The following is a 52,417-nucleotide window of genomic DNA, read 5'->3' as shown; positions in this document are numbered from 1 at the left end:
GACTGCTCGTAGGCGATCTTCTTGACCTTGCCGTCCAGCGCCCGGTGGGCGCCCGCCTTGAACTTCGCCGCGTTCGGGTCCGCCTCGTCCCCGTTAATCATGACGATGTTCGCCTCGGACGCCTTCGGCCCCAGCGCGGTGAGCAGCGCCTCGCCCTGCAGCTCACCCACCTTGAAGTTGTCGAACGACACGTACGCCGCCACCGGCCCGGTCGCCAGCCGGTCGTACGCGATGACCTTCACACCCTTGCCGGTGGCCTCGGAGACCCAGCTGCGGGTGACCCGGGCGTCGACGGCGTCCAGCAGGATGACCTTGACGCCGCGGGCGACCAGGTCGTCGAACTGCTCCTTCTGCTTGGCGGCCGAGCCCTCGGCGTTGGCGTACGTCACGATGCAGTCGGGGCAGAGCGAGGTGACCTTGGCCTCGACGAAGGGCTTGTCGAACGACTCGTAGCGCGCGGAGGAGCTGTTCTCCGGGAGCAGCAGGCCGATCGCCCCGCCGAAAGTCCGGGGCGCGGCGCTCGGCTTGCTGTCGCCGGCACCACCGCAGGCAGTCGTGACGAGGGCCATCGAGACGGCGGCACCGCCGACGGCGACGCGGCGCAGGAGTACGTGCATGGCGGGGGTGGCCTCCGGGGCAGGGCCGCGCGGGTGCGGCAGGGCTGGGGGTGAGGAGTCAACCCAGCGCCGAGGCGCACGTCAATATGTAAACGGTCAATCGTTCACGCTCTGCATCTTTCGTTATCTTTGTGAACGCACGGTATCGACGCCCGACACCCCCGCCGAGCTGGCCTTGAAGTCCCATGATTCGCCGCTCTACGCGCATCGATGACGGACACTCAGCACAACTGGATGCTTCAACTCATGAATCGGAAGGCCTCGTCCGGCCGGACGGCGACCGCCGACGCCGCCCGATCGCCCGCCGTGCCTGCGGCGTCACGGGGAGCATCCGGCGGGGCCCTCCGCGCCGCCTCCGGCAGAGCCGTCCGGGTGCTGCCGTCGGCCCGGGCTGCGATCGTGGTCAGCAGAGGACCCGAACGGCGGGAGGTGGTGCCGGCGATGTCCGAACCGTCGGCCACGGACGCGGCCTTCGTCCGCGCCCTGTTCGCCCACTCCCCCGTCGGCCTGTTCGTCCTGGACACCGACCTGCGCGTGGTGCGCTACAACCGCGCCGCCCGGGGACTGCGCGACCTCCCCGAGGGCGACGTGCTCGGCCACACCGTCACCGACTTCGCCCCCGGCGTCGACGCCGGGGAGCTCACCGCCCTCGCCCGCCGCGTCCTGGCCGACGGCGAACCGGTCCGCTCCCGGCTGCTGCGCTGGCACCGGCCCGCCGACCCCCCGCGGGCCGCGGCGCTGTCCGTGTCGCTGTTCCGCCTGGAGAGTCCGGTCGGCCGGATTCTCGGCCTGGCCGCACTCGTCGAGGACGTCACCGCGCGGGAAGAGGCCCAGAGCCGCCTGGCCGTCCTCGCCGACGCCCACCGGAACATCGGCACCACCCTGAACGAGGCCACCACCGCCGAGGAACTCGCCGCGGTCGCCGTACCCGCCTTCGCCGACGGCATCGTCGTCGACCTCCTCACCGAGACGGTGCAGGGAAGACAGCTGCGGCACGGCCGGAGCGGCCGCGACGCCGTGTTCCAACGGGCCGCACTGCGCGACGTCGACGGCCGCCACCACGCCTCCCAGGTGGAGCCCGGCACCCTCTTCGGCCTACCGCCGCACACCCCGTTCACCCAGAGCCTGGCCGACCTGCGCCCCCGGCTGATCACCCGGCTCGACCCCGACGCGCCCTGGCTCGCCGCCGACCCGGAGCGCGCCCGGCGGCTCGCCGAACGGGGCATCCACACCCTCATCGCCACCCCGCTGGCCGTCCACGACACGGTGCTCGGCCTGGCCGTCTTCATCCGCCACCGCCGCGCCGACCCCTTCGACGCCGGCGACCTGCAACTCGCCGAGGAGCTCGCCTCCCGCACCGCCCTCAGCCTCGCCAAGGCCCACGCCTACACCCGCGAACGCACCCTCGCCACCGCCCTGCAACGGCGCCTGCTGCCCTCCCGTCCGCCCGAGGTCTCCGCTGTCGACACCGCCTGCCTCCACCTGGGCGGCGACGACGGCGCCGACTGGTTCGACATCGTGCCCCTCTCCGGCACCCGGGTCGCCCTGACGGTCGGCACCGTCGGCGGACGCGGCATCGAGGCCGCCGCCACCATGGGACAGCTGCGCGTGGCCGTCCGGACCCTCGCCGCGCAGGACCCCGCCCCGGCCGAACTCCTCGCCGCCCTCGACGACGCCACCGAGCACCTCGCCGCCGAACCCGCGGCCGCCCCCGGTCCCGAGGACCCCGCGGACGCCGACGGCATCGGGGGCCCCGCGGACCTCGCGGGCCCCGAGGCCGGCGAGGTCCGCGACGCGGACGCGTCCGCCGACCCCGCCGCGGTCGTCTCGGCGACCTGCCTGTACCTGGTCTACGACCCGCTCTCGCGCCGTTGCACCGCCGCAAGCGCCGGCCACCCCGCCCCCCTGCTCAGCGGCCCGGACGGCCGGCCGATCGACCTGCCGCTGCGCGTCGGCCCACCGCTCGGCCGCGGCGGGGGTTACGAGGCGGCGTCCGTCGAACTCCCCGAGGGCAGCCTCATCGCCCTGCCCACCACCGGCCTGCTGCACGCCCGCGGCCGCAGCGAGCACGACGCCCGCCGACTGCTGCACGAGGTGCTCGCCCGCCCCGACCGCGACCTCGCCGCGCTCTGCGACGACGCCGCCTACGCCGTGCAACCCGCCGCCTCCGAGGACGACGCCAGCCTGCTGCTCGGCCGCACCCGCACCCTGGCCGCCGACCGGGTGGCCGTCTGGACCCTGCCGGACGACCCCGCAGCCGTCTCCAAGGCCCGCAGCCTCGCCGCCCAGCAGCTCGCCGAGTGGCAGCTCCACGACCTCGTCGAGACCACCCGGCTGATCGTCAGCGAGCTGGTCACCAACGCCATCCGCTACGGTGCGGCCCCGATCACCCTGCGCCTGATCCGCGACCGCGAGCTGATCTGCGAGGTGTCGGACAACAGCAGCACCGCCCCGCACATGCGCCAGGCCGAGGAAACCGACGAGGGCGGACGCGGGCTGTTCCTGGTCATGTCCCTCAGTCACCGCTGGGGCACCCGCTTCCGGGCCCGCGGCAAGACCATCTGGTCCACCCAGGCCGTCCCGACACCCTGACGCCGGGGGCCGGCGGTGCCTCAAGCCGCGGCGGATCGGGCCACCGCGTCAGGCAGGCCGCGGCGGATCGGGCCACGGCGGGACGGGCGGTACCTCAGGCGGGCCAGTCGGCCGGGGAGGCCTCCAGGTCGTTGCCCCGGACCCAGACCGTGGAGACGCCCAGCACCGTACGCATCACGGCGAAGCCGCCCTCCCAGCCGCCGGGCAGGCGCAGCCGGCCGACCCTCGGCAGCCCGCCCACCTGACGGGCGTCCTTCAGGTGGAGCGCCCCCGTCCAACTGGGCAGCCCCAGGCTGGGGACGTCTCCGACGAGCTCGGCGTCGACCTGGATCTCCCGGTCCTCCGCCAGTACCAGCGCGGGGCCCAGGTACTCGGGTGAACCCATGCCACCGACTCTGCGCGGCCCGGGCCGCCCGCGCAAACGCGGTGCCGGCGGACTGGCCGCCCGCGACCGCCTCCTCGCCCTCGCCACCGACGAGCAGCGCCCGCACGTCGAGCGCTACCTCGGCGGCTACGTGTACTTCCACCTCCGCTGCCGCCGCTACCGCTGGAACGACGTCTACCCCGGGCTCGCGCCGATCGACGTCTGAGGGCCGATCGACGTCTGAGCGCCGCTCCCCGGGGAGCGGCCGCCGCCGAACGAACGCCGGTAGGCGGCCGGTGTGGTGTGCACGACGGCGTGGAAGCGCCTGCGGAGGTTGGTCGCCGAGGACAGGCCCACCCGCACCGCGACCGCCTCCACCGGGAGGTCGGTCTCCTCCAGCAGGGTGCGCGCGGCCAGCACGCGCTGCTGGAGCAGCCAGCGGCCGGGCCCGGTACCGAGCTGCCGGCTGAACCTGCGGGCGAGCGTCCGCTCGGAGACCCCCGCCCGGGCGGCCAGGTCCGGGACGCCGATCGGCTCGTGCAGGCGCTCGGCGGCCCAGTCGAGCACCGGGGCCAGCGAGTCGGCCGGGCGGTCGGGCGGAGCAGGAGCGGCGTACTGGAGCTGGCCGCCCTCCCGGTGCGGCGGCATGACCATGTGCCGGGCGAGCTGCGCGGCGTGCGCGGCACCGTGGTCGGTCCGGGCCAGGTGCAGGCACAGGTCGATGCCCGCCGCGGTGCCGGCACTGGTGGCGACGTCGCCCAGGTCGACGTACAGGGTGTCCGGCTCGACCCGGACGGCGGGGAAGCGGGCGGCCAGTTCGGCGGCCATCCGCCAGTGCGTCGTCGCCCGGCGGCCGTCCAGCAGCCCCGCCTCGGCCAGCAGGAACGCCCCGGAACAGATCGCGACCAGCCGGGCGCCGCGGCCGTGGGCCCGCCGGAGCGCGTCGACCACCGCGGGCGGCGCGGCGCGGTCGCGCTCCTGCCAGCCCGGGACGACCACGGTGTCCGCGTCCTCCAGGGCGTCCAGCCCCCGGTCGACCGCCATGTCGTAGCCCGCCAGCGTCGGCACCGCGCCCGGCCGCTCCGTACAGACGCCGAACCCGTACCGCGCGGGCAGGCCCGGCCGGCTCAGACCGAACACCTCGGCGGCACACGCCAGCTCGAACGTCGACTGCGGCGGCAGCACCAGGGCGACCACCCGATGGGGAACCATGGCAGAAAAGTACCCGCCCGCGTCGATCCTGACACTGGTTCCGGTGCCGGTCCGGTCGGAAGCATGGTCGGCATGACGACAGAGACCGACGGTGTTCAGTTCCTGCACGTGGACGAGGTCGAGGCGGTCGAGGTGGTGCCCGGCATCGTCCGGCGCCGACTGCCCGCCACCGCATGGGCGCGCGGCTGGCTGTACGACTTCGCACCCGGCACCGAGTGGCCCGAGGTGGACGTCCACGAGGGCGAGGAGCGCTACTACGTGGTGTCCGGCGAGTTCATCGACCGCGGCCGGCGCCTCGGCGCGGGCAGCTACGTGGTGTTCGCCCCCGGCAGCTCGCACCGCCCGCGCACCGAGACCGGCGCCCGCATGCTCGGGATCAGCATCCTCGGACGGTAGAGCGGCTCGGCGGGGCCGACCCGGGCGGGCGGCCCGTCTCAACCTCCGCCCGGCCGCCGTCCCAAACCCCAGGTCGGCGCCGTGGGACGGGCCGGCACCGATGGTTGGTACGGCAACCGGCTTGTCCCCCTCGGGCCTGCGGGTGATTCTGGCGATCACCGGGCCAAGATCACCGATCCCCTGCGGGGGACGCGTGCCCGGTTTCCGCACCCGCATCCCTGGGGGACCCGATGAAGCCCACGCACCGGACCGTCACGCGCACCGCCGCCCCGCCGGCGGCGCCGGCCCCCGGGCACGCCCCGGCCGGCCCGGCCGCCGACGGCGCCGACACCGGCTGGGACTGACCGCGGACGGACCCGGCACCCGGTGGACCCGGGCCCCTGCCCGATACCCGCAGAAGTTCCGGACCCGGCCCTCCTCGGTCGACGACCGGTCGGTCACATGGGCGAGGGGTGGACCTCCAGCGGAGGCTCGCCCAAGCGGCGGGGAGCCAGGACCGCGTGGTAGTGCCGGTCGAAGGGCATTAGCGCCGGACGGGAAAGGCGCCAGGCGAGCACAGCATTCACACAGTCGGTCAGCCCGAGTGCCTGCCCTAGATGCCGACGCATCAGTTCCTCCGCCTCACACAAAAGCCGCCGGTCGACCGTCGCGATCAGAATCCGCCCCTGCCCGGCAAGAGCTCCGAGCCGAGTGACGGCGTCAACGGCCGCACGTTCGCCGGCGCGGGACAGGAGCAGGTAGTCGAGTTCGGCCAGTACCAGTGGGGAGACAACCAGGACGCCAGGAAGGTTCAGGACTCGACCCCGGCCTTGTGCATTTCGTCCCGCCGATTGAACGCGGCGAGGAGCACACCGGTGTCGGCAACTGCGAACTCCGGGACCGATTGTGGTGTCACCGGCCGAACCCCTCGGCCAGATGCTCGTCAGCACGGGAGGCCAAGTCCGGCGGACCGTCGAACAGCGCCCAATCGGCGAACTCCGAGCCACCGATCGCCGTGGTGGGGAGTTTCAACGATCCGACCGCATACTCCAGAGCCAAAGCCTCCGCCGGGCGCCCCAGCACATGCGCCAATTCCCGCAGCATCGCCGCCTCCCGGCCGGCCACCGTTACCTGCGCGGTGATCGGCCGTGCATCGGGCTGAACCGGTTCCGCCTGCTCACCCATCGGGTTGCGCTCCCTTCCCGCCCTTGGCCCGCCGTCATTCCGACGGCCCGGTAAACGTGGCCTGCGTGATATGTCGCAGACCGCGCACCGGTATCCGACTCGCTCGGCCGAACCGAGCGGGCCCGACTTCCGCCGGAGTTCCGCCCGCCCCTGCACGATCACCGGGAGTTCATCACCCACAGTGATGGAGTCGTCGTAGCCGGTAGCGGCCAGCGGGGAGGTCGAGCCGGCGAGAGCTCGGGAAGCCACGGATGCCGAGGCTCTGTCGCGGGAGGAGAATCCCCGGTCCCACCGGCGGACGCCCCCCTCGGGGCGGCTGCCCTGTGGGGGTGGGGCGTCGGTGGGGGTCGCTAGGCTGCGCGGGCTGGTTGACGATCATCACGGGGAGCACGGCATGGGTGGGGAGATCGGTGCGGCGGGGTACACCGCGCGGTTGGAGGACGGGCGGGTGGTCTTCCGCAACGAGCGCGGGCGGGCGCTGAAGAAGGTGCCGCCCGCGCTGGTCGGACACGCGGGGCTGGCGCGGCTGTTCGCCCTCGCCGACGGGGTGACGGCGCACGAGCGGGCGTGCCGTCAGGAGGCGGAGCGCCTGGTGCGGGAGGCCGTCGCGGTGCCGGGCGAGGTGGTGGAGGTGCTCGCCGCGGACGCCGCCTGGAAGGACGCGCTGGCGCGGGCCGGGCTCGTCCCCGCCGCCGGGGGCCGGGAGCCGGAGGAGGATGTCGACGACGCGCTGCTGGCCCGCCGCTACCGGCACCCCGCGCTGCCCGACGGGGTGCGGGTCCTGCTCACCACCGCGGATGCGGCCCGCCACCGCGACCGGCTGATGGCCCACCTGGGCTGGGAGTTGGTGGACGTCCGGGCGACCGGGCTGGCGGGCCCCGGGGCCGTGCCGTTCCCCGAGTCCGCGCTGGCCGAGCACCCCGCGCGGACGGAGGAGGTGCTGCACTACGTGGAGCGCATGGAACAGGCCACCGCGGCCTGGCGGGTGTTCATCAAGCGCGACGTGGACGCCGTGCTGAAGGAGCTCGCCGGCGCCGAACCCGCCCTGCTGCGCTGCTTCCTGGACGGCGTCGCCGACCGGTGCCTGCACCACGGCGGCGAACGGGCCGACGCGGCGGCCTGGTTCGGCCGGGCGCGGGCCGCCGATCGGACCGCCGGCGACCGCGTCGACCAGGAGTGGCTGGACGCCCGCTACGCCGCCATGGACGCCGCCGGTGCGCTCACCGACAGCGCCCTGCGCGAGCGCATCAAGCAGGTCACCGCGCGGGGCGCCGACCGCGACGCGGCCCGCCGCACCCTGGCCCTGCTCACCGTACGGACGGTCCGCGAGGGGGCGCGCCCCCGGCTGGTCGCGGACCTCGTGCGCACCGCCCGCGCCGCCGGGCTCGACCCCGCCCGTGAACTCGCCCGGCTCGCAGTCCTGCGGCTGCCGGCCCGGGACCTGTGGGGCGACGCCGGTCGCGAGTTCTGGACCGCCGTGCTCGCCTCGCCCGCCTGGGACCTCGTCCTGGCCGAACTCCCCGATCTCGCCCACGAGGTGGTGGCCGCCGGGCCGCAGGCCGGGATGCTGGACTCGGACCTGCCGGTCGACTACCTGGAGCGGACCGGTGCGCTGGCCCTGCTGACCGGGCCGGCCGGCGAGGGCGGGGCCGCTCCCGGCGCCGCCGCCGACTGGCTGCGCGGCCTGGTCGTGCTGGCCGACCTGTCGTACCGACCGGCGCCCGGGCCCGGGCTGCACCGGCTCGCCGGACTGCTGGCGCCCCGGATCGCCGCCGACGGCGTGCCCGTGGACCTGCCCTGGGCCGGCCGGCGGGACCGCAACCGGCGGGGCCGCGGCATCGTCCGGCTGGACATTCTCGACCTGCTGCTGGCCGCGGGCGCGCCGGTCGCCGACCCGCCGCCGCAGCTCGCCGACCCGCACCTGCACCACCTCGCCACGGCGACGCGCCCCGAACTGCACGCGCTGACCGCCGACCCGCGGTTCGCCCGCGAGATCCGGGCGCTGCTGCGGGCCGAGTTCGAGCTGACCAACGGCGGCGACGCCAACAACCTCTGGTACCAGCCGCACGACCCCAAGGGCTGGGCCGACGTGCCCGCCCTGGTCGGCACCGGCCTCGGCCGCCGCACCCTCGCCGAGTGGTGCGACGAGGAGCTCGCCGAGCTGCCCGTCCTCGACCTGGACGAGGTGGCGCTGATGCTGGCCCGCTTCATGCACATCGGCGCCGCCGCCGCGCTACTCGCCGACCCGGGCAGGGCCGAGCGGCTGGCCGCCGTGGACGTCGCCGGGCTGCTGCTGGCCGCCGTGGCCGAGGCGGCACCGCAGCACGGGCTGGACCGGGCGGGCGCCGAACTGCTGCTGCGCGGGGTGGAGGCGCAGTCCGTCTTCCGGGACGGGGTCGCGGGCCTCGTCCGCCAGCGGATCGCCCGGCTCCTGGAGATCGAGGCGGACGCGGTCGACACCGAGTTCGCCCGGCTGATACAGATCGCCGCCAACTGCCGCAACGGGCTCGCCCACCTCCTCCCGCTGCTGACCCCCGAGGCCGCCCCGCAGACCGACCCCGCCACCGGCACCGATCCCACCGTCGGCACCGATCCCGCAGGCACCGGCCTTGCCGCCGGCGGTACGGCCACCGGTGCGGCCCACGCGCCCGACGGGGCCCCCGACCGACCCGCCGCCCCCGTGCCGGCGCGGGTCCGGCTCGGCCGACTGCTGCACGCGACCGCCGCCGACGGCACGCTGTGGGACGGCGACCTCGACCACCCGAGCGCGATCGTTCCGGGCGCGTCCGCCGCCTTCCCCTACCTGGTCATCGACCCGCAGACCGAGCTGCTGCGCGGCGACGCCGTGAGCGGCACCGTGGTGCGCGAGTACGCCGACCTGCCGTTCGTGGCCGAGCAGGGCACGGGCCGCTGGCGCACCGTCACGGTCTCCCGTCCGGGCGGCCGGCCCACTCCCCCGGTCGGCCACGTCTACCGCACCGCCCGGTCGACCGCGGTGGTGCTCCACAGCAGCTACAACCGTTCCTCGCTGCTGGAGTACGCCCCCTCGGGCACGTTCCCGCCGGACGGCCCGCTGGCCGCCGCCGGCTGCGAGGTGCAGCACGAGCACCACCTGGTCGCCCGGGCCGACGTCCGCCGGCTGCACCGCTACCTCGAACTGCTCGCCGAACGGGGCCCGCTGCCCGCGCGCCCCGAGGCCGCCGAGGAGCTGGCCCGGCGGCTCGTGCTGACCACCGAGGAGGCGGGCGCCCTGCTCGCCGTCCGCACCTACAACCGGAACCACCCGACCGCCGCCGAGAAGAAGGCCGCCGACCGGATCGGCCACGACGCCCTCCAGGCGATCCGGGACCGGCTGCTCCCGGACGACCCGGAGCGGCTGTGGACACACGGACCCGACCTCGACCGGGCCGTGGCCTGGTGGCACGAGCGCTTCGGCGCGCCCCCGGTCCCCACCGAGCTGCTGGTGCAGGCCGGGCGCGAGATCCGCTTCCCCAAGGGCGACTGGGCCCCCACCGGCCCCGGTCCCGCGGTCGACCCGGGCCCGGACGGGCTGCGCAGGCGCCGCCGGCGGCTCGACGCGCTGCTGGCCGCGGCCCTCGCTCCGGCCACGGGCCCGGACTGCGCGCCCGCCCCGTACGCCTCGCCCTACGCGATGGCGTGGCTGGCCTACCGCACGCCCGCCGGGCACCCGCTGCGGCCCGCGCTCGGCGCAGCGGCCCTCCGAACGGCGGAGGCTGCGCGGCAGACCGGTGCCGCGGCCTGGCGGGTGTTCTCCGCCGACCGGTGGGCCGCCATGGGCGAGCCGCCGTCCCCGCTGCCGCTGGCCGACCTGGCCGGCGTCGAGGTGGTGGACGACCAGGCCCTGCGGCAGTGGCACGTCCTGGTGCGCCCGGAGCTGCTCGACGGCGCCGACGACCCCGCGCTCGACGCGATCGACGACTACTACGACCGCCTCCAGCCCTCGCAGGCACTGCCCTCGGGCACCGGACTGCCCGCCCTGACCGACCTGCGGATCCTGCTCTCCGGCGACCTCGACGCACTCGGCCGGCACCTGGCGGCCGACGCCGACCGCACCCCCGGCTGGGAGCAGGACCCGCGCCGGAGCGCACCGGAGGTCGTCGCCGAATGTGCCGACACCCTCGCCGTCCCGGCGGACGCGGCGGCCCTGTACCTGATGCTGCTCGCCCTGCCGGACCCCACCGACCGCCAGGTGCGGCAGTGGACCGGCTGGTCGGCCACCGCGCTGAAGGCCGCCCGGCAGCAGGTCCGCGACACCGGGCTCGCCGTGGAGGGCCGTCGGCCGCGGGCCGGGCGCAGCCTGTTCCTGCCCGGCCCGTGGCTGGAGCCGAAGGTGCCGCGGCTGCCGGTCGAGGCCGCCAAGTCGGCCCTGTTGCCCGCCGACCCGGCCCGGGCGAGCGGCGCCCACGCGGCGGCGGTCCCGTCCCGCCCGCTGCCCGCCCTGTTCGCCGACGCCTGGCAGGCGGCCCGGGCCGAACAGGGGGCCGCCGGGCGGCCGTGACACCCACCGCTCCGCTCCCGTCTCCCCGGCCCGGCAGCCGGGGAGACGGGAGGGATCGGGGGGAGGGACGGGCCCGTCAGGCTCCGGTCCGCCGTGCCCGGAAGCGCCGTTCGACCGCGGGGTCCACGGGCGTGTCGCCGAACAGCGCGCGCAGCCGGGCGGCGACGGCCGGCCGCAGCGGGGTGCGGCGGCCCGTCCGGCGCTCGTTGTAGCGCTCCATGATCGGCACGTACAGGAACCCGGCGCGGCCGTAGTGGACGAGGGACTCCGGCACCCCGCCGGCCACGAGGTCGTCGATGAGGTCCAGGTAGAGCGCGTGGTAGGCCGCCTTCCGGCGGGCGGCCAGCAGCTCGTCCGCCGTGGGCTGGTGGGCGTCCAGGTGGTAGACGTCCGTGGCGGACTTGACCAGGTCCATCGAGATGGCGTCGGCCATCGCACTGTCCATCAGCCGGGCGTACGGGACGGGGCCGGTGCCGTACAGGCGGGCCACCCCGATGCCGCAGCCGTAGTTGTTGGCGGAGTGCGTGCGGTAGACGGCGGCATCCCACACGGAGGCCGACCGGTTGAGCCGGGCGTGCAGGCCGACCCGTCCGCGGGCGGGGGCGTGGTCGGCGGGGGCGTGGTCGGCGGGGGCGTGGTCGACCTTCTCGGCGTACTGGTACAGGTACTCCCGGACCAGCGAGAGCAGCGCGGGCACCGCGTCGTACCCCCAGCCCTGCGCCTCCAGGGCGGCGACGACGTCCGCGGCCGAGCGGCCGTACAGGCGGAACTCGCCGCGCACCAGCGCCGACGGCGGGATGCAGAGGTCGTCGCAGATCGTGCTGAGGGCGACGTAGTGCAGGAAGCCCGGCTGCTCGGCGTACCGCTCGCCGCACCAACTGGCCGTCCACTGCAGCGAGTCGCGGCAGGCGAACGCCACCACCTCGGCGGCCGTCGGATCGCCCTTCCGGGCCCAGTCGGTCCAGTCGACCCGGGCGCCCGCGCCGTCGTCCGCCCCGGTCAGGACGGCGCGGAGCAGCGGCCAGAGGTTCGCCTCGTGGGCCTGCGGGGTGTGCGCGGTGTAGCCGGCGCCGCCCATGAGGGAGTACAGCTCCGCGGTGTCCCTGTTGTACCGGGACCGGGGCGCGCGCGGAGCCGCGGCGGGCCTCGGGGCGGTCCTGGGGTGGTGCAGGAAGGTGCAGGACGCTCCCTCGCCGCAGCCCGGTCCGCACCACATCAGGTGGACCGCGTCGAGCAGTTCGACGTTCGTCCGGCACTGCGCCAGCTCGCGCAACGCCTCCGTCGCCGTACCTCTGTGGTGCAGCACCTCCGCGCAGACCGCGAGCCGGTCGGCCGGCGGCCGGACCGTGCCCGGAGCATCCGGCACCGCAGCGAACACCGACATCGAAGGACCCCCGTCCCCATGCACCGGCCGAGGCCGGCGTGAACCCTCACTTGCTGGTCGCAGCGTGCCACACCGTCTCGCCACCTTGTTCGAATGCCGGGTGCGAAGTGATCGACTTCACCCTCCGGCCGAGGGGGCTCCGGCGGCGCGAGCGCGCGTCGGGACGGCGCGGACCGCCGACGAGGGCCGCCGCTGACGTGTCGTCGGTCGGCTGCGCCGGGCCGGGTAGGCCGCGCATGCGGGGCGGGGGCTGCCGGCCGGGTTGTCGGTGCGGGTGGCTAGCTTGTGCGGTGTCGGCGGGCACCGCCCGGACGACACCGCTTCCGCCACCGCCCGAAAGGGGCCCTCCGCCATGCCGGTCGCCACCGACGAACAGGTCACCTACCTGGAGCTGTCCGAGGACTCGGGCAGCGCCCACAAGTTCTACGAGGTCAAGGTCGCGGGCACCGACGTGACCATCACCTACGGGCGGATCGGTGACGGCGGCCAGGCCAAGACCACCTCCTACCCGACGCCCGAGAAGGCCGCCGCCGCGGCGGCGAAGAAGATCGGCGAGAAGGTCCGCAAGGGCTACGCCCCGGCCGTCCGCGGGGTCCGGCAGCGGCGCGCGGTCACCCGCCGGGCGATCGTCAGCACCGGCTCGACCGCCCGTCAGGCCCCGGTGCTGTGGCGGTTCCGCTCGGGTGCGGCGGCGTTCGGCATCTTCGTCGGCGAGGAGCACGCCTGGGTCGGCAACGAGCGCGGCGACGTCTACACCCTCACCCACGACGGCGAGGTCACCGGCCGCTACGGGCTGCCCGACGGCGTCAAGTGCATCGTCGCCGACGACTGGTGGATCTACGCCGGCTGCGACGACGGCAAGGTGTACGACCTCGGCGGGAAGGTGCCGCGGGTGGCGTACGAGATCGCCGAGGACGTCGACATCTACTGGCTGGACATCCACGACGGCGTGCTCGGCGTCGCCGACGCCCGCGGCGGCATCACCACGGTCGACCACGAGGACGAGTTCCAGTGGCGGCGCAAGGCCACCGGCACCGACGGCTGGATGGTCCGCTGCGACGACGACGGCGTGTACCACGGCCACTCGCGCGGCGTCGGCCGCTACGAGGCCCGCGGCGGCGACCCGGTGTGGCACACCGCCACCCAGGGCGACGTGCTGTTCGGCTGGCAGGAGCGCGACGAGGTCTTCGCCGGCACCTCGCGCGGCTGGGTCCACCGGCTGCGCAAGGCGGACGGCTCCGAGGTGGCCCGCTACCGCTGCGACGCCGCGGTGTTCTCCTGCGCGGCCTCGCCGGACGGCCGCTACGTCTTCGCCGGGGACAACCACTCCTCGGTCTACTGCTTCGCGGCCGACGGCACCCGGCTCTGGAAGCTCGGCACCGGCTGCGGCTCGGCGTACAGCATGCAGTACCGCGACGGCCGGCTGTACATCGTGACCACCGACGGCTCGCTGGCCTGCCTGGACGCCAGTGAGCAGGCGGTCAGCGCGGCCGAGGACGGCACGCTCCCGAAGGCCGCCGAGGTGGACGGCAGCGGCTGGACGGCGACCGTGGCGAGCGCCGAGGTCGAGTCGGTGACGGCGGGTTCGGCCGGCGCGGCCACCGGCATCGAGGTCGAGTGCGTGCAGGAGGGCACCCGCCTGCGCGTCCGGGTGGTCGCGCAGGGCTTCGACCCGGCCCGCCGCGTGCAGTTCCCGAAGGACATCCGCGTGGCCGGCGCCCGCTACCTGGTCACCGAGGTCGTGGAGTCCGGCAGCGGCGGCTTCTACCGCACCCGCGGCGACATCAAGCGCCTGCTGTAGGAGGGCCCCGGTCCGTACGGTTCCGCCCCCGCCCGGGAAACGGGTCGGGGGCGGAACCGTTTCCCGGCTCCCGGACGGAGCGTGCCCGAGGGCCCGGGACCGGGGCGGGGCCGGTGCCTCAGTCGGTCGGGACGGTGGGCGGGTGACAGTGGAGCAGCGCCCGGTCGTCGATCGGGTCCGCTGCCGGGGCTGCCGGCGTGACCGTGGTGGGAGGAGGTGAATTCCCGGATGCAGAACGTGCTCTCCCTGATCGACCTCGTGATCGACGAGGACGACACCGAGCGGGGCCTGTACGGACCCGTGGGTGTCTCGTGCTCCCTCTCCAGCGGCATCAGCAACGCCTGCTGACCTCACCCGTCCGGGCCGGTACCGACGCGGGCCGGCCCGGATGCGGTGGCCGCCTCCGAACCGGGGAGGAGGTGAATTCCCGGATGCAGAACGTGCTCTCCCTGATCGGCCTCGCGCTCGACGAGGACGACGTCGAGCGGGGCCTGTTCGGCCCTGCCGCCATTGTGTGCTCCCTCTCCAGCGGTGTCAGCAACGCCTGTTGACCCACCCCTGAACGACCCGGGCCGGACAACCGGCCGAGGGCGTCCGGCCCGGGTCCACCTCCGTTTCCTGTCCCGCTGTCAGCGAGGAGCGCGTCATGCGCAGATTCGACGAGTACCAGGCCTTCTCCGTGGCCGATCCGCTGTTCTTCGAGACCCTGGGCCGGGCCCCGTTCGTCCCGGACCTCCAGGAGGAGCTCGCGGAACTCGTGGGCGCCGAGGGGGAGGTCACCGCGTCGGGGGTGTGGGCGCGGTGTCGGCCGCCGACCGGGCCCGAACTGCCCGCGCACGGCTGGAAGATCCACGTCTCGGCGGTGGCCGAGGACGCGCCGGCGGCGCTGCGCGCGGTGGCGGCCGAGTTCCGGCGGACGCCGTTCACGTTCAAGTGCCTGCGCTCGACCCGGCTGGTCCGGCTGGGGGCGGCGCGGTGGTGGCCGCCGGGGCAGATCGGCAAGGTCGTCGTGGTCTACCCGCGGTCCGCGGAGCAGTGCCGCGAGCTGCTGGCGCGCCTGGCCGGGCCGCTCGCGGGGGTGCGCGGGCCGTACGTGCTGACGGACCGCCGCTACGGCGACTCGGGCTGCCTGTACTACCGGTACGGCGAGTTCACTCCGTCGGGGGCGGTGGCGGCGGACGGGACGTCGCTGCCGGTGCTGCACGGGCCGGACGGGCAGCGGTGGGCGGACGAGCGGGTGCCGGTGTACCGGCGGCCGCCGTGGGTGCCGGAGCTGTTCGAGGAGGAGCCGCCGGCCGCCCCGGCCTCGCACGTCCTGCACGGGTACGAGGTGACCCGGTCGCTGCACTACGGCGGGGCGGGCGGGGTGTACCTGGCGCGGCGGGTCGCGGACGGCCGGCCGGTGGTGCTGAAGGAGGCGCGTCCGCACACCGCGTTCGCCGAGGACGGTTCGGACGCGCAGGTGCGGTTGCGGCGCGAGTTCGACGCCCTGGAGCGGTTGCGCGGCACCGGGGTGGCCCCGGAGCCGTTCGAACTGTTCGAGGAGTGGGAGCACCTGTTCCTCGCCGAGGAGTACGTCGAGGGGCAGGCGCTGGTGAGCTTCATCGGCCTGCGCAATCCGGTGGCCTCCAACGACCCGAGCGCGCGGGCGGCGGCCGAGTACGCGCGGGTGGTCGACACGGTGGTGGCCGGCCTGCGGGAGGCCCTCGCCGTCTGCCACGCCCGGGACCTGGTGCACGGCGACGTGTCGCTGACCAATGTCCTGGTCGATCCGGGGACGCTGCGGGTGCGGCTGATCGACTTCGAGTCGGTGCGGCGGGTGCACGCCCGCCAGGGGCGGCAGCCGGGCACGCCGGGGTTCGCCCCGCCGGCTCCGGCCGACCGCAAGGACGCCACCGGCGAAACCGGCCCGACCGACGGCCGGGCGTTCGACGGCTACGCCGTGGCGGCGGTAGAACTGGCGATGCTGCTGCCCCGCAACACCCTGCTCGCGCTCGACCCGCCCGCGCTGGCCCGCTCCACCCGGCACGTCGCCGGGCTGCTGCGCCGGCCGGTGGACGGACTGCTGCGCACGCTCGGGCTGCCGCTCGACGAGGCGCCCGAGGAGCAGCTGGACCTGCCCGGCGCGGTGGCGGACGCGGTGGCGTTCATCGAGGCGGTCATGACGCCGGAGCGCGACGACCGGCCGTTCCCCGCCGACCCGGCGGTCTTCCGCACCAACCCCTGGTCGGTGGCCCACGGCGCGGCCGGGGTCCTGCGGGCCGTACACGGCGTCACCGGCCGGTTCCCGGAGCCGATCCGGGCGTGGATGACCCGCGGCGAACCGGCCCTCGACCGTCTCCCGCCCGGGCTCTGCTTCGGGCTGGCGGGCGTCGGCTGGACGCTCTGCGATGCGGGCGAGCACGACTGGGGCGCCGCCGTCCTCGACCGCGCGCTCGGCGGCGCGGCAGCCCCGGAGAGCGCCCTGCCGGCCGACCTCGCCACCGGCGCGGCCGGGCTCGGCCTGGCCTGTCTCGCCGTCCGGCAGCGGACCGGGCGGGACCGCTACCTCCAGGAGGCCGCCCGGATCGGCGACGGGCTGATCGCCGCCGCCCGGGACGCCGGCCGCGGCCTGTTCTGGCCGGACGCCACCGGGCGGGCGCCGCAGGTCGGCTACGCGCACGGCTCCTCGGGCGTCGCCGCGTTCCTGCTGTACCTGTCCCTCGCCACCGGTGATCCGGCGTACCTGCGGATCGGCCGGCGGGCCCTGGAGCACGACCTCGCGCAGACCGTGCCGCAGGACGACGGAACGCTCGCCGTCCCGGGCCGGGTCGGCAGCGCGGTGTACTCCCCGTACTGGCTGCGCGGCTCGGCGGGCGTGGGCACCGCCGTCGTCCGCTACCGCCGCCTGCTGCCGGACGACGCCGTGCTGCGCCGGGCGCTCGACGGCATCCTGCACCGCGGCGTCGGCCAGGCGACCGTCACCACCGGCCTGTACCGGGGCATGGCCGGCCCGACGAACCTGGCGCTGGACTGCGCCCGGCTGCTCGACCGGCCCGACCTGCGGGAGCCCGCCGAGCGGGCCGCCCGGGCGATCCTCTCGATGGCGGGCCGCCGACCGGAGGGCCTGGCGTTCCCGGGCGAGAGCCTGCTGCGCTACAGCACGGACTTCGCGACCGGCAGCGCAGGCATCGCCCTCGTCCTGGACCGGCTGCACCGCGGTTCGGCGGACTTCAACTACACCCTGGACGAGTTGCTGCCCGCCGTACCCGGTGCGGTCCTGCCGACCGCCGCGGGAGGCCGGGATGCGTGACGACGCGCTGTCCGTCATCGCCTGCGGGGCGAGCGCCGTGCTCGACCTGCCCGGCTACCTGGTCCGGCTGCGCCGCAGCGTGCCGGCGCCGCTGCGCCTGCTACTCACCCACAGTGCGGAGCGGTTCCTGCGGGCCGAGGCGCTCGCCTGGCACGCCGACGAGTGCTACGGCCCGGACGACCGGTTGAACCCCACCGAACTCGCCCTGCGATCGCGGGGTCTCGCGGTCCTGCCCGCGACGGCGAACCTGCTGGCCGGCGCCGCCCTGGGGCTGGCCGGCTCCCCGGCGCAGACCGCGCTGCTGGCCCATCCGCGGCCGGTGCTGTTCCTGCCGAGCATGAACGCCGTCATGTGGGACAAGCCCGCCACCCGGCGCCATGTGGCCGCGCTGCGCGCCGAGGGGCACGTCGTCGTCGATCCGCAGCCCGGCGAGGTGTACGAGCTGTGGAGCGGACGGGTGGTGGAGGGCCGCGGGCTGCTGCCACCGGAGGCGGCGGCGGAGGCGGTCGCGGCGTGGTGGCGGACCCTCCCCGAGCCGGACGGGGCGGGCGGGACGGACGAACCGGGCGCGGCCGGTGGGGCGAGCGGGACGGGCCGACCGGGCAGGCCGGATGGGCCGGGCAGACCGCACGAACCGGACGGGGGGCGGGCCGATGGCGGTTGACCTCGGCAAGGGAGACCGGCCGCGCTCCCCCGCCCGCCGCCGCCCGCACCGGGCCGGACCACTGCGGCACCGGGACTTCCGGCAGCTCTGGCTCGGCGCCGGCCTGTCCGCACTCGGGTCGCAACTCACCCTGCTGGCCCTCCCGTTGTGGATCCTCGACCGGACCGGCTCACCGTCCGCCGCCGGCCTGGTCGCCACCGTACGGCTGCTCGCGGTGTTCGCGAGCCAGCTGCCCGCCGGTGCGCTCGCGGACCGCCTGGACCGCCGGACCGTCCTGATCGCCGCCGACGCGGGCCGGGCCCTGGTCGTGGCGCTGCTGGGCCTGCTGGTCCTCCGCGGCGACGGCCCGCTCCCGGCCGTCACCGCGCTCGCCACGGCCGAGGGGCTGCTGACCGCCCTCGCGATCCCGGCGGGCTCGGCCGCCCTGCCCCGGCTGGTACCGCGCCGGGAGCTGAACGCGGCCGTCGCCGCAGGCCAGGGCCAGGCGTACGCCGTGCAGTTCCTCGGCCCGCTGCTCGGCGCCGCGCTGTACCGGCTCCACCCGGCCACGCCCTTCCTGCTCGACGCCGTGACCTACCTGGTGTCGCTGGCCCTCGTCCTGACGGTCCGCCGACCGCTGGGCGGGGGCGCCGACACCACCGGCCGGGCCGACGGACCGGGCGCACCCGGGCCCCGGCTGCGGACCGCGGTCGCCGACGGCCTGCGGTACGTCCTCGGCTCCCGCTACCTGCGGGCGCTGCTGGCCTGGTCGGCCCTGGTCAACTTCGCCACCGCGGGCGTCACCTTCGTCCTCGTCCTCGTCGCGGGCCGCGACCGCCCGCAGTCGCTGGGGCTCGCGCTGGCCGCGACCGCCCTGGCCGGCGTGGCGGGGGCGCTGCTCGCCCCGCGCCTCCCGCGGGTCTCCGACGCCCGCCTGCTGCGCACCGTCACCGCCGTGATCGCCGCCGTCGCGGGCGCCGCCGCCCTGCGCCCGTCGCCCCTGGTGATGACCCTCTGCACGGCGGCGATCGCGCTGGTCAGCCCGGCGGTCGTGGTGCGGACCAACGCCCGGGTCCTGGCCCTGGTCCCGGACGCCCTGATGGGCCGGGTGCAGGGCTCGCTGCTGCTCGTCGGCGGCCTGCTGTACCCGTTCGCCACCCTCGCCACCGGCTGGTTCGACGAGCACGCGTCGACCCGTACCGCGATGGCGGTCCTCACCGGCGTCCTGGTCGTCGTCCTGGCGCTCGCCTTCCTGCCCGGCCTGCGGCACCCGCCCCCGCCGCACCCCGCTCCGGCGCCGGGCGACGCGGATCCGTGAGCCCGGACGGCGGCGACCTGCCCCTCCCACGGGCCCGGCTCACCCGGTGGGGCCGGGGGCAGCGCGGAGGGGCCCCGGGGCGGTACGGAGGGGGCGGGTGCAGGGGCGGGGAGGCGGGGGGCGATGATGGCTGCCGTCATTGGCGGTCCACGGACAGGGTGGGCGGGCGTGAGGGAGAGCACGATGAGGCCGGTCGGACGGAAGGTGGCCGCGGTCGCGGCGACGGGTGTGCTGCTGGGAGCCCTGGCGGCCTGCGGGTCCAGCGGCTCCGGCGGCTCGGCGGCCAAGGCCGGGGAGGACCGGGCGAAGGCCTCCGCCGCCGCGGGTTCGGCGCCCGCCACGGGTGCGGCGCCCGCCGGAACGCCGTCCGGCGAGGCCGCCCCCTCGGGTGCCGGCGGGGGCGGCGGCAACGGTGGCGGCCGGGGCGGCGGCAACGGCGGGGGCGGCGGTGCGGGCAGCGGCGGCGCGACCGGGGCGAGCACGCCGCAGGTCTGGCAGGACGCCCCGACCCCGGTGCTCGACTACCGGACGGTCGTCGCGCTGATGCCCGACCAGGCGGCCCTGCCCGGCTGGGAGCAGGACAAGCGCCGGGTCGACCGGGCCGACCACACCGGGGACTGCGCCGCCAACGCCGCGGCCTGCAACGGCAAGCCGCTCAGCGGCGAGGCCAGGTTCACCTCGGGCGACACCACCGCCCGGTTCCTGGTCGAGACGCTGCCCGACAAGGCCGCCGCCCAGCAGAAGCTCAAGGAGGTGTACGCCTCCTTCGGCGACAGCCGGTACCGCACGGTCGAGCTGACCGTGATCGGCACCGAGAGCCGCGCCTGGCAGGGCAATTCCGGCGGGCAGGACGGCGTCGCGTTCGTGCTGCGCGCGGGCACCGTGGTGGCGACCGTCTCCACCGAGGGCGGCCCCGTCGACCCCGCGTTGACCCAGCGCCTCGCCACGATGCTCGCGAAGCGCATCGAGCAGGCCCAGGCCGGCACAACGCCGGACACCCCGCTCGGTTCCTGACCCGGCCGGCACGGCCCGGCGCGCCGCCTCCGCCCGGCGGTGTCGGCCGGCGCCCCGGGCGGCCCGCGCGACCAGGCCCTGTCCGGACTTGGCCCTGTCCGGCAAGATCGGCCGGACAGGGCATGGCGCTGGGCCGCCCGCACGCGCCTCGTCGCTCGGGCCCAACTCGCGCTCGCCGCAGTGGAGCTGTGACATCCTCCACTGCCCCTCCGTCAGATGCCGTACGCCGAGCGCCCGGACGGCAGACGGACCCGCCCGGCGCGGGGGCCGTGGCGGGCGACAGCCGTCGGGCCTGCTACGCCCCGTCCACCCGGCCCGACGGCACGCCCGATACGCTCCGTCGCCGCACGCACCGGCCGATACCCCGGTGCCGCATCCGGCCGGATGGAGCGGGGGATCGGGCGGGCCGAGCGCTCCGGATGCGCGCCGCGGCTGGACGTGTTGGGCTGGAACTGTCCGACGACGGCCGGCTTCCATGAGGAGCGGGCGAGGACCAAGCCCCCTTCGCAGCCCGGCCGTTCGAGTGCGCTCACCAGCGCCGCAGGCGCCTCCGCCCCCCGGACGGCGCTCATCAAGGAATCGGCACGGCCAATCCGAGGTGGAGCCAATGGCTCTCGTGAAGAAAGTCTCCGCAGGAATCGTTGCAGTCGTCGCATCCGGAACGCTGCTCTTCGCCGGCGCCGGCGCGGCCATGGCCGGCGACTCCGGCCACTCGCCGCGGCACACCGCGACGTCGACGGCCTCCGTCGACACCGCGGCGGTCGAGGCTGCGCTCAGGGCCGTCGTGACGGCGTACCCGCAGATCATCGGCAGCCCGCTCTGCCCGGTGACCGGGACCGCCGACGACGTCGGGGCCTGCGTCACCGCCCTCCAGGAGCGGCTGGCCCCGCTGCTCGCCGAACACCCCGAACTCGCCCACCGGATCTCCGCCGCTTCGGTCGCGGAACTGCTGAGCTCCTTCCTCGGCTGCCGCCTGGCGGGAGTCTGACCGGACCGGCCGCCGACGGGCGGACGGGTGGGCACGTTTCCCACGCAGCACGTGCCCCCCGTCCGTCCGCCTGCCCCTGCTCGACACCACCCGACACCCGCCACAACCACCCGCAGCCCCGACACGGCCGCCGGCAGGGCCGCCGACAGGGCCGACTGCGGGTGACGACCTGCACGCGATGCACTGATTCCCCCGCCGGAGGGCACCGCCGCGGGCATCCTGGCGAAGTCGGCCGGGCGCCCGCGCGCTCGGCCTGACGCTTCGCCAGTTCCCTTCGCGGACAGACCGATCGGATCCACCGTCGGCCGTCCCCGAGCCCGAGGGGTTGCCGACCGGGCGGCGGACGGCCGGCGCCCGGGCCGGCCGGGTCAGTCGGCCGCCACCCGGAGGTTGGCGAGCACGCTGCCGTCCTCGGCGACGGCGAGCACCCGGCCGCTGCGGTGCCAGTAGGTGACCGCTCCCCCGAGGCGGCGGACGCCGACCGGGGCGGGGCGTCCGCCGGGGCCGGGAGCCGCCGCGGGGAAGCGGGCGGTCAGGGCCGGGGCCTGGTAGCCGCGGCCGGCGTGGGCGACCAGCGTGCCGGTGCCGTCGCCGTCCGGGTCGGCGACGGTGAGCACCCAGTCGTCGCCGTCCGTCACCGGGGGTGCCACGGCCGCGCCCGCGACGGTGAGCGAGCCCGGCCCTCCGGTGCCGTACCAGCGCAGGGTGGTGCGCCCCGGGTCGGGCTCGGCGGTGGTGAGGATCCGCCCGCCGCCCGCCAGCGCGGTGTGGCCGATGGAGGCGCCGCCCGGCTCCAGCTCCTCGTCGGTCAGCGCCGGGCGGGAGACCAGCCGCCAGCCCGGCAGCTCCCAGGTCCGGCACTCCGTCGTCCCGGCGCCCCACCGGGGCCGGGTCGCCACGACGACGGAGCACTGCGCCGCGGTCCGGGCGGGCACGGTCAGACACCGTTCCTCCGCCTGCGCATGGCCGCCGCCGAGCTCGCGCCAGACGACGGTGGGCCGCGGCGCCGCGGTGTCGAGCACCACGATGCCGCGGCCGTCCACCGCGATCAGGTGGCGGCCGTCGTAGCCGGACAGCGGGCCGGTGGTCTGCAGGGTGGCCCAGGGCCGCACCGTCCGGGTGGCGAGGTCCAGGCGGGCGATCTCGGTGGCCTCGTCGTACTCGGCGACGAGCAGGGCGCTGCCGCCGTGGTCGGCGAGCACCAGCCGGTCGGTCGGGACGTCCCACCGGGCCTTGGTCCGGCCGTCCGGCGTGAGCAGCCGCACGCCTGCGTGGCCGCAGGCGACCAGCAGGGCCCCGGAGCCGAGGACGGCCGCGTCCAGGACCGGGAGGGTTCCGGGCCGGTCCGCGGCGGTGATCTCCAGGGGTGCCCCGGGGTTGCGGCCCGGGCGGACCGGGCTGGGCAGGTCGGCGGCGGCGAGCGGGTCGGCGCGCTTGAGCAGGCGCTCGAAGCGGGCGCGTTCGGTGCCCGAGCCGTCCTGGGTGCCGAAGCCACCGTCGCGGACCGCCGCGCGGGCGGCGGCGGTGGCGAGTTCGCGGTCGACCGCCGGGTCGGCGGCCCGGAGGTCGGCCAGCGCCGTGAGCAGGGCGGCCCGGCCGCCGGTGGTGGCCGGTTCGGCGCCGTCGATCATGCGCCGGGCCCACTCGGCGGTGTCGGCGCCCTCGCCGAGGGCGAGCAGGTGGGCGAGGGCCCGGCCGCCGGTGGGTCCGCCGAGGGCCAGGGCCTCGCGCAGGTCGCCGGCGGCGGAGGGTCGCAGGCTCTCCTCGGGCCAGAGCGCCTCGACGGCGCCGAGCCGGTCGCCGGAGCTGCGGCAGTGCTCGGCCCAGGCCAGCCGCAGCTCGCGGGCGGCCGCCGGGTCCACCGGGCCGAGGCGTTCCACGGCCACGGCGAACACGCCCCGCAGGTGGGCGATGCGTACGGCGTGTTCGCGGTGGCCGGCCCGCCACCGGAGCCGGACCACCAGCTCGGGGTCGAGTTCGCGGCCCTCGGCCAGGTCGGCGGCCTGGGCGGTGCGGCCGTGCCGGTCGAGCAGGGCGACCGCCTCGGCGGGCAGGTGCAGCAGATCGGCGAGGACGAAGGCGGCCTCGTCGATCCGGCCCTCGCGTTCCAGGGCCTCGGCGGCCCGGCGGTAGAGCTCGGTCAGGTGCTGGTGCACGCTGGGGCCGGAGAGCAGCGAGCTGCCTCCGGCGGCGGTGGTACCGGGGCTGGGGCGGAGCGCGCCGGCGCGGCGGGCCGGGAGGCCGAGGCTGAGCCAGGCGGCGCCGTCCGCTCTGCCGGGGCCGGCGAGCTGGATGGCGTCGCGCAGGGCGTCCTCCCAGCGCTGTTCCGCGAAGGCCCGTTCGAGGCGGTGCAGGTAGCGGGCGTGGCGGCCGCGGACCAGGTGGGCGGCGGGGGTGCGCAGGGTGAGTCGGGCGAACAGGCCGCGCAGCAGTGGCGGGCGGGGGCGGCCGGTCCGGCCGGCGGCGCCGGGAGCCGCACCGGGGCGGCGGCCCGGGGCGGAGCCGGTGTGGTCGCCGGTGCCGCCGCCGGGTGCGCCCGCGGCCCGTCCGCGGGTGCGCAGGACCCAGGCGGCGAGCACCAGGGCGATGGCGGAGGCCAGCAGCAGCCGGGAGCCGGACGCCTGCGGTCCGCCGTACACGGCGCGCACCGCGATGACCGCCAGGCCTGCCCAGACCACGACGAAGCCGAGGAGGGTGGCGACGAGCACCAGGGCGACCCGCAGGAGGTGCAGCGCGGCCAGCAGCAGCCCGCCGAGGCGGGCGAGGGGCCGTCGGCGGGAGGTGCCGCGGGGGCGCATCGTCCGGCCGGTCGCCGAGGCGCTGCGCGGGAGCAGGGGGCCGCGCCGGGCGGAGCGGCGGCGCCGGGCCGGTCGGATCGGGGTGTCGCCGGACGCCCGCGCTTGGGTCCTGTGCCGGCCGAGGCGCGGCAGGGGGAGCGCCGGCAGCCGGTCGAGCAGGCGGGGGCGGCCGGTCTCGCCGAGCAGGCGCCCGGCGGTCCGTGAGCGGGCGCCGAGGCCGGCCGCGGCGCGCAGGTCGGGGGCCCCGCGGACCGCGAGGTCGTCGAGGACGCGGTCGGGGGCCGGCGGGGTGCCGACCGCGCCGAGTCGGTGCACGGCGAGGCCGCCCGGGTCGAGCCAGCCTGCCGGGTCGATCAGGGGGAGGCCGGCGATCGGGTGGGCGGCGGTGTGGCCGCCGGTGGTGAGCAGCAGGTGTCCGGCGGGCGCGTCGGTGGCGTCGGTGCCGAGGGCCACCAGGGCGCCCGCGGTGCGGCGCAGCGGCAGGCCGGGGGCCCGGTCGGCGCGGACGGCGGTGGGCGCGGCCAGGGTGAGCAGCCAGCGTCCGTCGGGCAGTCGGCGAAGGTCGGCGCCGTCCCGCCAGTGGTCCAGGACGCGGGCGGCGGCCTCGGCGGGACCGGTGACGGGGGTGTCGAGGACGAAGCCGGCGGCGTCGACGGTGCCGCGGAAGGCCCCGGGGGCGGGGGCGGTCCGGTCGGGGGCGGTCCGGTCGGGGGCGGTCCGGTCGGGGGCGGGCGGGAGTGCCCCGGTGGTGCTCACTGCTCGCTCCCGACGACGTAGTGGATCCGGCCGGTGCCCGCGTGGCCGACCACGATGCGGTCGGGGCCGGTGGGGACGGCGATCAGCGGCTCGGTGGGGTGGAGGGCCGGGCGGCCGGTGGCGCTGCCGAAGCGGCTGAGGGTGCGCCGGCCGGTGGAGCGGGCCTGGCGCACCGTCCGGTCCTTGCGGCTGAGGGTGATCAGGGCGGCGCCGTCGATGTCGTGGATCGGGCCGAGAACGTCGGCCTTCTCCCTGAGGGTGACGGTCTGCCGCCTGCCGTTGCGGTCGTGCAGCTCCCAGCGGTGGCCGTCCGTGCTCCAGGCGACGGCGCCGGCGCCGTGCAGCACGTGGCGGGCGCCCCGGGCCTCGGGCGGTACGGTGCCGGGGTGCAGGCGGGTGTCCCGGGCGCCCTCGTAGGGCACGTCCGCCGGGTGGGGGCCGCCCTCGGGGCCGACCGGGCCGTCCTCGCGGGGGACGCCGTCCGGGCCGATCCGCCACCAGAACCCGCCGACCGGCAGGCGCAGGTCGCGGCCGTCGACCAGCAGCGGCAGCACGGGCTCGGAGAGCAGCGCGTCCAGTGCGGCCCGGTCGAGGCCGAACGCGGCGGAGTCCCCCACCACGTACTCGCCGCGCTCGCAGAAGCGGCGGCCGCTGACGTACGGGACGAGCTGGCGGCCCCAGGTGCACAGGACGATCAGGCGGCGGCCGTTGCGCCCGGCGGCGAGGGCGGGGCCGGGCAGGTCGTGGCGGCGGGCCCGGATCGTGGTGACGTGCCGTTCGTCGGTGCCGGGAAGTCGGACGGCGAGGAGGGTCCAGGGGTCGTGTCCGCGGGCGAGCAGGGTGCGGGACGCGGTGGTGAAGACGGGCAGTTCGGCGGTGCTCACTCCGGTGGGCCACGTGCTCCGGGCCGGGGCGGCCCGGCGGAACCCGGCGCCGCGCAGGGCCCGGACGGCGATCTCGGTGGCGGGCAGCGCGAGCCGGGCGGTGACGGGGGCGGTGGTGCCGGTGGTGATGCGGAGGTCGACGCAGGTGGCGCCGGTGTCGTCCCACTGCGCCGGGCGGGCGGTCAGGGCCCGGGTGCCGGCGGGGAGCCGGGTGGCGAGGTGGTCGGAGGTGAGGATCCAGACCCGGTCGGCGGCGTCGAGGTCCCGGCAGGCGCGTTGCACGTCCTCGGGTGTGGGGTCGGTGCGGCGGCGGGCCTCCAGCCAGTCCGGGAGCAGTTCGGCGAGGTCGCCGGGGAGCCAGGTGCCGACGAGGTCGCCGAGGATGCCGACGCGCAGTTCGGTGCCGCGGGCGGCGGCCCGGCGGTGCAGGACGAGCAGGGCGGCGAGGTGGACGAGCCGGGCGGCGCCGGCCTGGCCGGGGCCGGTGTCGGCCAGCACGACGATCCGGCCGGTCGGCACGGGGGTGGTGAACTCGGGTGCGAGGTGGAGGAGTTCGCGATCCACCAGGCGGCGCAGGAACTCGTCGGGGAACTCGTCGGCGAGCAGCCATTCGGAGGGCAGCAGCTGGTCCGGGCGGCCGGTGCGGGCGAGCGAGCCGTAGCCGTCCGGAATGCCCGCAGTGCGGGCGGCGGGCTCGTGCTCGGCGACGAGGGCGTCCAGGCGGCGCAGCAGCGGGCCCAGGGCGGTGGCGAGTTCGGGGGTGAGGGCGGTGAGGGCGGCCGACCAAGGGGCGAGTGCGGTGGGCAGGGCGGTGCTCATGGGGTGGGGCTCCCGGTGGGCGGCTCGGGGTGCCGCGCGGCGGCCTCCGCCGGACCGGGCTCGGTGGCGGTGGTCACCGGGGCGGCGGGCACGGCGGTCGCCCGGACGGCGGGCGCGGGGCGGAGGAAGCGGTCCAGGGCGGCGGGGTCGATGGCGGGCGGCGGCGGGTCGGCGACCAGGGCGTGGCCGGGGACCAGGGCGCAGAGCAGGCCCGGCCGGGCGCCGAGGGCGGAGCGCCACAGAGCGGGGGCGGCGGGCAGCGGGCGGGCGGTGGTGGGGACGAGCAGGTCGGCGTCGCGCCCGAGGTAGCGCGCGCCGTCGGCCCAGGGCAGCTCGGCCGCGGCGCCCAGGACGAGCAGGGCGGCGTCGTCCGCGAGGACGGCGAGCCGGGCGCCCGCAAGGAGCCGGGTGCGGGTCGCGGCGGCCAGGGCGGGCAGGGCGTCCCCGAGGGCGAGTACCGCGGCGGCCGGCAGCGGCGGTTCGCGGCGCTCCCAGCGCAGCGGGAACGCCGGGGCGGGGGCCGGAGGAACGGCGGACGCAGGAACGGCGGACGCAGGAACGGCGGACGGAGCGGGCGGGGTCGCGGAGGTCACCTCGGGGAGACCGCCGCGACCAGGTCGGCGCGTATCGCGACGAGCGCGGCGGGCAGGTCGTCGGCGTCGAAGCCGGCGTCGATCTCGCGCAGGGCGGCCTCCAGGCGGAGCCGGGAGTCGGGGCCGGCCGGGAGGCCGCCGTGCTCGGCGAGCAGGACGGCGGCGGACTGGGCCAGGCGTTCGGCGCGGGCGCGGGCGCTGCGCGACAGTTCCTCCGCGGCGTGCACCAGGCTGTGGTTGGCGGACTTGGCGATCAGGTCGGCGAGGGTGTCACGGGCGAGCGCCTGGGCGTCGGCGGTGGGGGCGATCAGCGGTAGCACCCACAGGTCGCGGGTGGTGGCGTGGGCGCGGCCGTCCAGGACGGCCGCCGCGGCCACCAGCCGCTGGGAGCGCACCGCCCGGCGGTCGCTGACGGGCACTCCGGCGGCGCGCAGCCGGCGCAGCGCGGTGGCCAGGGCGGGGGTGACCTCGGTGAGGTCGCAGGCCCGGGCCGCGGTGGCGAGCCGGTCGAGCGCGCCGAGCAGGCCGGGGCCGTCCGGCGCCGCGCCGGTCCGCGGCCCGGGCAGGGGCGCGTCGGCCGGGCGGCGGCCCGCCTCCAGGAGCTCCTCCAGCCGGGCGTCGGCGACCGGTTCGACGAACACCCGGGCGAGGAAGCGGTCGCCGAACGCGGCCAGCGCGGGATCGTCCGGCAGGTGGTTGGTTGCGCCGACGCAGACCCGCAGCGGGCTGGCGAACTCGGTCGCGCCGCGGCGGAAGACCCGCTCGTTGAGCAGCCCGAGCAGGGTGTTGAGGACGGCGGTGGAGCCGAGGAACACCTCGTCGAGGAAGGCGATGTCGGCCTCGGGCAGCATGCCGGTGGTCTCGAACTCGACACGGCCCTCCCGCAGGCGGCGCAGGTCGACGGGACCGAACAGCTCGTTGGGCTCGGTGAACCGGCCGAGCAGGTACTCGAAGTAGCGCCCGCCCAGCCGGTCGGCGACCCGCCGGACCGCCTCGGACTTCGCCGTACCCGGTGCACCGACGACCAGCAGGTGCTCGCCGGCCACTGCGCACAGCGCCACGACCTCGGCGATGCTCTCGCGCTCGACCAGGCCCCGGCCCGCGGCGGCGACGGCGGCGGCCACGCGTTCCGCGTCGCCCGCGGCGGTGGCGGTGGCGGCGGTGGCGGCGGTGGCGGCGGTGGCGGCGGCCGCTCCCGGCACCGGCCGGGGCGCGGTCGCGGGGTACGACGGCGCGTGCGCGGCGTCGTACGGGGTCGCGGGGTCCTGCGGGGTCGCGGGGTCCTGCGGGGCGGAAGCGGCGGGAGTGTCGGTCACGAGCACCGGAGTCTACGGAACGCACTCGCGCCCCCACCATCAAATTCCCCGCGCACACGGCCGGTCGGCGGCGCGGGACCTGACGGCGGCCCACCGGCGCCCTGCGTCACAGCACGGCGAACAGGCCCTTCAGCGGCGCCGGCACCCGGTCGGTCTCCAGCGCCTCGGCCAGCAGCCGCCCGTAGCGGATCTTGCGGCCCTTCTTCGTCCCGAGGAAGCGCCGCAGCCGCTGCTCCGCGGACCGGCTCTGCTGCGCGGGCTGCCGTCCGAAGATCTGCCAGGCCGGGAGGTCGCCCTCCGCCCGCACGATCTCCACGACGCGCGCCACCCCCAGCGCACGGATGAACTCCTCCTCCAGATCGGCGGAGCAGACGAAGAGTCCGTCGCCCGGCGTGCCGGCCCGCGCCAGGCCGCGGTCGTAGTAGCCCTGCTCGCCCGCGTCGCAGAGGCCGATCAGGCGCAGGCCCAGTCCGTGCGGCCCGAGCAGCCCGGCCCAGCGGCCGATGTTCATCGCACCGCCGATGGACAGCACGCACACCCCTGCGCCCGCGAGGTCCCGGCCCGCCCGCTCGGCCAGCGCCTCGACCGCCGCGAGGTCGCTCGGCCCCTCCACCAGGACGGCGGTGTGCAGGCCGAGCAACCCTGCCAGCTCCGCCGCGTCGCCGCCGGGGCCGCCCGCCGCCCAGCCGCCCACTGCTTCCCGAAACGCGTTCATGTCCGCCATGCCGCGATTCTGCTCCTGTTCCGGCGGCCGCCACACCGGTTTTCCGTCCGCGTCACCCCGACCCCACCCGGGCACCGTACGGACCGGGCGGGCGCAGGGCCGGCGCGCGCCGGGCGGGCCGTCACCGGCTCTCGGCGGGCAGACGCGGCGGGTTGTTCGGCGTTTTTGTTCAATGTCCGAGCCCCGACCCCGAACAACCCCGGTGCGCTACATCTGGAACACGCGCCCCAGTGGCCCGCGCCCCGCCGGGCCGGCGCTGAGCCGCAGCACCAGTGTCCCGCCCGTCCGTACCGAGGGGCGGCCGAAGGTCGGGAGAGAGCGCCGTATGACCACGCTGCACCTGGGTAACAACCGCACCGAGGAGATGGTCGGCGACCTCTCCGGGATGTCCCCCCTGGAGCTGGGCTTCGCCGGCTGCGGCGCCCAGCGGATGCTCTGGTTCGCCGAGGACGGCGACGTCGTGGTGCTCCCCTGGGGTCCGGACCCCGACTACCTGGCGTACGTCACGGGGCTGACCGGCACCCGGCCGGAGCGGCTGGCCTTCGTGGTGCCGCCGCCCGGCCCGCAGGGCTCCGAGGTGCTCACCCCGGACCGGCTGGCCGACCCGGGGTTCCGGGACGAGCTGCGCCGGGCGCTGGACGGGCGCCCGCTGGACCGGGTGCTGGCCATCGCGCCCAACGCCTCCGTGGTGGAGCTGGCCGCGGCGCTCGGCGCCGAGCAGGCCGTGCCCGGGTACGCCTTCGCCGCGCAGGGCGGGTTGGCGCTGGTCAACAGCAAGGCCGCGTTCCGGGCGCTGGCGGCGGGCGCCGGGGTCCCGATCGCGCCGGGCACGGTGGCGACCTCCCCGGTCGAGGTCGAGGCCGCGGCCGAGGCGCTGCTCGCGGCCGGACACAGCGTGATGCTCAAGGTCGAGTACCAGGCCGGCGGGTTCGGCAACGAGGTCCTGGTGCGCGGGGAGCCGATCGACTCGGCGGCCGGCGCCCAGCGCACGGTGCGGCTGGCCGACCGCGCGGAGGTGGCCGGCTACGTGGCCGAGCGCTGGCCGTGGCTGACCGGCGGGCGGGCCCAGCGGGTCGTGGTGGAGCGGTACTTCGCCGACGCGGCGCCGCTGTACGCGGAGTTCCTGATCGGCGAGCACGGGTCGGTGCTGTCCGGCTGCGGGGAGATGCTGATGGACCCGGTGGTGGTCGGCGAGATCACGCCGCCGGTCACCCCCGACGCCCGGACGATCGCCGAACTGGTGGACCGGGCCGCCCGGTTGTGCGAGTCGCTGCGGGTGATCGGCTACCGCGGCACGCTCAGCGCGGACGCCTTCCTGACCCCCGGCGGCGAGCTGTACTTCTGCGAGACCAACGGCCGGCTGACCGGCTCGACCCATCTGCACGACGCCCTGTTCGCGCGGCTGGTGGGCGCCGAGCGGCGTGCCGAGCGGGTGATCCTGGAGCTGGCGGGCCTGAAGGTGCCGACCTTCCCCGAGGCGGTGGAGGCCGTCACCGCGGCCGGGCTGGCGTTCGACCCGACGAGCGCGACCGGGGTGGTGTTCAGCTGCGACTTCGCCCGGGCGGACGGTTCGGTGATGTACTGCGTGATCGCCGGGTCGGCCGAGGAGGCTCGGGCCCAGGAGGGCCGGCTGCGCGCCCTGTTCGGCGGCTGAGGTGCTCGCCGCGGTGATCCACCGCTACGGCGGGCCCGAGGAGTTCGCCCTGGCGGAGCTGCCGGAGCCGGTCCCGGGCCCCGGCCGGTGCCTGCTGGACGTCACCCTGGCCGGGATCAACTACGCCGATCTGCACTGCCGCCGGGGCGAGTACCTGGCGCTGCCGCTGCCCGCCGTGCTGGGGGCCGACGTGGTCGGGCGCCGCCGCCGGGACGGCCGCCGGGTGGTCGCCCTGCTGCGCGGGGGCGGCGGCTACGCCCAGGTCGCCTGCGTGGAGGAGGCGTTCGCGGTCGAGGTGCCGGACGGTCTGGCGGACGCGCAGGCGCTGGCGCTGCTGGAGCAGGGCGCCACCGCGCACGGTGCGCTGGTCGCCCTGGGCCGGCTGCGGGCCGGCGAGAGCGTCGCGGTGACCGCGGCGGCCGGCGGGGTGGGGCACCTGGCGGTGCAACTGGCCCGCGCGGCGGGCGCCGGACGGGTGGTGGGCCTGGCCTCCACCCCGGCCAAGCGGGCGTTCGTCCGCTCGCTCGGCGCGGACCAGGCGCTGGACCCGGCCGATCCCCGGCTGGCGGAGCGGCTGGCCGCCGCGGGCGGGGTCGACCTCTTCCTGGACTCGCTGGGCGGTTCCTGGCTGCGGACCGGCCTCGCCGCGCTGGCGCCGTTCGGCCGGGTGGTCAGTGTGGGCGCCCGCGGCGCGGCGGAGGTCCCGTTCACGGCCGACGAGCTCGCGGACGGCTCGGTCGGGGTGCTCGGCTTCTGGCTGCAGCACGTCCTGGCGGACCGGGCGCTGTTCACCGGCATCGCGGACACGCTGTTCCGGCTCGCCCTGGAGGGGCGGCTGACGGCCCGGATCGACCGCACCGTGCCGCTGTCCGGCCTCGCCGGCGCGCACCGCGCCCTGGCCGGACGGGAGACGGCGGGCAAGGTGCTGGTCGACGTTCGGCGCACCGGCTGAGCGGACCGCGCGGCCCGCAGCCGCTGGTCGACGTGCGGCGCACCGCCTGACCCGACCGCGCGGCCCGCAGGCGCGCCCTGACCTGCGCACCCCGCCGTGGTCAGTAGCCGGCCACCTCGTCCAGGCCGTACCCGCGCAGCGGCACCAGGAAGCTGCGTTCGAAGACCACCACCGCCTCGCCGGTCGACTTGGTGCCCGTGGTGCGGCAGTTGACGATGCCCTGGCCCTCACGACTCTTGGAGAGCCGCTTGGCCAGCGTCTCGGTCTGCGCGTACAGGGTGTCGCCGGTGAACACCGGGTGGGTCATCCGGATGTTCTCCCAGCCCAGGTTGGCGATGGTGCGCCCGCTGGTGGAGCGGGCGGTCATCCCGCCGACGATGCTGAGCGTCACCAGGCTGGAGACGATGGGCCGGCCCCACGGCGTGTGCGCGCTGTACGCGGCGTCGATGTGCAGCGGGGCGTCGTTCATGCTGAGCATGCTCATCAGCACGTTGTCGAGTTCGGTGACCGTGCGGCCGGGCCGGTGCTCGACCACCTCGCCGACGGTGAACTCCTCGTAGTACCGGCCCACCACCTCGCGGTAGCGGCCGGCACCGATCCGCCGGTAGCCGACGGGTTCGTCCATGGTGTGCTCTCCTGCTCGCAGTGTTCCTCGGTCCGGGCGCGGTCGGTGCCGCCGGGTCAGCGCAGGTCGGCGGTCAGCTCCCGGACGTGGCCCGCGAAATCGGTGATCAGCCGGTCGTCCATGTCGGCGCGCATCATCAGCCGCAGCCCGGCCTCGCCCTTGGGCACGATCGGGAAGAACACCGCCGAGCTGTAGTAGCCGCGCTCGAAGAGCTGCGCGGAGAGTTCGACCGCCCGGTCGGCGTCGCCGACGTCGATCCGGCGCACCGGCAGCCCGTTCCCGGCGAAGGTGGTGGGCAGCAGCTCGTCGAACAGGTCGATGTTGTGCTGCAACCGGGCCTGGAGGTCCTTCAGTTCGGGCGAGCGGTGGATCGCGGCGCTGCCCAGCGAGGCGCCGACCAGCGGCAGCGCCATGTTCTGCGACCAGCCGACCGGGCCGGCGTGCCGGTGCAGGAACTCGAACTGCTCGCGGCTGCCCAGCATCGCCACCCCGCCGCCGGTGCCGAAGCCCTTGCCGAGGCTGGCCACGATCACCGTCAGCTCGTTCATCTCCAGCCGGGAGCGGACGAAGCCCTCACCGCGGTCACCCATGATGGAGAGCGAGTGGGAGTCGTCGATGTAGAGGAACAGGCCGTAGCGGTCCTGGAGTTCGAGCAGCCCGTCGAGCGCCGCCGCACCGCCCATCGAGTACGCCCCGTCGGCCACGTAGGCGACCCGGGGGTACGTGCGGCAGAGGTCCTCCAGGTAGTTCAGGTCGTTGTGCGGGCAGTTGAGCACCAGCGCCTCGTCGGCGCAGATCGGCTTCACGTAGGCCATGCAGAAGTGGCAGAAGCGGTCGAAGACCATCACGCGGGGCTCGCCGCTGCCGCCGAGGTGCCCGGAGGCGACCAGCGGCAGGATGCCCGCGGTGAGCGAGGTACAGGAGGCGCCGGGCAGGATGTGCGCGCCGAACAGCTCGCCCAGCTCCTCCTCCAGCCGCACCAGCAGGTTGTGCCGGATCCGGGTGGTGGAGGTGACCAGCCAGGTGCTGCGGGACTCCGCGAGGGCGTCCACCGCGCCGGCCGCCACGCTCGGGTGGTTGTTCAGGCCCAGGTAGGCGCAGGACACCATGTTGGCGAACTCGTGGCCGGTCTCCCGGACGATCAGCCGGTTGTTGGACTCCGAGTCCACCGTGATGCCGATCAGACCGTGCTCGCCGGCCGCCCGCCACACCGGGTCGGCGGTGGCGAGCATCGTCTCGGCGTTGCGGTACCGGCGCGGGCCGGCGATCTCCGGGGACTCCTGCGGGCTGGTCATGAGCGCTCCTTGTCGGTGGGGGCGGGCGTACGGTCCGGGGACCGGGGCGGCACGTCGCCCGGTGTGCGGTCGGTGCCGAACTGCTCGATCAGCCGCTGGGAGGCCTGGAAGAACGGCATCCCGACCATCACGCCGTCCACCACGGTGACCGACTGGCCGGTCGCCATCCCGGCCTCGACCACCCGGCGGGCGCGTTCCAGCAGCCGGTCGTCCGGGGTGAACGCCTCGTTGATGTACGGCAGTTGCCGCGGGTGTACGGCGATCTTGCCGCTGAAGCCGAAGTCCCGGGCGAGGGCCGCCTCGCGGCGCAGCCCGTCCAGGTCGGCGACCTCGAACAGCGGGGCGTCCATGGCCTCCACCCCGGCGGCGCGGGCCGCGTTGACGACCCGGGCCCGGGCGGGTGCCAGGGCCTCCCAGCAGAGCCGGGCGCCCACGGCGAAGGCGTAGTCGGCGGAGCCGAACACCAGGCCGCGCAGCCGGTGGCCGGCCGCGGCGATGGCGGCGGCGTTCTCGATGCCGCGCGGGGTCTCCACGACGGCCAGGAACTCCGTTTCCGGGCAGTCCGCGGCCAGCGCACCGGCCACGATCTCGATATCCCGGGCCGATTCGGCCATCGGGATCAGCACCAGGTCGGGCTTGACCGGGTAGCGGGTCAGCGCCACCAGGTCGCGCAGCCCGTCCGGCCCGGCCACGGTGTTGATCCGCACCGCGCTGCGGGCCAGTTTGGTGCTGGGCAGGGTGAAGAAGTCCTCGGCGAGCCGCCGGGCCTCCTCCTTGCGGGCCGGCGGGACGGAGTCCTCCAGGTCGACCATGGCGATGTCGGCACCCGAGCCGTGGCTCTTGGCGTACCGCTCGACCGCCAGCGCCGGCGTGGAGAGCAGGGAACGACAGTTGTGCGTGTACTTCATGGGGATGCTCCGAAGTCTGCGATCTCCGAAGGCCGGACCGGACGGCCCGGCTCCCGGTTCTATCCCAAGGGCTTTGTTCGGCGCCGAGCGGCTGGACATTGAACACCAACTCGGAACAACCGCCTCCGTCGCACGATTGTTTGACGCCAACTGTCCTGCGCATGATGAATCTTGGGGATGCGGATGCGACGCCTTTCGGGAGGCCTCGTCGAAACCAACGGAGAAGGGAAGCGCTGTGCCGCGTCGAGAGAGTCCACTGGACCAGGGGGACGGGCCGCTGCTGCGGTTCGCGGGCGACCTCAGGGCGCTCAGGGAACGGGCCGGCTCACCGCCGTACCGTCAACTGGCCGTCCGGGCCCACTGCTCGGCGGCCAGCCTCTCGGTCGCCGCCGGCGGGCGCCGGCTGCCCAGCCTGGCCGTCACCCTCGCCTACGTGCAGGCCTGCGGCGGCGACGTGCGCGAATGGCAGCACCGCTGGCAACTGCTCGCCGCCGAACTGACCGCCGACAACGCCGCCCGGCGCCGCGTCCAGGACGCCGGCCGCGCGCCCTACCCGGGCGCGGCGGCCTACGAGGCGGCCGACGCCGAGCGCTTCTTCGGCCGCGAGGCCCTGCTCGACCGGCTGGTCGCCCTGCTCGCCGAACGCCGGGTGGTCCTGCTCACCGGCGCCTCCGGGGCGGGCAAGTCCTCCCTGGTCCGCGCCGGACTGCTGGCCCGGCTCGCCGCCCGGCCGGACGGCGGACCGGTCGCCCTGCTCACTCCCGGCGAACGGCCCGTCGAGGCGTACGAGGTCGCGCTCGCCCGCCTGCGCACCCAGCCCGCGGCGGGACGCGGCGAACCCGTCCTCATCGTCGACCAGGCCGAGGAACTGCGCACCCGCTGTCGCAGCACCGCCGAACGCGAACGGTTCCTGGACGCCCTGGCCGCCGGCGCCGGAACCACCCGGGTGGTGCTGGTGGTGCGCTCCGACCACGAGGCGCTGGTCGCGGGTCACCCCGGGTTCTGCGAGGCGGGCCGCCCGGCCCGGCTCGCCGTCGGCCACCCGGCACCCGAGGAGCTGCGCCGGGCCATCACCGAACCGGCGCTACGGGCCGGCTGTACCGTCGAGGGCGCCCTCCTCGCCGTCCTGATCTCCGCGGCCGCCCAGCAGCCGGGCGCGCTGCCGCTGGTGTCCGCCGCCCTGCTGGAGACCTGGCGCCGGCGCAGCGGGAACGCCCTGACGCTGGCCGGCTTCCAGGCCACCGGGGGCTTCGAGGGCACCCTCGCCCGGACCGCCGAGGCGGTGTACGGCGGGCTGGGCAGGCAGGACCGCGAACGGGCCCGCGCGGTCTTCGTCCGCCTGGGCGGGGAGTTCCGGACCGGGTCCGGGCTGCGGCTCGCGGCGGACCTCCGCACCGCGGACCTTCGGGCCCCGGGCCTCCGTGCCTCCGAGCCCCACCACTCCGGACTCCACCACTCCGGACCCCACGGCCCCGGACTCCGGGCCGCCGAGCAGTCGGCCTCCGGGCCACGGGCGTCCGGCCCCGACGGGGGCGACTTCCGGTGGGCGCTCTCCGCGGCCGGCCCGGACGGCGCCCCCGGCGGGCCGGTGGCGCGACTGGAGTTCGTCGACCCGGGCATGTCCGCCGTACTGGAACGCCTGGCCCGCGCCCGGCTGGTGGTCCTCGACCGGGACACCGTCGAACTCGCCCACCACGCCCTCGCCCAGTCCTGGCCCCGGCTGCGCGGCTGGCTCGCCGAGTCCGGCGACACCCCGCCCGCACAGCGCCGCTTCACCGACGCGGCCCGCAGCTGGGCCGCCACCGGACGCGACCCCGAACTCCTGCCCCGCGGCACCCGGCTGGCCCAGCTCCGGCGCCGCGTCACCAACGGCGAACTGGCCGCCCCGGACGGCGTGGAACGGGCGTTCCTGGAGGCCGCCGCCCTCGCCGACGCGGCCGACCGGCGCCGCACCCGCCGCCAGCGCCTCGCCGTCGCCACTTTGGCCGCCGCAGGCGGAGCCCTGCTGACCCTCGCCGGCGGGGAGCGGATCCGCCGGGTGCGGCACGGCTGACGGCCGCACCCGGGAGGCGCCCGGACGGTTGATTGATCACCGTCGGGCGCCCGGGAGTTGAACAATCCGGCGGTCGTCCGCCGGCCGGTGGAGGAGGGCGATCACCCGCTTGCGCGCCCGTCTGGGGCCCGGGTAGCTTGGCGATCGCCCCCGGTTGTCGTGATCGTGAACCTCCGTGCCCGGCCGGGGAACTCCTCCTCCTCTTCGCTCACCTCCCGGCGCCGGGCGACCCGCCCGGCGCTCCTCCGCGCGCCGTCCACGGCGTTCCAGCGTCCTTGCCAAGGGGTAGTCATGTCCGATTCCGCCAGTACCGGCCCGACCGGCCCGGTCCACAGTTGGGACGAGTTCACCACGCTGCGCGAGGTGGTGGTGGGCACCGCCGTCGGTGCCCGTCTGCCCGCACAGACCGACCGTTCCGCCTGGCTGTCCTGCTACCCCAAGACCAGCGAGGCCGAGCTCGCCGCCATCCCGGCCGGCGCCTACCCGCGCCGGGTGGTGGAGGAGACCGAGGAGGACCTCGACGCCCTGGTCACCACCCTGCGGGACCTCGGCGTGGTCGTCCACCAGCCCGAAGTCATCGATCACGCGGCCGAGTTCTCCGCCCCCGGGTGGACCGCGGAGGGCGGCTTCCACGCGTACTGCCCGCGCGACCTCACCCTGGTCGTCGGCGAGACCGTGATCGAGGTCGCCAGCCCGATGCGGGCCCGGTACTTCGAGGTCTTCGGCCTGCGCGGACTCTTCCAGCGCTACCTGGACGAGGGCGCCCGCTGGCTGGCGGCGCCCCGGCCGATGCTGGCCGACGACCTCTTCGAACTCGACGAGGACGGCCTGCCGCTGCTCGGCGAGAGCGAGCCCGTCTTCGACGCCGCCAACGTCCTGCGGCTCGGCCGCGACGTCTTCTACCAGGTCTCCCGCAGCGGCAACGAACGCGGCCTGCGCTGGCTGGAGTCCACCCTCGGCCTGCTCGGCGACCTGCGCCTCCACCCGCTGCGCGACATCTACGGCTACACCCACATCGACAGCACCATCGCCCTGCTGCGCCCCGGCCTCGTCCTGCTCAACCCGGAGCGGATCGGCCCCGACAGCGTCCCCGAGCCGCTGCGCACCTGGGACATCCTGTGGTGCCCGCCCGCCGAGCCCGGCCCCGACTCCCCCGCCCACGCCCTCAGCGAGAGCTGGATCAGCATGAACCTGCTGATGGTGGACCCGGGCCTGGCCATCGTCGAGTCCGGCCAGCAGAGCCTGATCAAGCAGTTGGAGCACGCCGGCATCACCGTCCTCCCGCACCGGCTGCGCCACTCCCGCATCCTCGGCGGCGGCTTCCACTGCGTGACCCTCGACATCCGCCGCGACGGCGGCGCGGAGGACTACCTCGCGTGACCCCGCCAGCGGCCCGGACGCCCCGTCCGGGCCGCTGCCCTGAGCCCGACGGGGCGCCTTCCGGCCGTCATCGCAGGTCGTGGACCCGGCGGAGCTTGCCGGTGGAGCGTTCCAGGACGGCCGGGTCGAGGATCTCGACGTCCACGGCCAGACCCAGCACGTCCTTGACGGCCGCGGCGATCGCCTGCGCCGCGGCGTCCCGGCCGTCCCGCGGGGTGTCCGGCCGGGCCTCGACCTGGACGACCAGGTGGTCCAGCCGTTCGCGCCGGGTCAGCAGCAGCCGGAAGTGCGGGGACGCCCCGGGGGCCCGCAGCACCAACTCCTCGATCTGGCCGGGGAAGAGGTTGACCCCGCGCAGCACGATCATGTCGTCGCTCCGGCCGCCGATCCGCTCGATCCGGCGGAAGGCCGGACGGGCGGTGCCGGGCAGCAGCCGGGTGAGGTCGCCCGTGCGGTAGCGGACGACCGGCAGCGCCTCCTTCGTGAGCGAGGTCAGGACCAGTTCGCCGAGCTCGCCGTCGGGCAGCGACCGGCCGGTGGCCGGGTCCACGACCTCGGGGTAGAAGTGGTCCTCCCAGAGGTGCAGGCCGTCCTTGGTCTCCACGCACTCCTGGGCGACGCCGGGGCCGATCGCCTCGGACAGGCCGTAGATGTCGACGGCGTGGATGCCCGTCCGATCCTCGATCTCGCGGCGCATCGCCTCGGTCCACGGCTCGGCGCCGAGGATGCCCACCCGGAGGGAGGTGGCGCGCGGATCGATGCCCTGGCGCTCGAACTCGTCCAGCAGGGTGAGCAGGTAGGACGGGGTGGCCATGATGATCCGGGGCTCCAGGTCGTGGATCAGGCGGACCTGGCGCTCCGTCGCCCCGACCGAAGCGGGGACGACCAGGCAGCCGGCCCGTTCGGCCCCGGCATGCGCGCCGAGGCCCCCGGTGAACAGCCCGTATCCGTAGCTGATGTGCACCCGGTGGCCCGGACGCCCGCCGGCCGCGCGGATGGAGCGCGCGACGAGGTCCGCCCAGGTCGAGAGGTCGCCGTCGGTGTAGCCGACCACGGTGGGGCGGCTGGTGGTGCCGCTGGAGGCGTGCAGGCGCCGGACGCGTTCCATCGGCACCGCGAACATGCCGAACGGGTAGTCGGCGTTCAGGTCGGCCTTGGTGGTGAAGGGGTACCGGGTCAGGTCGGCGAGGTCGCGGCAGTCGCCGGGGCCGACGCCCGCCGCGTCGAACGTCCGCCGGTAGTGCCCGACGTTGGCGTAGGCGTGGCGCAGCGTCGCCCTGAGGCGGGCGAGTTGGAGCGTACGGAGCCCGTCGGTGCTCAGCCGCTCGCCCGCGTCCAGCAGGTCGGGCGGCGGCGCGTCACCGGTCCGCGGTCGGCCGGTCCCCGATGGGGAAGTCCCCGCACTCCGATGGCCCTCGCTCACAGCCGGCTCTCCCTTCCCCGGACGCCGTCGTCCCGGCCGGGGATCCCTGCCCGCGGACCCGCTCCCGCAAGCACCCCGGCACCGGACGCCACCGGAACGGGCCGAGTACGCCGGGGACGGAGGCCGGCACGGGACGTCCGCACGGTTCGGCGCCGGTGCGGCGGACGGTGCGCCCGGACCGTCACCCGCCCGTCCGGCGAGTGTCCTGAGTCTGTAACACGTTCGTACTCGGCGCGCCCTGGCGGGTAACGTCCCACGTGGTCGAACTGACCTACGGATTCCCGGCACGAGAGACTGGCGGCACGCATGACCCGAAGCGCTGACCTGGCGCCTGCCGACAGTTCCGACAGCCCGGAACCCACCGGGCACCCGCCGGAAGCCGGCATCCCGTCCCCCTCCGGGCCGGGCCGGTCGGCCCGACGCCGGGCCGACGGTCGGGATCAGGACCCGAAGCAGGACCGGAAGCAGGACCGGACTCGGGGGACGGGCCCGGGCGGGGGCCGCGGTCGGGCGGATCGGCGGCGCCGGAGGACCGGGTGGCGGCGCTGGTTGAAGCCGATCGCGCTGACGCTGGGTCTGGCCGTGGTCGCCTGCTGCGGGGGCACCTACCTCTACTACCGGCACCTGAACGCCAACCTGCAGGTCGGCTCCAGGAACCTCAGTGACGCCCAGGGGGCGAAGACCGCGCCGAACGCGGCCGGCCAGACGCCGCTGAACATCCTGGTCATCGGCACCGACAGCCGAGGTTCGGCCGCCAACGTGGCGCTCGGCGGCGGGGCCGACGACGCCGACCGGCCGGGCCTGGCCGACGTGCAGATGCTGGTGCACATCTCGGCGGACCGCAGCAACGCCTCCATGATCACCATTCCGCGCGACACCATGGTGGCCGTCCCGGCCTGCCGCAGCGAGGACGGCAAGCAGACCTTCCCCGCCGAGAAGCGGCTCCAGATCAACAGCACCCTCACCCGCGGCGGGGCCGGCTGCGTCGTCGGCACCTGGATCTCGCTCACCGGCCTGGAGATCGACCACTACCTGATGGTCGACTTCGCCGGTGTCGTCACGATGGCCGACGCGGTCGGCGGCGTCCCGGTCTGCGTCAACATGAACATGTACGACCGGCAGATACCGGGCATCGGCGGTACCGGCCTGAAGCTCCCCAAGGGGGAGTCGACCGTCCAGGGCGAGCAGGCCCTCCAGTGGCTGCGCGTCCGCGACGCCTGGGGCTCCGACCTGGGCCGCGCCAAGGCCCAGCACCTGTACCTGAGTTCGCTCATGCGCCAGCTCAAGAAGAAGGGCTCGCTCACCGATCCGGGCTCGCTCATGAAGCTGGCCGAGGCCGCGACGAGGTCGCTCGGCGTCGACCGGGGCCTCGCCGACGTCAAGAAGCTCTACGACCTGGGCAACGAGCTCAAGGGCATACCCACCGAGCGCACCACCAGCCTCACCGTCCCCGTCCTGGAGGACCCGAAGGACAGGAACCGGCTGGTCCTGCAGAAGGCCGACACCGACAACATCTGGAAGATGCTGGCGCAGGACGTCCCGCTGGACGGCAGGGGCACCCCGACGGCCCCGCCGTCCCCCGAAGCATCCGCCCCCACGAACGCCGCACCGAATACCGCGCCGAGCAACGCGCCGACGAGCACCGCACCGGCCGGTCCCGCACCGGAGGCCGGGCCGAGCCGGGACTCCGTCGCCGTCACCGTCCAGAACGCCACCACCGCCGCCAACCGGGCGACCGACGTCAGGGCGGCGCTGGTCACGGCCGGCTTCAGCAAGGCGGCCACGGCGGGCGGCGGCGGATCCCGGGCCACCACCACCCTCACCTACGGCAAGGGGCAGCTCGCGCAGGCCAAGGCGGTCGCCACGGCCCTCGGCCTCCCCGAGACGGCCCTGAAGGAGGCGGGCACCGCCAGGTCCGTCGCGCTCGTCATCGGCGCCGACTGGCCCACCGGCACCGCCTTCCCCGCCACCGGCTCCACCGGCGCCACCCCGCCGCCCGCCCAGAGCGCGCCCACCTCCCTGCCGACCTCGGTCGAGGCGGAGACGGCCGACAACGACAAGGACTGCATGACGGTCAACCCCCAGGGCGGCCGGTACACGTACTGAGCACCGGCCGGCCGGACCGGCCGCGTGTCCGGGGCCCCCGGCCCGCATCCCGGGCACGGCACCCGGAGGAGGGTGCGGCGCGGCGGGACGGGGACGGGCGAGGTGCCGGCGGGCGGCGCCGACCGGTCCGGACGCCGGGTCAGCGCAGCCAGGCACCCCAGTCCTGGACGTCCGGCCACGAGCCGCTGCAGGTCCACAGGGTCATCCAGGTGCCGTTGCCGAAGCTGTTGCCCTGGTTGGTGATGCACTGGCCCGAGTTGTACAGCGGGGTCGTGCGGTTGTAACCGGCCGCCGGGAGCGGCGCCGTGTCGTACGCCTCCGATATCCTCCCGGCAACGTGGAGGAGGAACGTGTGAACGAGCGGGCGAGGAAGGCCGCCCCGTGGGCCGTGCTGGTGCTCAGCGTCGTCGGCCTCGCCGTCTACCGGCCGGATCACCGCGAGCCCGTCGCACGGGTGCCGCGCCTGCCCGCGCCGGTGGGGGCACCGAACCCCGTGCCCGCGCCCACCACCGACACCCCGCTGCCCGGCGGCGGGACGTCGCTGCACAGCCGGTGCGGCACCAGAGGCGGCCACCTCCTCCCGCAGCCGCCCCGCACCCCTGAGTCGCCCGGCCGCCCGACGCCCGGACCGCAGCTCACCCTCGGCTCGTACGGCTCCTCGGTCTCCGGCGCCCACGACCGGGGGCGCTTCGAGGTCGGCCTGCTGCTCGCGGCCGGGCCGGGCGGGACCCTGGAGCTGCCCGACGGGCTCGACCCGCACGGCGTCGTCGTGGAGATCGAGGGCCCGGACGGGTTCGTCGGCGGCGGGTACGGCCTACGGGTGGAGTTCGACGCGTGGTCCGAACGCAGTCCCGAGGGCGGTGTCCGCGTCGGCCCGCAGGGTGCGAGCGGCATGGTCGTCCTGCCCGCCGAGGCGCTGTGCGCCGGCCACGACCTCACGACGGTGACCGGCCGCCTCATGGCGCCGATCGACGCGCACAACACCGTCGTCGGGCAGCCCCCGTACACCCTGACGGTCTCCTTCGCCCAGCCGGCCGTCGCCGCTCTGCGGCGCGAGGTGCGGGCGCCCGTCCAGGGCGAGGTCCTCGGCGCCGACAACCGGCTGGCCGTCCTGGACGCTCCGCCGCGGTCGGCCTGACTCAGCCGGCCGTACCTCGGACCGCGGGCCGCCCGGGGTGCGCGGTCGGGGTGACCGGGGTGAGCGGGGGGAGCCGGGATTCGAGGCACTGGGCGGCGGCGAGGGCGAGGTCCTCGCGGAACGGCCGGGCGACGAGCTGGACGCCGACGGGGAGGCCGCCGGCGAGGCCGGTGGGGACGGCGACTGCGGGGAGCCCGGCGAAGCTGGTCGCGGTGCAGAGGCGCATCGCGCTCGCGACCCGGTCGCGGGAGGCCGCGTCCCGCGATTCGAGGCCCGGGGCGACGGGGGGCTCGGTGAAGACCGGGCCGAGCACGAGGGGGTAGGTGTCGAGGAACTCCGCCCAGGCGCGGCGGATGCCGAGCCAGGTGCCCATCAGGGTCATGACCTCGGCGGAGGTCGCCGGTGCGGTGCGTTCCATCACGGGGGCGAGGTAGCGGTCCCCGCCGGGGCCCAGGAGTCCGCGGACGGCCGGCCAGGCGGGGGCGAACTCGGTGACGGTGAGGAGGTCGTAGGCGGCGAGGGTCTCGTCGAGGCGGGGGACGTCCGCCACCTCGCGGACGTCGTAGCCGGCGTCGCGCAGGGCGTCCGCGGCGGTGGCGAGGGCGGCGCGGACGGTCGGGTGGACGCCGCGGCCGCCCGGGTCGGCGACCACCGCGACGGTGACCGGGCCGGGCAGCGGTTCGCCGTCCAGCGGGGCGGGCACGGCCCGCGGGTCGCGCGGATCGGTACCGGCCAGGATCTCGAAGGCGAGCCGGAGGTCGGCGACGCTGCGGGCCAACGGTCCGTCGGTGACGAGGAGTTGCGAGGCCGGTCCGGGGTCGGCGGGGCCGAGCACGCGGTGGTCGGCGGGGAAGCGGCCGTAGCCGGGCTTGAGGCCGGCGACTCCGCAGAAGGAGGCCGGGATGCGGATCGATCCGCCCGAGTCGTTGCCGAGCCCGAGGGCCGCCATGCCGGTGGCCACGGCGACCGCGTCGCCGCCGCTGGTGCCGCCCGGGGTGACGGCCGGGTCCCACGGGTTGACGGTGTCGCCGTACAGCTCGCTGCGGGTGTGCATCCCGGCGAGGACGAGGGTGGGCAGGTTGCTGTGCCCGATCGGGATCGCCCCGGCGGCGCGCAGCCGGGCCACCGGGGGCGCGTCCGCGGGGGCGACGAGGTCGCGGAACTGCGGGACGCCGAAGGTGGTGGGGACGCCCTCGATCGGGGTGGTCTCCTTCACCGTGAAGGGCACGCCGGCCAGCGGGCCGAGGGGTTCGCCGGCGGCCCGGCGGCGGTCGGTGTCGGCGGCGGCCGTGCGGGCCCGGTCGGCGAGCAGTTGGGTGATCGCGTTGACCGCCGGGCCGACCTCGGCGATGCGCTCCAGGTGGCGGTCGATCAGCTCGGCGGCGGAGATCTCGCCGGAGCGGACGGCCGCCGCCTGGGCGGTGGCGGTCCAGGACCAGATGGTGTCGTCGTTCACGGGTGCTCTCCCCCGGGGTCGGATTCCGTGCAGCGGCGCGGGGCGCGCCCGCCCCGTACCGATGCGCTTGTATCGGAACCGTACACTGGGAAGCGATACGAGTGCATCGAATAATCGCGTCGAACAGTCGAACGGCAGCGTCGAACGAACCGGGGGGCACCGATGCCCAAGCAGGTGGACCACGAGGAGCGGCGGCGGGTGATCGCCGAGGCGGTCTGCCGCCTCGCCGACGAGAGCGGCCTGGAGGGCGTGACCGTACGCGACGTCGCCGACCGGGCGGGGCTCTCGATGGGGGCCGTCCAGCGTTGCTTCCGCACCAAGGAGGAGATGCTGCTGTTCGCCCTGGCGCACGTCGGCGGGCAGATCGGACGGCGGGTGCGTGCGCGGCTGGCCGGCAGCCCCGCGCAATCGGCCGCCAGCGCGGTCGGGTACGCGGCCGGCGAACTCGCGCTGCTCCGGCCCGAGCACCGCTCCGAGGCCCGGGTCTGGCTGGCGTTCGTGGCCGGGGCGGCGGTGAGCGAACCGCTGGCCGCGGCGCTGCGGACGAGCTGCACGGCGGTGGAGGACGACCTGTTCGTCCCGCTCCTGGCACAGGCCGGGGTCGGGGACGGGGACGCGGAGGCCGTGGCCCGGGAGGCCCGCACCCTGCTCGCCCTGGTCGACGGGCTCACCGTGCACCGGCTGACCGGCCGCCTGACGGAGCAGCAGGCCGAGGAGGTCCTGCACGGACACCTGGCGGGCCTCTGGGCGCGGGCCGCCGACGCCACCGGCTGAACCGGCGCACCCGCTGCCCTCCCGGACGCCCGGCCCGTGCCCCGTTGCCCACCCCGAACCGTGACGGAGGGGCAGCCGCCCGACCGGCCCGGACCGCACCCCCCGACGGGCAGGACCGAGAACTGCGGGACCTGCACCCGGACCCGGACTAGCCTGTCCGGGTCCGGCAGCTCGAACGGAGGCCCGAACGGAAGCCCTAGCGGAAGCCCGAGCGGCGGCCCGGACGGGAGCCCGAACGGGAGCCCGAGCGGCGGCCGGACGCCCGGAGGCGGGGGCTCCCACGGCAGCGGAACACGTTCCCGTCCCCTCCTCGTCCGCACCCCCCGGAGGTCTGATGGGCCGCTATGTCATCCGCCGAGTGATCCAGGCGATCCCCGTGCTGCTCGGGACGACGTTCCTGATCTACGCCGTGGTCTTCGCCCTGCCCGGCGACCCGGTCCAGGCGCTGGCCGGCGACCGGCGGCCCCATCCGCTCGTGGCGGCGGTGCTGCGTCAGAAGTACCACCTCGACGAGCCGTTCCTGGTCCAGTACTGGTACTACATCACCGGCGCCCTCCAGGGCGACCTGGGCGAGAGCCTGAACGGCCGGGCCGTCCGCGACATGATCGGCGACGCCTTCCCGTACACCGCGAAGCTGGGTCTGCTGGCGTTCGCCTTCGAGGCGGTCTTCGGCGTGCTGGCGGGGATCATGGCCGCCCTGCGCCGGGGCAGCTTCCTCGACCAGGTGCTGCTGATCAGCACGCTGCTGGTGATCTCGATACCGGCCTTCGTCACCGGCTTCGTGCTGCAGCTCGTCCTGGGCGTGAAGCTGAAGACCGAGTTCGGCATCGACGTCTTCCCGGTGTCGTTCAACGACGAGGACGGCATCCGGGCGTACCTGCTGCCCGCCTTCGTGCTGGCCTCGATGGCACTCGCGTACGTCGCGCGCCTCACCCGCACCAGCGTCATGGAGACCATGCGCGCGGACTACATCCGCACCGCCGTCGCCAAGGGGCTCCCCCGGCGCCGGGTGATCGGCCGCCACGCGCTGCGCAACGCGCTGATCCCGATCGTGACCTTCCTCGGCGTCGACCTGGGCGGGCTGATGGGCGGCGCGGTCATCACCGAGAGCATCTTCAACGTCAACGGCGTCGGCGGCCTGCTCGCCCGGGCCGTGTACCAGAAGCAGGGCACCGTCATCGTCGGCGTGGTCACCCTGCTGGTGCTGGTCTACCTGGTCAGCACCCTGGTGGTGGACCTGCTGTACGCCGTGCTCGACCCGCGGATCCGCTACGTCTGACCGCGCTCCCGGCGGGGCAGGCGGGCGGCCCGGCCGGGCAGCGGTCCCGGCCCCCTCGGGCACCGCGCCCGCCCGCCGGGCCTGCACCGGACAGCGCCGAAACGCCCGCCGAACCCGCACCGGACAGCGCCGAGCCGCCCGCCGGTCAGCCGACCGGGACGAGGCGACCGTAGAAGGTGTAGTCGTAGCCCTCGCCGCCGGGGCTGATGGCGAAGACCTGCTGCTCGCCGGTGACCGTGATGCGGGCCTCGGCCAGGAGGTCCATGCCGACGGTGTCGTGCTCCTCCAGCACGAACCTCACCTCCTCGCCCACCGCGTACTCCTTGAAGTGGTAGCCGCCGCCGTTCAGACCCCGTTTGAAGGCGGAGCCCGCGGTGTCGCAGGTGTGGCCGAAGGTGATGCAGGTCTGGCCCTTGGAGACCTTGAAGCTGGCGTCGGTGGTGGGCCAGATGTGCTCCAGGCCGCGCGGGGACCAGGTTCTCAGGCTGATCTCGTCGCCGTTGCTGAGCCACTGGTCCTCGTCCAGGTTCCAGGCGTCGATCCGGTCGAACTCGAACCGGAAGAACTGGGTCGCCGCGGCGGACCGGCCCTCGGCCCCCTGCGTCGGGGCCGGCGCCGCGACCGCGGGGGCGGCGGCGAGGGCGGCGAGCGTGACCGGTCCGGCCGCCGCGGCGCCCAGGCGGCGCACCAGGTTCCCTGTCATCGGCTGTCTCCTTCGGTTCGTGCTGCGGGAGGCGCTCGGCGGCTGCCGGAGGCGCTCGGAAGGCCACACCGTAGGCAGCGCCGCTTGCCGGACCGTTGCATTCCACTGAACGCCCGCGTCGGTGCAGGTGGGAGCAGCACGCGGGACGAGTCCGCCGACAGATCGCGAACCGGTGAAACATGTCACGGCCCCGCCCCGTCCCCCGGCCGGGCGTGGACGGGTAGGTTCCTGCGTCCAAGGGAGGGACACTCCCCTTGGACGCAGATCCCGCCGGCAACGGGTCCTCCCACGGAGAGAGGCACGAGTGATGTCTGCACAGGGCTCCACCCACCACCCCCCGCAACGCATCGGCGTGGTCGCCGAATCGGCCCCCGGGGAGACCCGGGTCGCCGCGACCCCGTCGACGGTGCGCGGGCTGCTCGGGCTCGGCTACGAGGTGGTCGTCGAATCGGGGGCGGGCACCGCCTCCGGTTTCGCCGACGAGGCCTACACCGAGGCCGGCGCGAGCCTCGGCGAGGCCTGGGCGGCCGACGTCGTCCTGAAGGTCAACGCCCCGACGACCGGGGAGATCGCCCGGCTGCACGACGGCGCGACGCTGGTCGGCCTTCTGGCCCCGGCGCAGCGCCCCGAGCTGGTGGAGGCGCTGTCGGCCCGCCCGGTGACCGCGATCGCGCTGGACGCGGTGCCGCGGATCTCGCGCGCGCAGTCGATGGACGTGCTCAGCTCGATGGCGAACATCGCCGGGTACCGGGCCGTGATCGAGGCGGCCCACGTGTTCGGACGCTTCTTCACCGGGCAGGTCACGGCCGCGGGCAAGGTGCCGCCGGCCAAGGTCCTGGTGGCGGGGGCCGGTGTGGCCGGGCTCGCCGCCATCGGCGCCGCCTCCAGCCTGGGGGCGATCGTCCGCGCGACGGACCCGCGGCCCGAGGTCGCCGACCAGGTGCGGTCGCTGGGCGGGGAGTACCTGCCCGTGGACGTCGTCCAGGAGGCGAGCTCGGACGGGTACGCCAAGGCGACGTCGGCCGACTACGACCGCGCCGCGGCCGAGCTCTACCGGGCGCAGGCCGAGGACGTGGACATCGTCATCACGACCGCGCTGATCCCGGGGCGGACGGCCCCGCGCCTGCTGACCGCCGAGGACGTCGCGGCGATGAAGCCGGGCAGTGTCGTGGTCGACATGGCCGCCGCGCAGGGCGGCAACGTCGAGGGCACCGTCGCCGGCCGGACGGTGGTCACCGCCAACGGCGTCACCCTCATCGGTTACACGGACCTGGCCTCCCGGCTGCCCGCCCAGGCGTCGCAGCTGTTCGGGACCAACCTGGTCAACCTGCTGAAGCTGCTGACGCCGGGCAAGGACGGGCGGCTGGTCGTCGACTTCGAGGACGTGGTCCAGCGGGCGGTCACCGTGGTGCGGGCGGGCGAGGTCACCTGGCCGCCACCGCCGGTGGCCGTCTCGGCCGCGCCCGCCGCCCCGACGGCGGCGGCACCCGCGGTGGTGGAGCCGGAGAAGCCGCGGCTGACCGCGGCGGCCCGGCTCGGCCTGATCGGCCTCGGGATGCTCGCGATGTTCGTGCTGGTCGCCTTCGCGCCGGCGCAGCTCGCGGAGAACTTCACGGTGTTCGCGCTGGCGGTGGTGATCGGCTACTACGTGATCGGCAAGGTGCACCACGCCCTGCACACCCCGCTGATGTCGGTGACCAACGCGATCTCCGGAATCGTGATCATCGGCGCGCTGCTGCAGATCGGGCACGTGAGCGTGCTCGTCACCGTGCTGTCCTTCGTGGCGATCCTGCTGACGAGCGTGAACATCTTCGGCGGCTTCGCCGTCACCCGCCGCATGCTGTCCATGTTCTCGAAAGGCTGAGCCCGATGACTACCACGACGGCCGCCCACGCCGCGGACCTGGTCGCCGCCCTGCTGTTCATCCTGAGTCTGGCCGGACTGTCCCAGCACCGGACCTCCCGCGCCGGTGTCGTGTACGGCATCGCGGGCATGGCCCTGGCCCTGGTCGCCACGGTGGTGGTGGCGTCCCGGAGCATCGGTGCCGGTGCGGTCGCCCTGATCGTCGTCGCGATGGCGCTGGGTGCGGTGATCGGCCTCTGGCGGGCCCGCCGGGTCGAGATGACGCAGATGCCGGAGCTGATCGCCGTCCTGCACAGCTTCGTCGGCCTCGCCGCGGTGCTGGTCGGCTGGAACAGCTACCTGGAGGTGGAGGCGCTCGGCTCCGCGCAGCACGTCGTCGCCGGCGACCTGCTGGCCATCCACCACGCCGAGGTCTTCATCGGCATCTTCATCGGCGGGGTCACCTTCACCGGCTCCGTCGTCGCGTTCCTCAAGCTGTCCGGCCGGACGGCCTCGCGTCCGCTGGTGCTGCCGGGCAAGAACGCGCTGAACGTCGGCGCGCTGGTCGCGTTCGCGGCGCTGACCGTGTGGTTCACCGCGAGCCCGGGCCTCGGGCTGATGATCGCGGTCACCGTGCTCGCCCTCGCCCTGGGCTGGCACCTGGTGGCCTCGATCGGCGGCGGTGACATGCCGGTGGTCGTCTCCATGCTGAACAGCTACTCGGGCTGGGCGGCGGCGGCGGCGGGCTTCCTGCTCGACAACAACCTGCTGATCGTCACCGGTGCGCTGGTCGGCTCCTCGGGTGCGTACCTGTCGTACATCATGTGCCGGGCGATGAACCGCTCCTTCCTCTCGGTCATCGCCGGCGGGTTCGGCATCGAGGCGCCCTCGGGCGGGGAGGAGGAGCAGGGCGAGCACCGCGAGATCCGTGCGGAGGAGGCGGCCCGGCAGCTGGTGGAGGCCCGCTCGGTCGTCATCACCCCCGGCTACGGCATGGCGGTGGCCCAGGCGCAGCACCCGGTGGCGGAGCTGACCCGGCGGCTGCGCGAGCGCGGTGTGGAGGTCCGCTTCGGCGTCCACCCGGTCGCCGGGCGCCTGCCGGGGCACATGAACGTGCTGCTGGCCGAGGCGAAGGTGCCGTACGACATCGTCCTGGAGATGGACGAGATCAACGACGACCTCGCCGACACCTCGGTGGTGCTGGTCATCGGTGCCAACGACACCGTGAACCCGGCCGCCATGGACGACCCGTCCAGCCCGATCGCCGGCATGCCGGTGCTGCGGGTGTGGGAGGCGGAGCAGGTGATCGTGTTCAAGCGGTCGATGGCGTCCGGCTACGCGGGGGTGCAGAACCCGCTGTTCTTCCGCGAGAACAGCAGCATGCTCTTCGGCGACGCCAAGGGGAGCGTGGAGGCGATCCTCCAGGCGCTCGACGCGCACGGCCGGGGCGGGCCCGGGTCCGCCGCGGGGCGCGAGGCCGCAGCGGCCCGCTGAGGGGTGCGCACCGACGGACCAGCCCCCGGGACCGGACGAGAGAGTCCGGGCCCGGGGGCTGGTCCGTGGGCTGGTCCGTGGGCGGGCGTGCGCGGTGGCGGGTCAGGGGGCATCCGGGCCGGTGTCCGGCGCGGACGGCTCGGCCGGCTCGGCGGGTGCAGCCGGCTCGGACGGCTCGCCAGGTACGGCCCGCTTGCGGACCGCCGCCTTGGGCGGGCGGCCCCGCCGGGGCAACTCGCCCGCCCCGCCCGGCATGCGGCCGGCGTCGGCGAGGGCACGGCGCAGCAGGAACTCGATCTGCGCGTTGGTACTGCGCAGCTCGGCCGCGGCCCATCCGGCCAGTGCGTCGTGGACGGCGGGGTCCAGCCGCAACAGGATCTGCTTCCGCTCGGTCGCCAACGCCGTGCCGCTCCTTACTGGTAGAGGGAGCCCGTGTTGACGACGGGCTGGGCACCCCGGTCGCCGCAGAGCACCACCAGGAGATTGCTCACCATGGCCGCCTTGCGCTCCTCGTCGAGTTCGACGACGTCGCGCTGGGCGAGCCGGTCCAGGGCGTCCTCGACCATACCCACGGCACCCTCGACGATGAGACGGCGCGCCGCGACCACGGCCCCGGCCTGCTGGCGCTGCAGCATCGCGTGGGCCACCTCGGGCGCGTAGGCGAGCCGGGTGATCCGGGACTCGACGACCCGGACGCCCGCGGCGAGGACCCGCTCGGCGATCTCCGCGGAGAGCATGCGGGCGATCTCGTCCGCCCCGTCGCGCAGCGACAGGCGGCCCTCCTCGTGGGCGTCGTACGGGTAGCTGCCGGCGATGTGCCGGACGGCCGTCTCGGTCTGGATGGCGACGAAGTCGGCGTAGTCGTCCACCTCGAACATCGCCATCGCGGTGTCCTCGACCTGCCAGACGACGACGGCCGCGATCTCGATCGGGTTGCCGTCCGCGTCGTTGACCTTGGTGGTCTCGGTCTCGTGGTTGCGGATCCGGGTGGAGATCGCCGGGCGGCTGGTGAACGGGTTCAGCCAGACCAGGCCCTGCTCGCGGATGGTGCCGCGGTAGCGGCCGAGCAGCTGGACCACCCGGGCCTGGCCCGGCGAGACGGCGGTCAGCCCGCACATCAGAACCACGGAGGTGATCAGCGCCAGCGGCCCGAGGACCATCAGCGAGGCCCCCACCGCCGCCTTGCCGCCGGCCAGTTGGATCCCGCCGACGACGATCGCCGCGGCCCCCGCGAGCAGGCCGAGGAGCGTCCCCGCCAGCGCCGGGTACCCGGAGGGGGCGGTGATGACCCGTTCGGTGATCTGCGGGGTCGGGTGGTCCACAGCAGGGCCGTCCGCACGATCGACGGCAACGGGCGGTGTGGTCATGGAAGCGGTTCCTCCTGCGACTGTACGTTCATCGGCTAGCAAAGTGATATCACTTTGCTAGCCGATGCCGCCAGTCGCCCGGACACACTTCCGTGGAAGAGGAGGCCATCGCGATCGCGGTGGCGCACGGCGGACCTCGTGCCGGAGGCCGAGTACCGCGAGTACCCGACGGCCGGGCACGGGCTGTTCGTCACCCACCGGGAGCAACTCAACGCGGACCTGCTGGAGTTCATGTTCTGACCCTCGTCCGGCTCCGGCTGATGGCCTGTCACATTCCGTCCCTGCGCGCTACCTTGGAAGGATTCTGCGGCGCGCGGACCGGGGGTGGCTGTGAGGGGCGAGGGACACGCGAGCGTGGCCGGCCTGTACGGGCTGATGGCGGCGGTGCTGGGCGCGGTGGCGGTGTGGAGCCTGCCGAGCGGCGAGCCGCACGCGACCCTGGTCGCGGTGCTCGCCGGGGTGTGCGGGGCCATGTCGCTGTTCGTCGCGCTGGCGTTCTGCACCCGGCCGGGCGGGCCGGTCGCGAGCCTCGCGGTGGCGGTCAACATGGCACTGTCGCTGGTCTGGCTGCTCGCCGTCCAGGGCCTGCTGGGCGTCGGGCTGGTCCTGTCGATCGTCCGCGGCGAGAGCGTCCTGGGGTCCGGCCGCCGGACGGGCATCGTGGTCGCGGTCGTCATCGTCGCGGCACCGCTGTACGCGCAGGCCGTGAAGCGCCTCAACCTGGCCATCGACCACTGGTGACGACCGCACGGCGGCCGCCGGCCCGTACCCGCC

General features: G+C 75.6%; 40 protein-coding genes. 22 read left to right on the top strand and 18 right to left on the bottom strand.

What is annotated here, in order from left to right:
* The coding region (locus ACWGB8_RS16295) for a substrate-binding domain-containing protein (RefSeq protein ID WP_452214136.1) at positions 1-617 on the bottom strand (617 nt) is incomplete at its 3' end.
* Positions 618-1,058: 441 nt separating this feature from the next.
* Here ACWGB8_RS16295 and ACWGB8_RS16290 point away from each other — a divergent pair.
* Positions 1,059-3,209, top strand: a complete 2,151-nt coding sequence (locus ACWGB8_RS16290) for a SpoIIE family protein phosphatase (protein ID WP_452214135.1) — start codon at positions 1,059-1,061, stop codon at positions 3,207-3,209.
* A gap of 94 nt (positions 3,210-3,303) precedes the next feature.
* On the opposite strand, the gene ACWGB8_RS16285 is transcribed toward ACWGB8_RS16290, so the two are convergent.
* On the bottom strand, positions 3,304-3,594 hold the full coding sequence (locus ACWGB8_RS16285; RefSeq protein WP_452214134.1) for a hypothetical protein: 291 nt from the start codon (positions 3,592-3,594) through the stop codon (positions 3,304-3,306).
* Between ACWGB8_RS16285 and ACWGB8_RS16280 the strand changes: the two genes are divergently transcribed.
* Positions 3,593-3,799 (top strand): hypothetical protein, encoded by a 207-nt coding sequence (locus tag ACWGB8_RS16280; RefSeq protein ID WP_452214133.1) that lies wholly within the window; start codon positions 3,593-3,595, stop codon positions 3,797-3,799. The genes ACWGB8_RS16285 and ACWGB8_RS16280 overlap by 2 nt on opposite strands.
* Here the strand turns inward: ACWGB8_RS16280 and ACWGB8_RS16275 are convergent.
* A complete protein-coding gene (locus tag ACWGB8_RS16275) occupies positions 3,769-4,785 on the bottom strand; it encodes a helix-turn-helix domain-containing protein (RefSeq protein ID WP_452214132.1) in 1,017 nt (338 codons plus the stop codon). The genes ACWGB8_RS16280 and ACWGB8_RS16275 overlap by 31 nt on opposite strands.
* Before the next feature lie 72 nt (positions 4,786-4,857).
* Between ACWGB8_RS16275 and ACWGB8_RS16270 the strand changes: the two genes are divergently transcribed.
* On the top strand, positions 4,858-5,181 hold the full coding sequence (locus ACWGB8_RS16270; protein ID WP_452214131.1) for a cupin domain-containing protein: 324 nt from the start codon (positions 4,858-4,860) through the stop codon (positions 5,179-5,181).
* 891 nt (positions 5,182-6,072) lie between these two features.
* Here the strand turns inward: ACWGB8_RS16270 and ACWGB8_RS16265 are convergent.
* A complete protein-coding gene (locus ACWGB8_RS16265; protein WP_452214130.1) occupies positions 6,073-6,345 on the bottom strand; it encodes a hypothetical protein in 273 nt (90 codons plus the stop codon).
* Positions 6,346-6,739: 394 nt separating this feature from the next.
* Between ACWGB8_RS16265 and ACWGB8_RS16260 the strand changes: the two genes are divergently transcribed.
* On the top strand, positions 6,740-10,864 hold the full coding sequence (locus ACWGB8_RS16260; protein WP_452214129.1) for a hypothetical protein: 4,125 nt from the start codon (positions 6,740-6,742) through the stop codon (positions 10,862-10,864).
* Between the two features lie 76 nt (positions 10,865-10,940).
* On the opposite strand, the gene ACWGB8_RS16255 is transcribed toward ACWGB8_RS16260, so the two are convergent.
* On the bottom strand, positions 10,941-12,248 hold the full coding sequence (locus ACWGB8_RS16255) for a hypothetical protein (protein ID WP_452214128.1): 1,308 nt from the start codon (positions 12,246-12,248) through the stop codon (positions 10,941-10,943).
* A 352-nt stretch (positions 12,249-12,600) separates the two neighbouring features.
* Here ACWGB8_RS16255 and ACWGB8_RS16250 point away from each other — a divergent pair, with 352 nt between their 5' ends.
* The 6 genes from ACWGB8_RS16250 (at position 12,601) to ACWGB8_RS16225 (ending at position 21,304) form a co-directional block, all read left to right on the top strand.
* A complete protein-coding gene (locus ACWGB8_RS16250; RefSeq protein ID WP_452214127.1) occupies positions 12,601-14,049 on the top strand; it encodes a WGR domain-containing protein in 1,449 nt (482 codons plus the stop codon).
* Positions 14,050-14,695: 646 nt separating this feature from the next.
* Entirely contained in the window at positions 14,696-17,341 is a 2,646-nt protein-coding gene (gene lanKC, locus ACWGB8_RS16245; RefSeq protein WP_452214126.1) for a class III lanthionine synthetase LanKC, read from the top strand.
* A complete protein-coding gene (locus ACWGB8_RS16240) occupies positions 17,334-18,005 on the top strand; it encodes a flavoprotein (RefSeq protein ID WP_452214125.1) in 672 nt (223 codons plus the stop codon). The genes lanKC and ACWGB8_RS16240 overlap by 8 nt, the downstream gene beginning before the upstream one ends.
* On the top strand, positions 17,995-19,302 hold the full coding sequence (locus tag ACWGB8_RS16235) for an MFS transporter (RefSeq protein WP_452214124.1): 1,308 nt from the start codon (positions 17,995-17,997) through the stop codon (positions 19,300-19,302). The genes ACWGB8_RS16240 and ACWGB8_RS16235 overlap by 11 nt, the downstream gene beginning before the upstream one ends.
* Before the next feature lie 183 nt (positions 19,303-19,485).
* Positions 19,486-20,316 (top strand): hypothetical protein, encoded by an 831-nt coding sequence (locus ACWGB8_RS16230; protein WP_452214123.1) that lies wholly within the window; start codon positions 19,486-19,488, stop codon positions 20,314-20,316.
* A 607-nt stretch (positions 20,317-20,923) separates the two neighbouring features.
* On the top strand, positions 20,924-21,304 hold the full coding sequence (locus tag ACWGB8_RS16225) for a hypothetical protein (protein ID WP_452214122.1): 381 nt from the start codon (positions 20,924-20,926) through the stop codon (positions 21,302-21,304).
* A gap of 368 nt (positions 21,305-21,672) precedes the next feature.
* On the opposite strand, the gene ACWGB8_RS16220 is transcribed toward ACWGB8_RS16225, so the two are convergent.
* The 5 genes from ACWGB8_RS16220 to ACWGB8_RS16200 form a co-directional block, all read right to left on the bottom strand.
* Positions 21,673-24,858, bottom strand: a complete 3,186-nt coding sequence (locus ACWGB8_RS16220; protein WP_452214121.1) for a bpX6 domain-containing protein — start codon at positions 24,856-24,858, stop codon at positions 21,673-21,675.
* Positions 24,855-26,561, bottom strand: a complete 1,707-nt coding sequence (locus ACWGB8_RS16215) for a hypothetical protein (protein WP_452214120.1) — start codon at positions 26,559-26,561, stop codon at positions 24,855-24,857. Before ACWGB8_RS16215 ends, ACWGB8_RS16220 begins: the two co-directional genes overlap by 4 nt.
* Positions 26,558-27,154: a bpX5 domain-containing protein gene (locus ACWGB8_RS16210; protein WP_452214119.1), complete on the bottom strand. Its 597-nt coding sequence runs from the start codon at positions 27,152-27,154 to the stop codon at positions 26,558-26,560. The genes ACWGB8_RS16215 and ACWGB8_RS16210 overlap by 4 nt, the downstream gene beginning before the upstream one ends.
* A complete protein-coding gene (locus ACWGB8_RS16205; protein ID WP_452214118.1) occupies positions 27,151-28,470 on the bottom strand; it encodes an AAA family ATPase in 1,320 nt (439 codons plus the stop codon). The genes ACWGB8_RS16210 and ACWGB8_RS16205 overlap by 4 nt, the downstream gene beginning before the upstream one ends.
* Positions 28,471-28,576: 106 nt before the next feature.
* Positions 28,577-29,194 (bottom strand): TOPRIM nucleotidyl transferase/hydrolase domain-containing protein, encoded by a 618-nt coding sequence (locus ACWGB8_RS16200; RefSeq protein ID WP_452214117.1) that lies wholly within the window; start codon positions 29,192-29,194, stop codon positions 28,577-28,579.
* A gap of 325 nt (positions 29,195-29,519) precedes the next feature.
* On the opposite strand from ACWGB8_RS16200, the gene ACWGB8_RS16195 reads away from it, so the two are divergent.
* Positions 29,520-30,848 (top strand): preATP grasp domain-containing protein, encoded by a 1,329-nt coding sequence (locus tag ACWGB8_RS16195; RefSeq protein WP_452214116.1) that lies wholly within the window; start codon positions 29,520-29,522, stop codon positions 30,846-30,848.
* Between the two features lie 13 nt (positions 30,849-30,861).
* Positions 30,862-31,800, top strand: a complete 939-nt coding sequence (locus ACWGB8_RS16190) for a quinone oxidoreductase family protein (RefSeq protein WP_452214115.1) — start codon at positions 30,862-30,864, stop codon at positions 31,798-31,800.
* 100 nt (positions 31,801-31,900) lie between these two features.
* Here the strand turns inward: ACWGB8_RS16190 and ACWGB8_RS16185 are convergent, their stop codons facing one another.
* From ACWGB8_RS16185 to ACWGB8_RS16175, 3 genes are read right to left on the bottom strand one after another with little or no spacing between them, the layout of a single operon-like run.
* Positions 31,901-32,425: a MaoC family dehydratase gene (locus ACWGB8_RS16185; RefSeq protein WP_452214114.1), complete on the bottom strand. Its 525-nt coding sequence runs from the start codon at positions 32,423-32,425 to the stop codon at positions 31,901-31,903.
* A 56-nt stretch (positions 32,426-32,481) separates the two neighbouring features.
* Positions 32,482-33,720 carry an 8-amino-7-oxononanoate synthase family protein gene (locus ACWGB8_RS16180; RefSeq protein WP_452214113.1) on the bottom strand — a complete coding sequence of 413 codons (1,239 nt, stop codon included), beginning with the start codon at positions 33,718-33,720 and terminating at the stop codon, positions 32,482-32,484.
* Complete coding sequence (locus ACWGB8_RS16175; protein WP_452214112.1) at positions 33,717-34,628, bottom strand: HpcH/HpaI aldolase/citrate lyase family protein; 912 nt, start codon at positions 34,626-34,628, stop codon at positions 33,717-33,719. The genes ACWGB8_RS16180 and ACWGB8_RS16175 overlap by 4 nt, the downstream gene beginning before the upstream one ends.
* Positions 34,629-34,863: 235 nt before the next feature.
* On the opposite strand from ACWGB8_RS16175, the gene ACWGB8_RS16170 reads away from it, so the two are divergent.
* Both ACWGB8_RS16170 and ACWGB8_RS16165 read left to right on the top strand, forming a co-directional pair.
* Positions 34,864-36,681, top strand: a complete 1,818-nt coding sequence (locus ACWGB8_RS16170; RefSeq protein WP_452214111.1) for an nSTAND1 domain-containing NTPase — start codon at positions 34,864-34,866, stop codon at positions 36,679-36,681.
* Between the two features lie 291 nt (positions 36,682-36,972).
* A complete protein-coding gene (locus ACWGB8_RS16165) occupies positions 36,973-38,061 on the top strand; it encodes an inosamine-phosphate amidinotransferase 1 (RefSeq protein ID WP_452214110.1) in 1,089 nt (362 codons plus the stop codon).
* Positions 38,062-38,128: 67 nt separating this feature from the next.
* Here the strand turns inward: ACWGB8_RS16165 and ACWGB8_RS16160 are convergent, their stop codons facing one another.
* Positions 38,129-39,484, bottom strand: a complete 1,356-nt coding sequence (locus ACWGB8_RS16160; protein WP_452214109.1) for an AMP-binding protein — start codon at positions 39,482-39,484, stop codon at positions 38,129-38,131.
* A 549-nt stretch (positions 39,485-40,033) separates the two neighbouring features.
* Here ACWGB8_RS16160 and ACWGB8_RS16155 point away from each other — a divergent pair.
* Together ACWGB8_RS16155 and ACWGB8_RS16150 are read left to right on the top strand one after the other, a co-directional pair.
* The gene (locus tag ACWGB8_RS16155) at positions 40,034-41,590 is read left to right on the top strand and encodes an LCP family glycopolymer transferase (protein ID WP_452214108.1); all 1,557 of its coding nucleotides are present in this window, start codon (positions 40,034-40,036) and stop codon (positions 41,588-41,590) included.
* A 337-nt stretch (positions 41,591-41,927) separates the two neighbouring features.
* Positions 41,928-42,728 (top strand): hypothetical protein, encoded by an 801-nt coding sequence (locus tag ACWGB8_RS16150; protein ID WP_452214107.1) that lies wholly within the window; start codon positions 41,928-41,930, stop codon positions 42,726-42,728.
* A 1-nt stretch (position 42,729) separates the two neighbouring features.
* Here the strand turns inward: ACWGB8_RS16150 and ACWGB8_RS16145 are convergent, their stop codons facing one another.
* Positions 42,730-44,184, bottom strand: a complete 1,455-nt coding sequence (locus tag ACWGB8_RS16145; RefSeq protein ID WP_452214106.1) for an amidase — start codon at positions 44,182-44,184, stop codon at positions 42,730-42,732.
* 162 nt (positions 44,185-44,346) lie between these two features.
* Here ACWGB8_RS16145 and ACWGB8_RS16140 point away from each other — a divergent pair, with 162 nt between their 5' ends.
* On the top strand, positions 44,347-44,958 hold the full coding sequence (locus tag ACWGB8_RS16140) for a TetR/AcrR family transcriptional regulator (RefSeq protein WP_452214105.1): 612 nt from the start codon (positions 44,347-44,349) through the stop codon (positions 44,956-44,958).
* 334 nt (positions 44,959-45,292) lie between these two features.
* On the top strand, positions 45,293-46,237 hold the full coding sequence (locus ACWGB8_RS16135; protein ID WP_452214104.1) for an ABC transporter permease: 945 nt from the start codon (positions 45,293-45,295) through the stop codon (positions 46,235-46,237).
* Between the two features lie 145 nt (positions 46,238-46,382).
* Here the strand turns inward: ACWGB8_RS16135 and ACWGB8_RS16130 are convergent, their stop codons facing one another.
* A complete protein-coding gene (locus ACWGB8_RS16130; RefSeq protein WP_452214103.1) occupies positions 46,383-46,940 on the bottom strand; it encodes a hypothetical protein in 558 nt (185 codons plus the stop codon).
* 307 nt (positions 46,941-47,247) lie between these two features.
* Between ACWGB8_RS16130 and ACWGB8_RS16125 the strand changes: the two genes are divergently transcribed.
* Positions 47,248-48,804, top strand: coding sequence for a Re/Si-specific NAD(P)(+) transhydrogenase subunit alpha (locus ACWGB8_RS16125; RefSeq protein ID WP_452214137.1), 1,557 nt, complete (start codon positions 47,248-47,250; stop codon positions 48,802-48,804).
* 5 nt (positions 48,805-48,809) lie between these two features.
* Positions 48,810-50,276, top strand: coding sequence for a Re/Si-specific NAD(P)(+) transhydrogenase subunit beta (pntB, locus tag ACWGB8_RS16120; RefSeq protein ID WP_452214102.1), 1,467 nt, complete (start codon positions 48,810-48,812; stop codon positions 50,274-50,276).
* A gap of 102 nt (positions 50,277-50,378) precedes the next feature.
* Here pntB and ACWGB8_RS16115 read toward each other — a convergent pair whose 3' ends face one another.
* Complete coding sequence (locus ACWGB8_RS16115) at positions 50,379-50,675, bottom strand: hypothetical protein (RefSeq protein ID WP_452214101.1); 297 nt, start codon at positions 50,673-50,675, stop codon at positions 50,379-50,381.
* A 14-nt stretch (positions 50,676-50,689) separates the two neighbouring features.
* Complete coding sequence (locus tag ACWGB8_RS16110; protein ID WP_452214100.1) at positions 50,690-51,643, bottom strand: SPFH domain-containing protein; 954 nt, start codon at positions 51,641-51,643, stop codon at positions 50,690-50,692.
* A gap of 138 nt (positions 51,644-51,781) precedes the next feature.
* On the opposite strand from ACWGB8_RS16110, the gene ACWGB8_RS16105 reads away from it, so the two are divergent.
* Complete coding sequence (locus ACWGB8_RS16105; RefSeq protein WP_452214099.1) at positions 51,782-51,883, top strand: alpha/beta fold hydrolase; 102 nt, start codon at positions 51,782-51,784, stop codon at positions 51,881-51,883.
* Positions 51,884-51,997: 114 nt separating this feature from the next.
* A complete protein-coding gene (locus tag ACWGB8_RS16100) occupies positions 51,998-52,384 on the top strand; it encodes a hypothetical protein (protein WP_452214098.1) in 387 nt (128 codons plus the stop codon).
* The last annotated feature ends 33 nt before the right edge of the window (positions 52,385-52,417 follow it).

It is taken from the genome of Kitasatospora sp. NPDC054939 (assembly GCF_053610105.1).
This window is presented reverse-complemented; position numbering and strand designations above follow the sequence as displayed.

Excerpts from the sequence above, each read along its gene's own strand:
- ACWGB8_RS16290 (WP_452214135.1), top strand. The coding sequence starts at position 1,059 with ATGTCCGAACCGTCGGCCACGGACGCGGCCTTCGTCCGCGCCCTGTTC.
- ACWGB8_RS16280 (WP_452214133.1), top strand. The coding sequence starts at position 3,593 with ATGCCACCGACTCTGCGCGGCCCGGGCCGCCCGCGCAAACGCGGTGCC.
- ACWGB8_RS16285 (WP_452214134.1), bottom strand. The coding sequence starts at position 3,594 with ATGGGTTCACCCGAGTACCTGGGCCCCGCGCTGGTACTGGCGGAGGAC.
- ACWGB8_RS16275 (WP_452214132.1), bottom strand. The coding sequence starts at position 4,785 with ATGGTTCCCCATCGGGTGGTCGCCCTGGTGCTGCCGCCGCAGTCGACG.
- ACWGB8_RS16270 (WP_452214131.1), top strand. The coding sequence starts at position 4,858 with ATGACGACAGAGACCGACGGTGTTCAGTTCCTGCACGTGGACGAGGTC.
- ACWGB8_RS16265 (WP_452214130.1), bottom strand. The coding sequence starts at position 6,345 with ATGGGTGAGCAGGCGGAACCGGTTCAGCCCGATGCACGGCCGATCACC.
- ACWGB8_RS16260 (WP_452214129.1), top strand. The coding sequence starts at position 6,740 with ATGGGTGGGGAGATCGGTGCGGCGGGGTACACCGCGCGGTTGGAGGAC.
- ACWGB8_RS16255 (WP_452214128.1), bottom strand. The coding sequence starts at position 12,248 with ATGTCGGTGTTCGCTGCGGTGCCGGATGCTCCGGGCACGGTCCGGCCG.
- ACWGB8_RS16250 (WP_452214127.1), top strand. The coding sequence starts at position 12,601 with ATGCCGGTCGCCACCGACGAACAGGTCACCTACCTGGAGCTGTCCGAG.
- lanKC (WP_452214126.1), top strand. The coding sequence starts at position 14,696 with ATGCGCAGATTCGACGAGTACCAGGCCTTCTCCGTGGCCGATCCGCTG.
- ACWGB8_RS16240 (WP_452214125.1), top strand. The coding sequence starts at position 17,334 with ATGCGTGACGACGCGCTGTCCGTCATCGCCTGCGGGGCGAGCGCCGTG.
- ACWGB8_RS16235 (WP_452214124.1), top strand. The coding sequence starts at position 17,995 with ATGGCGGTTGACCTCGGCAAGGGAGACCGGCCGCGCTCCCCCGCCCGC.
- ACWGB8_RS16230 (WP_452214123.1), top strand. The coding sequence starts at position 19,486 with ATGAGGCCGGTCGGACGGAAGGTGGCCGCGGTCGCGGCGACGGGTGTG.
- ACWGB8_RS16225 (WP_452214122.1), top strand. The coding sequence starts at position 20,924 with ATGGCTCTCGTGAAGAAAGTCTCCGCAGGAATCGTTGCAGTCGTCGCA.
- ACWGB8_RS16215 (WP_452214120.1), bottom strand. The coding sequence starts at position 26,561 with ATGAGCACCGCCCTGCCCACCGCACTCGCCCCTTGGTCGGCCGCCCTC.
- ACWGB8_RS16200 (WP_452214117.1), bottom strand. The coding sequence starts at position 29,194 with ATGGCGGACATGAACGCGTTTCGGGAAGCAGTGGGCGGCTGGGCGGCG.
- ACWGB8_RS16195 (WP_452214116.1), top strand. The coding sequence starts at position 29,520 with ATGACCACGCTGCACCTGGGTAACAACCGCACCGAGGAGATGGTCGGC.
- ACWGB8_RS16185 (WP_452214114.1), bottom strand. The coding sequence starts at position 32,425 with ATGGACGAACCCGTCGGCTACCGGCGGATCGGTGCCGGCCGCTACCGC.
- ACWGB8_RS16180 (WP_452214113.1), bottom strand. The coding sequence starts at position 33,720 with ATGACCAGCCCGCAGGAGTCCCCGGAGATCGCCGGCCCGCGCCGGTAC.
- ACWGB8_RS16175 (WP_452214112.1), bottom strand. The coding sequence starts at position 34,628 with ATGAAGTACACGCACAACTGTCGTTCCCTGCTCTCCACGCCGGCGCTG.
- ACWGB8_RS16165 (WP_452214110.1), top strand. The coding sequence starts at position 36,973 with ATGTCCGATTCCGCCAGTACCGGCCCGACCGGCCCGGTCCACAGTTGG.
- ACWGB8_RS16140 (WP_452214105.1), top strand. The coding sequence starts at position 44,347 with ATGCCCAAGCAGGTGGACCACGAGGAGCGGCGGCGGGTGATCGCCGAG.
- ACWGB8_RS16135 (WP_452214104.1), top strand. The coding sequence starts at position 45,293 with ATGGGCCGCTATGTCATCCGCCGAGTGATCCAGGCGATCCCCGTGCTG.
- ACWGB8_RS16130 (WP_452214103.1), bottom strand. The coding sequence starts at position 46,940 with ATGACAGGGAACCTGGTGCGCCGCCTGGGCGCCGCGGCGGCCGGACCG.
- ACWGB8_RS16125 (WP_452214137.1), top strand. The coding sequence starts at position 47,248 with ATGTCTGCACAGGGCTCCACCCACCACCCCCCGCAACGCATCGGCGTG.
- pntB (WP_452214102.1), top strand. The coding sequence starts at position 48,810 with ATGACTACCACGACGGCCGCCCACGCCGCGGACCTGGTCGCCGCCCTG.
- ACWGB8_RS16110 (WP_452214100.1), bottom strand. The coding sequence starts at position 51,643 with ATGACCACACCGCCCGTTGCCGTCGATCGTGCGGACGGCCCTGCTGTG.